A 40,819-nucleotide genomic window follows, 5' to 3' on the forward strand; every position below is an offset into this window, starting at 1 on the left:
GAGTTCCTTTAATGTGTCTAGCGCCTCTGGAGAGGAGGACACTAGTTCTGAAATCTTTTGCTTTACGAATTCGATAGAGGCGAAATTTGCGGGATTGCTAGCGCTGTAAGGTGTGTAGCCTAAAGCTGCAGCAATCATGGCCTCGTTGATGCCTGTTAAAAAGCTTCCAAAATTTCCTAGATCGTTGGCAAACTGGCTGAGTTTTGAAGGCCGATTTCCGATGGACTCCCAAGCGTGATCGTGATCGGTATTTGCCTTCTCCGCGAGCTTGTTAATGATAGTTGTTGCAAAGTTTGGGTCATCACCAAGAGCAGCCGCAAGCTCCTTCAAGGTGTCAAGAGATCCTGGTGCTGATCCTACCAAGTCGGATATGATTTTATTCAAATCATCTACATTTGCTTTTTTGTTCCAGTACTCTATTTGCGAATCACTTACAAAACGAAAAAGTTCATTTTGGTCAATAATTGATGCAGGGTGAGTGTTGGGATGTATGTATGTGGATGGTGCTTGCAGCGACTCCCATGTTTTTTGCAATATGTATTGCTCCGTGTCGGGGTCAAAAATGCAAATACCCCCCTCGTTTGCAATTATGTAGGTGAGTCCTATTGGCAAAAATTTTTTGCGTCCAACGATTGTGCGGACGATAAAATATCTAAATATTTGCTTGAAATATTCTTTGCCGATGGCGTAATAGGCGACAGTCCCTTCGGTTAGCGTGGCTGCTGTTGATAGCGATAGGTCTTTAACTTGTATTGGAAAGTCAGCTTCTTCCCATTTCTTCAGCTCTCCGTTTTCATCTTTCTTTAGTACGTAAGTTACCAGATTTTCAGCAACAGATACACGCATTAATTCGCGTCTACGAAGCATTGAAATTGCATCTCGTTCTGCAATTGTATCTACTTGCATGTGACCTCCTTTTAGTTTGGAGGTGTCGGCATAAGGAAAATCATCTTCAGTATTGAAAGATTTAATTTCGGATGCAATTAGTGTGCCTTTATTTTGCATTTAAGCGTCTCCTATTGGACGGTAGTTGGAATGGCATTGCCATTTTGAAGGTTATTAATTCGGTAAACGTCGTATGCTTCAATGAAGCCAAAAGTGTTAGTGATTTGTATGGTTTCTTTTGTAAAATCGGTGTTGGTAAGACCTCCAATTATAAACGTTGGTGTCCCAAATGTGGTTGGCCAAGCAAAATAGAAATACCTACCACCTGTACAATCAAAGGTTCGGGTTTGTGATCTTGTAGACGATAGCTCAGAGTTAAGCGCTCTGATTTCATTACTGGTTAGGCCTGTTCTTTCCGACACACCCCAATAACGCCGAGAAAAGAATGCATAGGATAGGCTTTTTGTTTGTTCGCTTTGGGCAAATTCGGCGCCATCGTTTGCCGTAATGGTGTAGGTGGTGTTGGTGGTTACTTCAGTGGGATCAGTAGCCGTTGTTGCTCCTGGATTGCTTTCTAATACCGTAGAGCCTCGTTTCACAGAAAGAGTAGTTAGCGCACGATTGGCGTTAAAGTTGAGAGTAACGTTTAACTTTTGACCTTTCTCGTAGTTACCTGCCGATGGAATAGCAGAAAATGAAAGAGTAAAGGCGGTATAAAGCAGCTCATCAAGCTTGGCTTTGTACTTAGTTTCAAAATCGTGACTTGACAGCCCTTTCCCTGGTATGGGGTCTAACTTGCTCGACCATGCTTGCATTTGCTCTGGAGTAATTTTTGTAGCTCCAGCCTCAATTCCATCCAGCTTGGCTTTGTCGCTTTTACTCATCAATCCATCTAATAGGACAGTAGCGAGAGGTATGAAACGGCTACTAATGTCGACCCATTCGGTACCATTGAAACGATAGATAATGTCGTTATCTCTAACGCTGACAGTCCATCCATCTTTTGGATTTTTGTAGATGGCTATTATGTCTTTAAACGTATCTACAGCGGGTTTCCAGTCTAAGCTTGTAACTACTGAGGCAATCATGTTTTGCACCTCCGACTTGGAGTAGGTATTACCGATAGCTTCTGCAAGTAATTTGATATCGGTAAAATCGTGTTGGTGCTTTGCTAGTGCGTAGTCTAGCGCGTTTAGTGCATCGTCTGGCACCGAAGTAAGAGTGTTGTTTTTTAATTTGTAGCGGTACCAAAGTTGTGATTCAACTATATAAAATATAGCCCCATCGTAAGCTTCTTCGTCTGCATCTATTTTGGTTTGAAACCTAAATCGACCATCCAGCGGAGCTTTCTCCGCTGGTTTCATCTGTCCAGGTACTAGTTCTGATATCATTTAGTACGCCTCTTTTTTGTTGTTCTTGATTTCTTTAGCGTGTATATTACGCCTTTAAGTCGTTTGTTTTCGGCCTCTAGCGCAGTTTGCTTGTCCGATATTTCAATGTACTTTTGGTTCAGCTCTACATATTTATCGGTGAGCTCCTGGTATTGTTTTACAAGTTTGTCTTCTAGGTCATTTTTCTTGTCTTTTCTTGCATAGTAAGTTGCCAGTAAAAACGTTATAATGTTGCTTACAGCGACTAGTAAAGCTGTTAATTTACTATCCATTTACTTCCTCTTCGATGTCAAATTTTTGTGTAAAAACGTTGTAAGTTTTATCTGTTGGGGCGTAGCGATTTTTTTCGCAAATGGCTTTGCCTCCTTCATGTACGTGAATAACAGTTCCGCAATCATACTCAACCATGTTGCCACCTCTCGCCACTTTTCCCGTTGTCGACTGAAAAATTGACACTATAATTGTTTGAGGGTTTTCCTTCTGCAAGCGGTCTAAGTCGAACTGGGTTAATCCTTCCATTTTGGTCCAGGAGTCGAGCGCAACAACGTCAAATATCTTACATATTCGGTTAAGTGAATCAAAGGTTTGTTTTTCGCCAGTTATATTTATTCGCTTAAGGTTGGCGGGTTTCACGTATTGATCGATGTATCGTTGAACAATCAGTGATTCTGGAGACATTTCAGCCGATATAATTGCGCAATTGTATAACTTGGATGCAAAGCTGTTCACAAGTTGGTAAAGTAAGCGGCTCTTTCCAGCTCCTTTGTCACCTCGTAGTGCGATGGTGTACTGATTGCGGTCGAACTCTCCTAGGAACTCTCCCAAATGACCGTTTAGCCGATGAGTTTTAATCTTTTTCCTAGGCTTGTTTAAGCTCGTAAATCCGAACAATGCTTTAGTGTCTAAATCCGTGTTTTTTTGTGATTTTTCTTGTTTAATTTCGCTTTTTTGATGTATACTTGCAGAAAGTAAACCGAGTAGATGTTTAGACTTCGGGGAATCGAACCCTGAGTCACTGAGTATCTTCTCGGTTTTTTCTATTTGTACGGCCATTAAAAGGCCATCTTCTACCCATCTTACAAGCTGCATTATGTTCCTCCCGTGAATACTCGCAATTTCGTTTATTAGCATTCGGTTTATTTTCTTGTCTGGATGGACTGAACAGCAGAGTAAGCCTTCGTGATTTTCCCTCTCAATAATAATATTGAATGCCCCTGTAACTGTTGCAGATTTAAAAAGCATTAGTGGGCTATTGATCCAGGTTGGCAGATGTTTCAAGTGATTGAAATCGAGGTTGTGCTTTTTTATTTTCGAAGCAAGGGTTCCGCTTCGAACTGCAATTAATTCATTGGGAAAATCGTTATCGAGCAGGAATTTTTTTGGGAAAGCAATTTCAATTAGATTTCCCTTGAATGATCCTGCAAAGTATTGTTTGATCGCTGTGTAGAAGTTCGTCTTCTCTCCTGTTCCGAATAGTGAGAGCTGGTCTGATTCTTTAGATTTGAGATTGTGTTTTCCTTTGTTCTCTTCTTGTTTTTCTTCCTCGTTTGGCCGTTGTTTGTTTGACAAATCGGAGGCTTCTTTTTTTGCCCTTTCCTGAAGGGATTTTGGCACCAACTTTTCAAAATCAATATCCTTCATCAGGTATTCAGCGGCATCACAAGCATAGGAGTAAGCCTCAATCATTGCGGTGTCTGGGTCGTTACCTGCCTTTTTTAGCCAGCCTTTTAGGTAGGTTAGGGAATTTTGGCGGTTGTATTCCAAGCCTAATTCACTGCAAATAATCATAGCTCCCATTTCAGCAACCAGCTCTTCGTTGGCGTAGTCAAGTTTGATAGTATTGCCGTTTTTTCCACGTCCGCACCGATTTGGATTCATCGTGCTGTGCGTGATTTCATGGAAAAGAGTAGAGTAGTACCCTTCAATGTTTTTGAATTGACGAATTGGGGCGAGGTGAATGCTATCACCAGTCCAACTTAACCGTGAGTGAGAGTAGTAGGCACGATCTGATTGGTCATAGTGTAGCGTCGGAATTCGCTTAAGGTCGGAAAGACTCTTTATAAAGTTTTCTACATATACGTTTAATTCTAAATCCTTAAATTCAACCTGTTTAAATGATGGTTTTTTTATACCTTCTACAAAATCCACATTGATAACACGATGGAATTTTGGCAGCATGTAGTCTGGTTTCTCCTTTGGAAGCCCATCTTTTGTGATTGGAATATAAGACAGGATCGAGGTTGTTTTTTCCTTATTCAGAATCTTTCCATTTTCCTTTTCTACGTATGCTAAAGTTGCAAAGAATGGAGAAACACCTTTGTTTCGTTCTAGCCCCATAACATTGCCACTCTCTTTAAAAACTCTACCGTGAATGTTTCTGAATCCTGCAATTACATTCCCTTCGTTATCGAAAATCAATCCTGGTCTCCAAGGCTTCTCCCAGCGGCCAAAGAGAAATGTTTTGATATCGTTTAGCAAATCGAGCTTGAATTTCTCCTTGTCGTCCTTCCATCCGTCTAGCCCTACTGGGTCTTGGTCTTTTGAGGCACAAAGTGAACGAATGACAGCCCCTGAGCCCAGTCCAAAATCGTTTTTATGAGCGCCTCTATCTTTTGCGTTTCTCACTGATCGAGTCTTTATTTTTGAAGCTCGTTCTCTCTTGTAGAAAAAGGTGTCGATAAAGTTTAGCATGTTTTTATCTCAATTGCTGGTTGTGTTAGTGATTTTTCGCCTTGTTCAAAAAAGGAGTAGTAGCCGTGTCTGTCCGTATAGATTAGATGATCGACCAGGACAATGTTGAACAAGTCGAGTGCTTGCCTTAGCTTCGCTGTTATTTTTCTATCTGCTTCAGATGGCCGAGCCACCTCGGATGGATGGTTATGCGATACGATTACACCTTCTGACAGAGATTTAAGCGCCTGTGCGGTTATAAGCTTAACATCTACGCTTGTAGAATTTGTGGTGCCGATAGAATGCTTTGAATATCCTATGATTTCACCCGATTTGGACAGAAAAAAAACAATAAAGTACTCTTGCGCTAAATCTTGTGGATAAAGCTTTTTAAGCAGGTCGTAAGTTTGATCTCCATCTTTTAGCTTAAGTTCTTTCACTCCCCTTCCTGTCGTTTTCCGTAGCTTAAACTCGGGTAGCCGCTTAATAGGTGTAATACTACCAAGTGTCACCCCTTCAGGCTTGAAATGGTAGCTTTTCTTTCTTTTTTGCCTAGGCTGCTTTTCTTTTTTCTTTGTCTCTTTTTTGAGAAAGAACTTGTCAATTTTACCAATCATTAACCCCTCGCTTTTTCATCTAATGTATTTTTTATCATTTCGTAGTTGACGAAGTGACGAAGTGATAGCCTTTGCCCTGTACCTGTAATTTGATACCAATCTTTCTGGTATCGCACATATCTCAGGTTATTTATAACAACAATCGCCCCTTCATTAATCTCTGTTACCTCAGGGGTGTTAGGTTGAATTTCTAGCCTCCTAGCAATTTCTAAAGTAATGGCTGCATGCTCTTTACTTTGCCAATTCGCCAATTTTTTAGCAAGCCTAATGAGTTCGACTGAACTCATTAGGTTAACAGATATTTTTTTACCCATTTCTTCTGAATCGATAAAATATAGATTGTCTATTTCTTAGAATTAGAAAAGCTACGATAGCGGATAATGCAATTAGCGCTACTTTTCCAAAACCAATAAAAAAACGCTGCCATTTAGTCAGCTCATTTACTTTTACGGGATAAGGTACAGGATAGGGGACTGGTTCTTTAATAAGTTCCTTCTCTTTTTCAATCCTACGTTTTTCAGTGTTCTTCCCTTTTGCTTTTACGGATAGGTTATTGTTATCAATCGCAAAATCCAACCCAATACCCTTTAGCTGCAGGTCTTTGATTTGTTTCAATCTTACTTGCCCTAAGCTGTCGCATTCGAGTAGCGCTATCAGCGCGGATGAATCTGGTACAGTTTTGACCACCGTATCGTAGATGATCTTGGTCTTTTCGATTTCTGTTTTTAAAACAATCGGAGGTTGGATTGGTAGTTGTGGTGTTGTTTTGCATCCAAGTAGAACCACTGCAAACACACAAAGCAGCAGGTACTTGATTTTGTTTTTAAGATGTTTCATTTCTAAATCTCCTAAAGATTAGGTAAAAGATTATTACTAAAATTATAGCACCGCCAGTTGCGATGTAGGCGATGTTTAAATAAGCTCTTAAGGCAATCAGTCGCTTGTTCCATCCGATGCCAAACCGCGCGTACTTGCTACTTTTGCTTAGGTTGTCGAAGTAGGATTTCCTTTTATCTAAAATTAGTTTAGATACGTAATTCTCATCGAGCGTGTTGATGTAGCAAAACAAGTCCGCATTGTTCTTGAATGTTTTGCCAAACCGTCTTTTTATCTCTGATTTTAGCCAGGTTAATGACAACCCCCCGTTTACATGAAAATCAAATAAGGATAATGCTACTTTTTTACTATTGAGAGAGTTGAACGAAGGTGCTAGAAAGTAGTTTGTGTAGTAAAACTCCTTTACGCTCCCTTCGAGCTCCTCAATTACCTGGTTACGTTTAAGCGGTTTGAATCTATCTACAATTTGCCAGCCTGACCAAGTTGGATTTTTAACCCTCGAAATGCCCCTGTAGGTCTCGCCGCCAGAGTCGTAACGATTGTTTGAATATCCGCCCTCCTGGGATAAGGTGAATGGCAGAATGTAGGACAGAAAGAGGCTTTTGCTAATCATTTAAACTCCTAAGCGGTGACGCTCTTTAGCTCGTCAAGACGCCTAATCCACCCTTTCTTGAATTTTGATTTTGAAGGATCTTTTTTCAAGATTGCTGCAATTCTGCTTTTACGCATGTTGAGTATTGCATCTAGCAGCTGTTTTTCGGGTATTTGATTGATTAATTCGATAGTTTCTCTATCGAATGCGCCTGAGCCATTCGTTTTTAAATTGAAGCTCTGAGAGAGCATTGTTTGCACCTTGCCTGCTGATAATCCACCATGTATGCGCCAGTCAAATAGTGACAATGCTACTTTTATTGAGTTTAGGCTATCGAAATCAGGTAAGGCGAAGTTATATTCCCAATAGTGTTTTGCTACACTATCTTCAAGTTGGGGTAACACTTGTCCCTGTCTGAGCTTAAGCCTATCAATTATTGTCCAGCCCTCCCAGTCGGGGTAACTTTTTCGGGTGATGCCTCTGTAGGTTTCCCCGCCAGAATCACCCTTAACGTTTGCATACCCCTTTTCGACTTTAAGTACAAAGGGGAGTACGCTTTTTTTGAACTGTGAAAAACTTATCATTTAAAGAAGCACGAGCCTTGAATAAAGGCTCGTAGATAATTATGAATTTTTGTTAACAAGCTTGACTAGATAGTCGATCCTGGACATCCAACCTTCTCTAAATTCTTCCTGGCTACTATCCTTCTCGATGATGTTTAGCAGACGTTGGCGGCGAACGGCTAATAGCGCTAGCGCTAAGTCTTTTTCAGGTATTGAATTGACAGCCTTACGGGTTGCGTCACCCCAATCTCCATCAACGTCGAGCGTCCCTCCGAATTTACGATTGATGAGTTTTTGCATGGTGATGGTGGCATAACCTCCATGCACTAAAAAGTCAAATGCGACAAGCGATACTAGCACGCTGTTGATTTCAGCAAGCCCGCCCGCCTCGAAGATTTTTTTATAGTAAAACTCATAGACTAGGTCATTAAGACGCTTGTCTCTAACGATATCACCGCGTCGTAATGGATTTGTCGTTTTAATCTTGTCGATTATTGGCCAACCTGCCCAGGTTGGATGGTTTGTTCGCGAAATACCCCTGTAGGTCTCGCCGCCTTTATCAGCTTTGTTGTTGGCATATCCCCCCTCGAATTTGAGGGTAAAGGGTAGTATAGCCGCATTAAATTGTTCCTGTGTAATCATACTTAACTAAGGGAATCTAAGTAAAATAATGTCTGAGTTGTAACTTTACCAGATAGGTTTGCAATCAACGCAGACTTGTAGATGTTGTAGTAGGCCGCCTTTACATCATCAAATCGTATCCCATTTTTTGCTGCGGCGGCAGCAATTTTTTTTACTTTATCATCATTCTGCTTTGTCTTACTCAAGGCAATTGGACGTAAAGCTTTCGCATAATTTGCAGCCGTCAGCTTTGGTGCCTGTTTAGCAGGCGTATTTAATGGGGACAAAAAGGGGTCGGCCTTTAATAAGGCAGGAGGAGTTACCATTGCTTTAGGTGCAGGTGTAGGAGTAGGTGTAGGAGCAGGTGTAGGTTGTGCAGGTAAATCAATCGGTTCAGTATCTTTTCTTAAAAAGAAAAAAGCGGCTATAACTGCAATGACTACCACTCCAATAATGATAATTTTTTTGTTCATCTTTTCTCTCCTATTGTTTTACACTTCCAGGCTTAATGCCAGTATCTTGCCACCATTTTTTTAACTGATTGGCTCCAAGTTCTTTCTGTAGTCGAACTATAAGATTGTCGTTGTAGGTGTTGTAGTACTCCTGAGCAACGTAATCGAAAGGGACTTGATACTTTTTTATCTGCCAAGCGGCATAGTCTATATTTTTATTACTTGTGCCGTCAGCATTAATAAGCCATTCGTAGCCAGACGGGTTGAAAGCCCCTCTGATATTTGTTGCAATGACCTTTGCTAACCCTCGTTTGCTGTTTTTGTTAGTAACAATAGAGTTATCGTTATTAACTTGCTCCTGCTCTTTACGCTTCTTGTATTCTCTATAACCAAGCCAGGCAGCAACAAGCACTAGTATTACGATAATTGCTTTTTTTGCAAAGTCACCTTCGGTCACTTTTTGCGCGGCAGAAGAAATACCTGCGCTTGCTGCTGCTGCTACAAGAGGGTTCATGTGCAATCTCCTCTCCTAAAATGCTTTTGAGAGCGTCTTAAATATCGGAGACTTAACGATTGATTCAATTCGCCCTCGCAAGTTTCTTGCTTCGATTTTGTCTGACATGCTGGCAATGTATGGCTGATATTCTGCCCCCATTTCATCCAACACGTTTTGAATTCCCGCTTTCATTGTTTCTGCTTCCATCTTGTCGGATGCAAACACTGTTACGTTTACTTCAAATCTTTTCATTTTAACTTTCCTCGACTTCTGAGTCTTCTAATCCTGATAATACTTCGATGGCCTTGCTTACATTTTCCCTGCGTTCTGTTGCTTTGGCAAAAAGGTTATAAAAAGCGGCCTTTCCCTCTTCTTCTAGCCTTGAAAAATAGTTGATGATGTTTACAAGCCTTTTGTCTTGCACCTTGGTCATTTGAGGTTGCGCTGGCGCACTAGCTGCAGGGGCTTCCCCCAAAGCACCACCACCTTTGCCGCCCATTAGCAATGGAGCCACACCTGCTAAACCTTGAGCTAGATCACCCATGAGCGATCCTTTACTACCCGCATGCTCAACCTCTAATTTTCGCAGCTCAGAAAGAGTGTCTTCGTATCGCTTTCTGTAGTCGTCTTTTTCCTTACACTCCTTCTCATAAAGTATTTTGTACATCTCATTAGATGTACTACTAAATTGGTTGGGAATGCCAGATAAGCCTTGCATGGGTTGTTGATACATTGGTGGTTCTGGGGTTGCAGGTATCAAAATGGCCTCACTTTCGATCCTGAGTGGTGCTTTACCCATCAACCGTTTAGGAACTACCCTGATATCACCATTTAAGGTCGCATAGCTTTTTAGCAGAGCGTCTGAAATTTCAGATGTTGATACCTGCTTTCGAAGCAAAGTGCCATCTCGCTTTTCGATGTCGCAATAAGGATACGACTGTAGCACATTTATAGCTGCTGAAATATCCATACTACTTACGTTTTTTACGCCTATTTATCCTTGGTACACCAGGTAAGAGTGCGGTTCTTGCATTCCGTTTAACAAAGCTTTTAGCCCTGCTAAAAAAGCCTCGTTTTTTCCTTTTTGGAGTGGTGGCGGTTGTTGATACTACTGAAGGTTGGCGCGTTGAAATTTTGCGCGTTTTTACTGCTCTTCTTTTGGGTGGTGCGACCTGTAGAGGAGTAATGCTAGCTGCTGCTTGAGGGATTGGCGCACGTCGATTTTTCACCCTCTTTCTAGGTGTTGGTGCCACCTGAAGGGGAGTGATGCTAGCCCTCGCTGCTTGAGGGATTGCCGCACGTCGATTTGTTACAGTTCCCCTTTGTGATGTCGGGCGAGGAGGGGTGATACTAGCAGGAGCAATCGCATTTCTAATCCGTTGTCGACTTGATGCCTGCTTTGCACCAGGTCGGCTGGCATTAGATGGCGCTTGTTTTTTACCTGAATCATTAACATAAATGTTTATGTCTCCAATGTTCATATTTACGTCCTTTAAAAAATTTTAATTTCAAGCAAAAATTTATTTCGAAGAAATTCGTTAGAACCCTGATAGACAAATGTTATATACCCATTTCCTCGACTAATTGCGAACGAATTGTTAGCTAGCAATCCGTTTAAGTAAATCGCGATATCTGCGTTTTGACTGCTTAGTTTTACCTGCCCGTCAAGCATTGTAGCGTTTAAAATAAAAGCGGGGTTTGACCTCATCTTTGTAAAACCTTCGAACGGGGACGTACGAAGGTCGATGTAAGTCTCGGCCACCTTGTCTTTGTATGTTACTACTCCAAAATTCATTTTAGTTGCTTCCCACTGCGTCAGCGAAGATTTTTGATGCTTTTGTTAGGCGGTTGTAAACAATCGATACATAATCGGTTAACGAAGGGTCGCTTTTCTTTGCAAAATCAATATGGAGCTGTACTTTAGAGTTGTAGACGGTATTAGCCCCTGCATCAAAGCTGATTGTTTGTCCTGGCTTTAACCGTATTTTACTATCGCCAAAACTCATTGTTGCGTCGTTGGTGCCTTCGTTGTACAACGTAAAGACTGTTACACTTTCCAGCGAAACGATTGTGTACTTATCAATCATTTCTATGACAGGTTGTACGCGATGCATATTTTACTAAAAAGTTGATTTACTACGTTTTGAATATACAGCGGTTGCGCACACTTGATAGTAAACAACCTCTGCGCCTACAGAATTGGGTTCGGGTGAAAAGGTAAAATTGATCTTGATGTCATTGTCAAAACCTTTGACACCCTCAATGGAGATAAATCGACGTTCGAACTCAACCTCTTTTGAATGTTTAAGCAACTCGAAAGGAGTCTGAGGCATTAACACACGCCCACTCGCTTCAACGACGGAAATCATTGCAGTGCCGTTATATGCAGTCTCATTCGGATAGTACTTAGCCTCATTGTTAACTGTAATTTTTGAGGTTTTTCGTATGATGAAATTAAACCCTAGCACAGTTTCGTAGGCTGCATTTGATCTCAGCGTCAAACTTGATGTTTTTTCACTTTCGTTACTGATCGATACCAACCCCACCTCGGTTTTGGTTTCGAAAATCTTACTTGCATCTATCATATTTCACGGTTAGAAAAAAAGACGATACATGGTAGTATCGTCTTTTCTTTTACTACTTTTTAAACGTCTTTTCTTGGCGCGAACTTTATCCCATAAAGTACGACCTGTACAAAATCATCCTTACCTGCGGTAGGGTCTGATGCGTATTCAGGTGTATTCAGAAACAACTGAAGGTCTTGACCTCCATTTATCTTGATGGTTTTTTCGAGTTCTTTCGCCCATTCACTTGGCACCTTTTGGCACTTCTCGCTTGGTACTACATCCTGAATTCTCATGCGGAAGCATTCGCGACCACGAGTTTTAAGTACTAGCTCAGAATTAAGCAACCAGGCTGGAAAATCAGCTCGAATTTCTTTGTAATCAACAAGAGCAGGAGAGGTGTGAGTTGTGCCGTCAATTGCTTCTGGATCACGACCTACGCCAGTCTCTACTTTACAGGTGTAAGAGCCGTAGCGTACAATAACTGCTCGGATCAACCCTGTGGCATCGGAGGGTACAATCGTGCCTTGAAAATCCGAAATACCAACAAGCTGCTTGGTATTAGCGTTGTTTAGCGGAAATTCTCCACCCCCTGTGGTTGGCATTTTAACGCCGTGAACTAGGCTCAGCTCTTGCAAAAAGTGCGAACTTGGGTCGTAAGTACCCTTGAAGTAGATTTTAAGATTGTTGAGTAAATCTTGTGATGTTTTTCTTCTCATTTAAAAGACTCCTTTAATTATGCATAAGCGGCTTCATCGCTAGCGCCAACGCCCGCGAATGCTGCATATTCTTCTGCACCGTTTAGTTCGTAAAATTGTTGATCGTATGGTGCGCCAATGCCAGCCATAACGGGTAAATCGTAAGGGTAAGCTTCGCCGACGCCGTTGACCATGTAAACCATGCCGTTCTCATCCTGGACAATTGCGCCTACACCGCCTGCACCATCAACACCATTCAAGCCGTCGACACCCGCTAGACCTAGCTCTTTGGCAAAACTTAGCGCCCCATTGGTGACAATGCCGACGCCGACGCCTTTCATTGCTGATGATTTGGAGTTGCTTACAAGCATAAGTCCCAACAAGATGATAAGAGCACGACCTACAGTTGTGTCCAGGAAGGTGATTTTTTTGCGAGCAAAACCCGCGATTACCGCGCCGCCGACTGTTGCGGCGGCTTGTGAGGCTGCATTCCCCATGTTTTTACCGAATTCCATTTTTCATAACTCCTAATTGGATTTTGATTTGTTTTTAAAAAATAAAGCCAAGACGATTGCAACTACCGCAGCAATAACAACATATATGATATATTTCTTCTGCTTGTCATTCTGCTGTTTGCTGTCGTCTTGAACTTCGCTTAGTTGGTTTAGTATAGCCTCATTCCCTGCTGCTGTAGCAGCTGTAGCAGTTGCTGTTTTTGAGCTGGTGAGCGCTATTTGAGACGTCATTTCCTCTAACTTCTCGGATTGATCTTGAACTTTAGCAAGCTGAGCATTTAGCTTGCTGGTGATATCATCCATCTTCGCAACAAACTGCTTCGAAACGGCATCTAAACTCGTAACGACTGCTTTGTTACTTGCCTTTATATCTTTTGATATTGCCGTTTTGGTGGTATTGATGCTCGCGATGGATGCAGAGTTTGATGCTTTTATCTTACTCTCAATTCCGCTAGTGTCCACTTTTTGAGTGATAGCAGGAGCAGGAGATACGCCTGTAGAAGCACCAGGATAAGCCGCATTAAAGGCCTGCTGTACAAATGATCCTTGAGGTAGCGCGTTGTTGATTGCTGATGTTACGGGTGTTGTCGACTCTCCGCCACCCCCACCGCCGCCGCCGCTGGTAAGCGCACTAAGTAGTGTACCTGCACCAGGCGCAACCATGTTAAGGGCTGTACTAGCAATTGGTTTTACAATTTTTCCTGCAAACTTTCCGATTTTCTTGAAAAAAGAGCCAAGACCATCTACAGGCTCAACAAAACGCAAAGACTTATTACCTCTGATGTAATATGCCCCATCCAACCCTTTTAATGCCCAGGTGCCGTAAGTGGGAGAGTAAACAGCATCACTCCAAACTAAATCAGACCGAACCGCTCCTAGGCCGTTTAAATTTCGAACCGCAAAACCTGCCAGACCGTTAGTACCCATCTGCTTATCTTTTTTAAATAGATAAGGTTTTTCAGCATCGAACATCTCTAGTACAGGATCAACGGTGAAGTAGTCTCCTTTTTTATCTAGTGAGCTGGTAGCAGCCTTCGGCACGACAACGTACACATGTTGATAGCCACGATTTTTGGAATACGCGGACATGCGAAGGGAATGCTCAACCCCCAGGTTGCAAAGTAGAGTTGAAATAAAAACAGTATAACAGTCGCAGTCAACGCCGCTATGCCTATCTGCCCACGTGCGGCGGGGCGACCTGATTTGCTCTTCGTGCGGGGCGTCGAGTTTGTACTGTATGTAGTTGTAGCAGAACGACCAAATATTTTGAAGCGTTTGCTCCAGCGTGTCACCTTTGAGAACAAGCGCCAGCCTAGCCGTGTCTTTTTGGTACTTTCTGATGACAGAGGGGAGGTGTTTTTCGAGCGTATCGACGTTTTCCGCATTTGTAGATAAGATTGGGTTGGAATACTCTGGAGCGTCAAAATAGGAGTCAAACTCGCGGCCATCTTTGATTGCCCTTGCTCGACTAGCAACTACACCTACTCCGTTTAAATTTCTTACAACCATTAGAATTTGAACTCCTTTGTGATGAATTGCCCTAAAACTGTAGTTTTAACGACAATAACCGTCTTAGATTGAAATTCCTTGGTAATCACATCAACCATGCTACCCTTACTTGTCAGAACCTTAGAGGTTAAAGATCGGACGAACTTCGAAAGCGTTAGTATGCCTATCGAAATATCAGTAGTAATGGTAGTTGTCTGATTTGCTGAGATAGAAAGTTTTGAAACGGGAGAGGAGGCTAGCAGAGAGCGCGAATTATCATCTTTTATGTAGTAAACCTCAATGCGGTAGTCATCAAGCGAAACGGCTAGCTGTGACGGGTTATTTATGTCGATACCAACCCGACAAACAATACTTGTCAAATTCACGCTGCGAACTTGAAAGGATTTTAAGCCGTATGTCAGGTATCCCATAAATTTTTTGGTTGAGTTAAAGTAATACAGCATACCGAGTATTGCTGCAATGACCGCAAAAATCAACCATTTACCTTTTGTCATTTACAAAGTCCTCCTGGTTGCTGTTTTCTTTTTTGCCCTGGTGGATGTTTTTTTTGCTTTTGTAGCTTTTGGCTTAGACGTTTTAGTCTTTGTACTCGCGCTTGCTGGCGCGCTAGTGCTTTTCTTTTTTGCGCTAGCTGGCGCGCTACTTTTTTTTCTTGCGCTAGTTGGTGCGCGACTTACAGTTTCTTTTTTCATGTTTTTCTCCTAAAATTTAGTTGAAAAGGGAGTTTCGCAACGGCCTTTTTATGAATCTTGATTTCTTGATATGAGATACAATTTTAAGGAGTCAACATTTTGTCTTTCAAGATTTCTCTACATCCTTCTTTATTGTTGTTTATTTTTCTTCATTTTTCGTTATTTTTCTTCATTCGGAGCTAGCTTTTTAACACTCAAAACGCTATTTTTCCACAATCTTTTATTTTAAATCTTAGAGTAAATGGAAGGCTTACAGATGTTAACTAAAAAAGAGCTGGCTAACGCGTACGGTATACACCCGCAAACGATGAGCTCACGGCTAAAGGAACTTGGAATAACAGGAAAGCAGCGTATTAAACCAAAGGATTTGGAGAAGATATACGAAGAGCTAGGAAAACCTAAGAGTGAGGGTTTAAAATCATAACTTTAATATACATTAAATCAACATTATATATCTATCTGTAATTGTAAAGCGTTGAAAAGTAATGTATTAATATGTTTGTTTTGTTGTATGTGGTAAATTATCAACGTTTTATAAAATTACAAATATATAGTTTGTTTATATTCAGTATTTTGCAAAATACAGAGGAGGAAGCCTATTGGCTTCCTCCTTGTGAATACTATACAAAAACCTAAAAAGTTGCTTCTCCCGAATAAACTTTTTACTCTACAGTGCCATAGTTTGTTCTAACTCTAACAGATTGCCTGTTGTGCTTTTTCTAAATTTTACCTGTTTCTCTTCTAATCCAATTTTTATAACCACAACCTGTTCTTCATTTTTAGCGTGTTGTAGGATAGATATTAGAAAGTCGCAGCAGTTTAGCTCTAATGATGTAAGAAAGGGTAATAGCCGTCTAACTTCTCTAACGGTCTCCCTCCTTTTTCTGAAATCTGCGTGTGATCTTAGCAGGTTAAACGAAAAATCAACAATGATTTTTTTGCCTTCATTTGTGATGTTTACATCCGCTTTCAATTTAATGGGTCGATGCCATTGAAAAGCACAAGTAACTTCACTTAAAATACCATTAAGGCCCATCCCATACTGATTTTTTTATAAAGCTACGACTTTGAAAATTGCTTGTCAATTATATTTGACATCTAGATGTGTGAAATTTTGCAAAATGGTTTTGTTTTCGAATAATTTAGTTTGAGTATAAATAGCCGCAAGGAATCAACCAATTTATTCAACTTATGTTTTAATGAGAAAACATTAACATGAAATTGAACTACAAGTTTCTTTTCGATGCAATTGAATATTCAACCGCTCATCCTAAGGTATTTGCTGCTGTAAAAGAAGAAAGCGATGGTTCTCCAGTGATTGTTAAATCAATTAAGGCTGAAATATCGGAGTGTAGCCTGCAAATTTATCTTAAAATATTCATAACGTATCACAACTCAGTTGACAAAGAGCTGAAGAGTTTAGAAATTGACATTTCGTATGATAGGGAAGAATTATTTGAGTTGACTAAAATTCAGAAAATGACCATGTCTACATAAATATTATAGGAATGTAGTGCTCTTTGTTGGGGGAGCTTCTTCGGGAGCTCCCTTTAATAAAATAAAAATTGAATCGTGATGATTAAAATGGATGAACCTGAAATATTATTACGTAGTGCAATTGATGAAACGTTGAAGCATCGCGATGTAATTAAGTTTATCAATGCTTGGAGTAATAATCCTATACTGAGGATTAGCAGCGTAGAAGTTATACCTAGCTACATGCCTGAGAATCTTTATGTGGATTTTTACTTTAAGTATCAAAATATTGACAAAACTACCGATGAAATTTTTTTGATCTCTGTGGCCTGGAATGGAGAACGTGGGTGTCGGGTGCTAAAAGGAGAATGCAATATTTGATCTGATGGCTATTAAAAAACATAATACTCCTTCTTAACCACTCAATTGCATTGTTGTTTTAGTTGGTAAACCCTAAGGCTGTTGTTTTTTGTTTGCAACCAAGGTTGTGGAGAATTTGCTCAGCTGTATGGCAACCTTGCTGAAGGTTGCCATACTTTTTGCAGAATAGGACTGTTGGTCACCAAAAATGAAAGAAAAAGCGCATTGTATTAAATACAACGCGCTTTTAGTATGGGCAGTGTTAGAATTACGGCGAGCAAAATTAATTTTTTATCCGATTCAAGAATGCATCAAGTTTGTCTTTTGTGACAGTAAAAGGAGGCCTGACTTCGCGCCAAACAATCTCTGGGTATAATTTTTCAAACTTCTCAATTGCGATATCACAATTTTTACTTTCTACGTCGATGAGTTTAAATGATAGTTTGCCATCGACACCTTTATAATCGAAGTGATAAACGTAAATGATGTCTTGATCTTTATTATTTTCCATTTTGTTCTATTTGTTTTGAAGGTTTTACCTTTAATTTTTTCGTGCGCAAAATACGCTCTTTTCTTTCATTCTGGTACGTTGATTCATGCTAAAAAGCCTCGCCACGTTCAATTTCTTCTCGAAGCATTTTTTGAAGCGGTGGCAATATTTGTTCAGCAAATCTTTCACATGCCTTTTCGCATTTTTTACCATAAAGGATGTAAGCCATTCCAGTATAAAGTTTTGAACCAAAATACTGTGTATTTAAGCTGCAAATAAATTCTCTGAAATCTTTACCGTGACTTCTCCATGCATAGGATAGGTTTCCGTAGTCTGTTACCGATGCAAATAGTCCATCGCTGGTTAGAACTATTTGGCCTAACCATTCTCCGTTATCTCCCCTGAGGGTGTAATTTTTCGATCTTATTTCTGACATATCACTTATTTTTGAAATCTTTTAGTACTACTCCTTTTTTGTCAAAATAGGTTATCTTCCAATTTGGATGACAATTATGCGTTTGTCCTTTCCATTTACCGTCTGTAAATAATACATTCAGATTTGCCGAACTATTATGACCAGTAATCACGCCTTTATTGCCATCAACTTCCACAACCATACCACAGTAAGCAAACTCTATCCCTCTATACTTTGCATTGCGCTTAAAATCTTCTGAAGTATAAACACTTCCAGCACATTTACATCTTATAGACAAATAACAATCTCCATAGCAATCATCGAGATAAATTAGAAACTGACTTTTAGCATGTCCATAAGAGGTTGCGTTAAATGATGTCCAATGTTCTCCATCTATTGAGCAGATATACGATTTTAGTTCACCTTGTTTTTTCATGCTAGGAAGCGTTAGAATTCTGATATTATTAAATGTTGACCATCAAGTTTTAATGTTCTATCGCAAGAAGGACACACTCCTGAAAATGATTTGATGCCCCAGAATACCTTTGCCAATATCACATCTCTTTGACCGCAGCTACAATCACAATAGGCGTAATCGTAAAATAGAGTCACAATGACTTTTTCGCTTGCTGAAACTAATTTTTGCATAACTTTGAAGTGTATTATTCAGAAAACTTTGTTTTTAAGCCCATTCGTGCCGCGGGAACGGCTACGAATGGGTTTCTTTTTACTCTTTTAGTTTATTCTCTTCTTCAATGAAGGCGTTTACCCCCTCCTGAAGCGTCTTTTTACGCGTTAGAACGCGCTCCTGGTACGCGATTACAAAAGGCAGATGCGCGTTATTTACTTCAAATAGCGCCAGAAATCCGCTACGAAGCCGCTCAACACGATCCGACATTGTAGGCTTGAGGCTCATTGACTGTGATTATTACGCTATTTACGGATAAAACGACCTGTGTTTGTGCCGCAAACTCTGCTTCTGTTTCGCTGGCTCCCGCTGCTAAGAGGTCGGCCTTTGCGACATCTTTATCGTTAGACATTCGATCCAGCAGGGTGTTTAAGCTGGACATTGCGGGGTCTGTAAATTTTTTACCACTAAGAAATGCGACTACAAGCATTGCTTTTACTTTTTCGCTATCAAGAGCTTCTGTGTAGCTCATCTTTTTGGGTATTCCCTTTTTCTTTGCCATGTCAAGACCCTTTTACTTTGTGAAACATGAATAAGACTGTTTTTGAAGCTTCAAACTCCTTTGTTTCCGTTGAAAGGTTACACCTGGCATCGCATTGTTGGTATGTTGCTGAAACGTAATCAAGAGGAATGCCTTTTACTGTTTTTCGAAAGAAGCCTGTTATCGTGTAGGCTATTCTGTCGCGCATCCCAAAGCCTGAGATGCAAAAAACATCGTCTACTTGTAATTTGCAAAGAGGGGTTGGAGTAAACCTAGCCCGTGGCTTTGCATTTACTTCTGAAGTTGTTGTATTCATAAAAGAAACTTTGTTTGTTGTGGTTTAAATTGCTTCTGAGTCGAAGTATAGCTTGTAGTAGTTACGTTTACTTTCGACGTCAAACCCGCGCTCGATACGCGAGTGATCTCCGTGTAGGTAGATGTGAAAGTTTTTATCCAGCTTTATGACACTCTTGAACTTTTTAGCCGCATTTTTAGCCGCTTTGCGATCTATCGCAAATGATTTATCAAGATTTATAGCATTGCTCGCCTGGTAGTGATCTTTATATTCCTTGAAGGTGTCTATTATTTCAGGTTGTTCTAAAACTTCAGACATGAAGGCTTCTTCTTCAAAGTTTTCATTTTTTCTGAAAAAATCAGTAGTCTTATTGAGCATGACCGCCTGATCTATTGACTCTACATCGTTATCTCCATTAAAAACGTTAGTCACAAATGAGCGCACGATAGTCATATAGTTCAAGGTTTTGTATCTGCTATCATCAAGATGGGTGATGTTCAAAAAATCGTTGTACCAAAAATCGGCTTCAGAGTTGTTTGCGGCCAAAACCTTGTAGCCATCATCGGCACTAGTCTCTAAGATTAGGCATGCTTTATCCAACTTGTTGATGTTAATGCCTACTTCTGCATCAATATCTAAACCACCGTCACAATCCCTTATTTTTAAGAATGTTTCAGTACTTTCAGACTTAAAAATACCTATCGCATTGCAAATTTCTCCATCGCAAATAATGTCTTTAAACTTGGCAATGTATAACTCCCCGTTTTTTATCTTAGGATGTTGAGACACCTCCTGGAGATATTCTGCAATCCCGATGCTAATTGTTGCAAAGCCTCCTTTCTCAAATATCAATTTTACAGCACCATAAACGAAATTTAGAGACAAATCGCTTTGATGGCTAAACCTGTAGTAGATGGTATTTCTGAACTGGCTAAGCAAGTAGTGCATTAAAATAGAGGCTTTAAAGTCATCTTCAGGTAAGGAGATTGGGCTTTTGCTTAGTTTTACTTCTCCCATTGATGGATTACCAACCTTGTGGATAATCAACTTTTCAATTCTTGCTTCAGTTAATTCAATCATAATTTTGTTTTTAAGTGTTTTGCTTTTTGTTTACTTCGTGGTTTGAAACTATTTAATACATCTGACATGAAACTTGAAATTGGTAAGTGCTACGCCTTCTTCTACGGAGAAAGAAAAAAAATCGAAACTTTTTTCTTTATTGGAGGAGAATCTGCTATCTGCTATGATATCGAACGTGTTACTCTGATTTCTTTTATGGAACTATTCCAAGAGCATGTTCTTGCCTATTGGGAGTTAGAACCTTCTAATGAAAAGAAACAAGAGTTGCTCAGAAGGCTGAAAGCGCATCAACTCGATTAAGATTCTTCCCAAATCTCATTAAAGTCAATAAACACCTGCGCCCATTCCTCGCTTACTTGGTTTAATACTATTGAGTTTGCATGTACTTTGAGTAAGGCTGTGAGCTTAGGCCGTTTTACGTACACTACCTCCAAACTTTCAATGGCTTCTTTGAATGTGCTGGCATCAAAATCTTTGAGTAAATCATCTACCTTAACCAGCAGAGATAGAGGCGTTCTTTTAAGATTTCCGTTCTTGTCATTGAATAATGACAACTTAACTTCATCCTTAAAGTGGTAGGGGGTTAGTGCTACTTTCTTTTCCATTGGAACTTTTTTTTGAGTTTAAATATTTTTCAGTTGTGTCTTATTCTCGCGGAGCACCAGCTCCTCGTCGGTAAGAGGCTTACCGCGCTATCTGCGTACCGCCAGCACTATCTGGGCGCGGGTAGCGCGCTGCTTGGCTGCGCTCCTTTGACTGCTGGATGCGCGCCTCCACCTTTTGCACGTATGGCTCCAACCTGACCTGTAACTTTAGGAAATCTTCTTCACTACCTTCTAGCAACTCATCGGGGGCAATCCCTGCTAGGTAGCATGCTGCGGCCATCACGCCAACCACTCCACGCTGATGGGCAATCATTCCACGGCTAGTAAGTTTCGAGCAGCTGAGCTTTACCGCCCACGCCGAACCTTTAGCAATAGGGTCGTTACCGTTTACCGCGTTAGCAAACATTCGATTGTAGTCTTTTTTTGTGGATTCAAAATTTAAGTTACTACCCTGAGGGAGGTGTTGACGAGCTTCGCGGTTGAGCGCAATAAGAATGTTCTGAAACGTGATCCGCTTGGTTTCGTTTAGTTCCTCATATTCGCCGTTAATAATTCCTTTGAAGCAGCGTCCTATAAAACCAACAGGAATGGTCCTATACTGCGTTTTTTCGCGCAATTCGGCTATAAATTCTAGGCTGTCTGTTGGTGCATCAAAATTCTTTCTTCCACACTTCTGGTAGAGATCAGTAAGTTTTGCAGTAAACCAAGGAATAAGTTCCCTGTTGGAAACATCGCCAAATCTGCGGTTTGGGTCTAAGAAGATTTCTTTCATATTGTTGTAATTTTGGGAGTTAACTCAAGTTTTGACCTAGACGAGTTTCGTCATCTTGCAGCAATTTGCTTAATATGGAGGACTGTCGCCCTGGTGTCGCTTCTATGTTTTGAGCGCGCGGCTCGGGAAATTCTTTTTTTTGCGAAGCAACTTTGCGCGCCCAATTGCTGAAGTGGCTTTTAAAGTCTCTTTCGCTCTTTTTTGATACTCCAATTGTGTGAAGATGGTCTGAGAAGTCCGCAACCAATATTCTAACAGTTTGAACGTCGATGCCCAACCGCCTAGACACTGCTTCAACCCAAGGCTGGTTTTGAATCACAATATCCTTTACCTCATCAACGAAAAACAGCGACGCAGAGCGCTTGCTTGTATTGTCGTTATTCTTATTTACATTATTTACATTATTATCTTTATTATGTTGTAGCCCCTCAGTTAGCCCCTCAGTTAGCCCCTCAGTTAGCCCCTCAGTTAGTCCTTCAGTTAGTCCCTCAGTTAGTCCTTCAGTTAGTCCTTTAGTTAGTCCCTCAGTTAGTCCCTCAGTTAGCCCCTCAGTTAGTCCTTCAGTTAGTCCTTCAGTTAGTCCTTTAGTTAGTCCCTCAGTTAGTCCCTCAGTTAGCCCTATAGTTTGGTATTTGTCATAATTACAGATTGTTAACCTAGTCGTATATTTTATTCCCTCTATGGTTATCATTTTTTCCCGTTTGAGTAGATTTAAAAATATTTTGACTTTTTTTTCAGACCAATTAAAAAGAGACGAGTAGGTTTTTATAGAATTAACTAGTTGCCCTCTTTTGCATTCTATTAGTTGCCCTTTTATGTAAACTTTCTTGTCAGAATAATTTGCCTCAGAGATTAACACAAGCCACGCTTCTAAAGAAGTTAGTGCTCTCCCTCTCTCAAATAACCAATGATTGAAAATTTTTCGATGTATTGATATATATCCGTTGGAGATCATACTTACCTCCTTTCATTTTTGCCCTTGTTTATAATGCTTTCGCTTAAAATGTTATCATTCTTGATGGTTAGAATTAGGACATCAAGTGTTTTTGAGATATTCGGGATATCATCTGAAATTGGGTGATGGATGGATAATTGTTTTGACACATCTTCTAAGAAAGAGTAAGATTGTTCACTTATCCTGCATGAAAATTGCTTTTTCTTCATAAGATAACTATATTTGTTGTATCACATCTGTAATACAGAAGCAATATTACAATAGGTTATATAAATAACCAAATGTTTTATATTGCATTAGTGTTAATATTTGTTTTATTTGAATTAATCTTGATATGAAAGGCTTTGAAACGTTTGGAGAAAGAGCGAAATATTTAATGCGGGTATCTGGGGTTAAGATTGAAGACATTTCGCTCATTATACGCAAATCTCAACCTGCAATTTCATCTTATCTTACAGGAAGGACTTATCCTTCAGAGGATTTTTTTCTTGCAATAGAGCAGTTAATCCCAAATGCAAATTTTAATTGGTTAATAAAAGGGAAGGGTGAACCTTTCCTGGAGGGTAGTGCTGTTCTTACGACGGATAAAGAGGTGAAACTCCGTGATGAAATTGAAGATTTGAAAAATACACAAGCACAATTGTTGAAAGCTGTGAGTGCCCTTTCGTCTATAGTGCCGAGTCAGGTAGCAAAAGAGCAGCCTCGGTCTTTTAAAATGGGCGTTCATGTTTCAGGCCTTCGTATACATGATTTGATTGAAAAATATACGATGGCATGTACGCCCCTCGCTGTAGAAACAGCAAGAGCCTGAGAAGTTGGGCTGTAGGTTAAGCTCCGAATTAATCTATAGTTTTATTGTGAAATTTTGTGTGACCGTTTGAAATTCTTTAATTTGCACCAAAATTTTTGGTGGTATTCTGTACAACTTATTATTATGCAAGAAAATCTCGTTATTGTTGAGTCGCCTGCAAAGGCAAAAACGATTGAAAAATTTCTCGGAGAAAATTTTTTGGTCAAGTCTAGTTATGGCCATATTAGGGATCTTTCGAAGAAAAATCTCGGGATTGACATCGAGCATAACTTTCTACCAGAGTATATTATCTCTGAGGATAAGACAAAGGTTGTTCAGGAGCTCCGGAGTTTGGTAAAAAAGGCTAAAACGGTTTGGCTCGCTTCCGATGAAGACCGTGAGGGGGAAGCCATCGCTTGGCACCTTTCCGAAGTTCTAGGGTTAGATCCCCAAAAAACAAATCGAATTGTTTTTCATGAGATCACCAAGGAAGCCATACAGAAAGCCATCAAAACGCCACGTACAGTAGACCTAAATCTTGTAAATGCCCAGCAAGCCCGTCGAATTTTAGATAGGTTGGTGGGCTTTGAACTTTCTCCCCTTTTGTGGAAGAAGGTTAAGCCTTCGCTTTCGGCAGGTCGTGTACAGTCGGTGGCTGTTCGGTTGATTGTTGAGCGCGAACGGGAGATTATGAACTTTGTTCAGACCTCTGCCTTTAAGGTGACAGGCCTATTTGAACCCAACTCGAAGGAGTACCATCTAAAGGCGGAACTTGATAAGCGTTTTGAGGATAAGGTTCAGGCGAAGAAGTTTCTGGAGGGTTGTATTGGTGCGCAATTTGCTATTTCTAACGTGGAAAAGCGTCCAGGAAAGCGTACTCCTGCAGCTCCTTTTACGACTTCCACCTTGCAGCAGGAAGCTGGGCGTAAACTTGGCTACTCTGTTAGCCAAACAATGACTATTGCGCAGAAGCTGTATGAGGCGGGTTTGATAACCTACATGCGTACCGACTCTGTTAACCTTTCCGCGTCTGCTGTTAATGCTGCTGAAAAGGCCATTATTGCCATGTATGGTGCCGAATATCATTGCAGAAGGCAGCATAAGACAAAGGCAAAAGGGGCGCAAGAAGCGCACGAAGCCATTCGTCCAACGTACATAGAAAATCCAACAATAGACGGCACACCCCAAGAGAAACGGTTGTATGAGCTTATTTGGAAGCGCACGATTGCATCGCAAATGAGTGAAGCGATTACCGAAAAAACCACCATCACGATATCGGCTACCACCGTTAAGGAAAAATTTATCGCTGCAGGCGAAATTGTTAAGTTTGATGGTTTCCTGAAAGTTTACAAGGAATCTGCTGATGATGAAAACGCTGATGATGATGCCGAAGTTCTTCTTCCTCCAATTAAGGTAGGTGAGCATCAAAATGCGGTTGAGATTGTAGCCGTTCAAAGATATGCTCAAAAGCCACCTCGCTATGCGGAGTCTAGCTTGGTGAAAAAAATGGAGGAGTTGGGAATTGGACGTCCTTCTACTTATGCACCAACCATATCTACCATTATAAATAGGGGGTATGTAATAAAAGAGGATCGTGCTGGTTTTGAACGTGCATTTGATACTATTACTTTAAAGAAAGATACCATAACAGAAAAGACTGCTAAGGAAAATTATGGGGCAGAAAAGTCAAAACTTTTTCCTAGCGATATCGGAATACTTGTGACCGATTTCTTAACGGAGCATTTTGGTAGTATTATGAACTACGACTTTACGGCTCGGGTAGAGAAAGATTTCGATATTATAGCAGAAGGTAGCCTAAAGTGGGAGGAGATGATTAGAGAGTTTTACTCACCTTTCCATAAGGATGTGGCGGAGACAATGGAAACTTCGAAACCTTCAAAGGGGGAGAAGGTGCTTGGTACAGATCCTAAAACAGGTAAAACAATAACCGTACGTATTGGGCGTTTCGGCCCTATTGCACAACTGGGGAATAGCGACGAGGAGCCTACCTATGCTGGTTTGCAGAAGGGGCAGCTTATCGAAACTATTACGCTAGAAGAAGCTCTGAAATTATTTGAATATCCTCGTAACCTAGGAGAGTTCGAAGAGAAACCTGTTCAGGTAGGAATTGGACGATTTGGACCATACGTGAAGCACGCAAGTAAGTATGTTTCTATTCCAAAAACAGACAGCCCTGGAGAAATCCATCTAGAACGTGCTATAGAGCTAATAGAAGCAAAACGTAAGCAAGATCTGGAAAAGTTTATTAAAACCTTCGAAGAGGAGCCTACTTTGCAGGTGTTAAATGGTCGTTTTGGACCCTATATTTCGTTTGATGGGGCTAACTACAAGATTCCAAAAACGACCGATCCTAAAAGTTTGACCTTGGAAGATTGCCGTAAGCTGATAGAAGAGCAGGCATCTACAGTAAAAAGGCCAAAGGCAAAGGCTGGTGCAAAAAAATCGGCCACTGCAAAAACTACAACCAAAAAGGCTGCCACGACAAAAACTAAGGCTGCAACAACAAAGAAGGCCGCAACAAAGAAGACAAAATGATTATAGCAGAGCATCTTGTTCCATTCGATAAATCCTACGTTTCTGATCTCGTACTAAAGGGTTCTGTTGCGGATATCGCTCACTTTTGTAAAGCAGAGGAGCGCATTGAGTCTTTGACAGCAGGTACTGTTGCGATTTTGTTTGCTGAACAAGAGTGCTCGTTAGGATATGATGAGCAGCTGCTTTCTGCTCTTGGCCAGCTGTTTCCTACATGGGATACGCTCAAGGTGGCTATTCTTGGACGCTTGATAACCTCCTCTAATGAAGATTACAATTATACTTCGTTTGTGGAGCTGCTGAACGAACTTTTGAGATGCGGGCATTACCCCGTTGTATTTAGCAGCAACAGAAAGTATGGGGAGCTCGCTTGCCAAATCCTCCAGAATGCAGGAAACTTAAATCTTGCTTCAATAACCCCAACTTTGGGGTTTTCTGCAGGTTTTCGGGATGCAGATGTGGTTGGTGCACTAAGTTGCATAAGCTTTCAACCGCACGATTCCATTTCGGCAATAGCCACTCAAAGCTACTTCTCTGATGATACGTTTGTCCGAAAATACGAGAATCTCTACTTTCAGCATATTCGGTTAGGCCACCTTCGGGAGTCTATTCGTTTTGCAGAACCTCCATTGCGTGACGCAAACTTACTTTTGGTAGACGCTTCTTCAGTTCGATTTTCTGATTTTTCGTCATCGGCATATATTTCACCTAATGGTCTTTATGCAGAGGAGATTTGTCAGCTGATGCGTTATGCCGGTTTTTCGGATAACCTGTCGATGGTTTTTTTCGGAGGTTTTGACCCGGTAAAGCTAAAAGACTCTCCTGTTGATATAATGCTTATGGGGCAAGGCGTTTGGCATCTACTAGATGGTCTTGCGCACCGGCGTGTGGAAAAGGTTGGGGTGACGAATTTCCCTTCCAAGCAGTTTTTTGTAGACCTGGGAGAGCAGGAACCGCTAACGTTAAAATTTTTGCGTAGCGATGTTACCGGACGTTGGTGGCTTTTTATTCCATCCCCTTCGGGTGGCGGGCGTTGGATTGCCTGCGACGCTGAGGATTATGATAATGCGAAGCACCACGAAATGCCACTACGGTGGATTTCGGTGTACAAAACGGAACGGTAGCTTATGCCAATAAATGGGGGGTATCCTCAATTTTTTTTAAAATAAAGAATTTGTTTTTCTGTTAATTTGTTTGAAAGCTAGATTTTTCCTTATTTTACCTTCCAACAAAAAAGAGTTTAATGAGAAGTTTAGTGGGAAAGATTGGCTGTGCTGTTTTACTCTCGTTGTGCTGGGTAAATTCTTATGGACAACAGGATTCACAAAGTTCCCAATACATGTTTTTGCCCGTTTTATACAATCCTGGGGCTGTTGGAAGTGATGATCTAGCGCATGTTTTTGGTGACGCTCGGCTGCATCAACAGGGGTTAGAAGGAGAGGGGCGCACAACCTCTGCAGGATTTAACTTTCCTTTTAACATATCTAAATTGAAAAACGGCTTTGGAATATTGGTTTCAGATGATAAATTTGCCTTTAGTAAAAATTTGACTGTAAAGGGCAATTACGCTATACAGTTAAAGCTGGATGATAAGGGAATAAACAAGCTAGGTGTTGGACTTGGCTTTGGAGTAGTAAATGGGGTGTTTGACAAATCTTCGGGTTCTTCTGTAAAAGCACAGTTGAATTATTTAGATCAGGGTAAGTTTACATCAACATCTTTTGATTTAGGGGTTGGTTTATACTTTACGAGTAGCAGGTTGTATTGTGGAGTAGCTGTAAACCACTTAACAAGCCCCAAAGTTCCGGTAGGATCTGATAAAGTGTCGCTAAAACCTACACTTTATGTGAATTCAGGATACGCACTTCCTATTTCAGAATCAAAATTCTCCTTTTCTCCATCATTTTTGGTACAAACAGAATTTGTGGCCACGCATTTGGCGCTATCAGGTGTGTTCGACTACAACCAAGTTATATGGCTTGGGGCAGGATATCGGTTAAGCGATGGAGTTACTGCCCTAGCTGGTTTTAAGTTCTTTAAAAGTTTACAGGTGGGCTATTCTTACGACTACTTGACCTCTAAGTTGGGAAAGTACTCGGATGGATCGCATGAGTTGTTTTTAAAGTACTCCTTTTCTTTAAAAAGGGATAAAACTCCATCACGATACAAAAGCATAAGGTTTTTGTAGTTATTTTGTTATTTTAACGATTGTTTTTATAGCGTTATAAAGTTGTACCTATGAGAAGATGTTTCCAGTTGTGTGCCCTCGTTGCTCTTTTGAGTAGTTGTGGCCCTAATATGGGTGGTGAATTGGTTGGTGTGGATGGAAGAAGGGCCACTCCAGAGACTCCTCCGTTTGGGATGGTGTTTGTTCCTGATGGATCGTATACGCAAGGTGTTGGTGACGAGGATGTTTCTTACGCTATGACGGCAACCTCTAAAACAATTACTGTTGAGGGGTTTTGGATGGATCAAACGGAGATTACAAATAACGAGTACCGTCAGTTTGTGAACTACGTTATCGATTCTATTTCTAAAAAAATGCTGATTGATGGAGGGATGGACGAGTTCGGAATTTCAGAAGACGAATTTGGCAACCCTGTAGAGCCACCAGTAATTAATAAAAAGGCAAGAATTGACCCTCGAAGTGAAGATCAAAAGGAGATTTTGAAGGATCTTTACTACCAAGGCGATGAAACTTTCTACCGTCGTAAGGAGGTGGATACGCGCAAGCTGAACTACGAATTTTACTGGTACGACTTTACTCAAGCTGCTAATAAGAAGAATAGGTACAACTTCGAGAAACAAAAATATGAAGGGAATATCACCAAACTTGATGGCAAGAAGGAGCCTATCCGTAATCGTGGCTCTTTTATCATGCGTGATGTGGTAAATGTTTATCCTGATACGCTTTGTTGGATTGCAGACTTCTCTTACTCTTATAACGAACCATGGACTGCCACCTACTTTTGGCAACCTCAGTACGATGAGTACCCTGTTGTTGGGGTTACCTGGAAGCAAGCTTTTGCATTTTGTAAGTGGAGAACCAATCTTCTTTGGGATTTCTTGACTGAAAATGGTGAATCTCCTGTTCATGAGTACCGCCTTCCAACCTCGGCAGAATGGGAGTATGCCGCTCGTGGAGGATTAAAACTCAATATGTATCCTTGGGGAAATAACTACACCCGTAATAAATCTGGTTGTTTTATTGCCAACTTTAAGCCATTGAGGGGGAATTATTCCGATGACGGTGGTGTAAAAACAATTGCTGTAGGAACGTATGATCCTAATGACTATGGGCTTTACGATATGGCTGGTAACGTTGCCGAGTGGACTAGCGATGCTTTTGATGAAAGTTCGTATTCGCTTACGCATGACTTGAATCCAAGTTACCAGTACAACGCTAAACCAACCGATAAGCCTGCTCGTAAGCGTAAGGTGGTTCGTGGAGGTTCTTGGAAAGATGTTCACTATTTCCTACAGTGCTCTGTTCCTACTTACGAATATCAAGATACTGCAAGATCATATATAGGTTTCCGTTGTGTTAGGTCGTTGATGGGGGGTAAATAAAAAATTCGAGACTATGAAAGGGAAGTTAGATTTTGTACAGACGGAAGGTTGGAAAAATTTTATGGCCAAATTATATGGGTGGGGTGCATCCATGGTAATTATAGGTGCTCTTTTCAAGTTACAGCACTGGCCAGGAGCTGGCCCTATGCTTGTAATAGGAATGGGTATTGAGGCTATAATCTTCTTCTTTTCAGCTTTCGAGCCTGTGCACGAGGAGTATGATTGGAAGTTGGTATTCCCAGAATTAGCGATTAAAGACGAGGAAGCTCTTGAGCGGATTCGTGAAGAACGAAAAAGAGAGAAGGAATTGAAATTTGGAGCCGCAGCCCCTTCTGGAAATGGAGGCAGCGTTAATATTCCAAATCTAAACATAAACATTGATCAAGATTCTATAAATAAAGTCAATCAAGGGTTGGGTAGTTTGGCTGAGGCTGCAAGTAAGATTGCAGATATGACAACGATAACCTTGGCAGTTGATGAGCTTTCTGGAAAACTGCAGCAAGCCTCGGCTGGGGTCGATGGATTTAACGGTCAGGTCGGCGCTTCAGGAAAGTTGCTTAGCGAGTCTGTTGGTACTTTGAGTGGCTCTTTTGTTCAGGGTGTTGATATGGTTAAGCAGGCTGGAGATGCGCTTGTTGGTGGGGTTAAGCAGGCAACAGAATCGTTGTCGCAAAGCCTAAAAGAAAGCGCGTCATCTATGACATCTCATTTTGAGAGAGCCGGATCTACGATTGAAACCTCTATAAAGGAGAGTAGTAAAGAACTTTCTGGTAAAATCTCTCAATCGGCAGATATTTTGTCTGGGTCTTTTGAAAAGATTAGCCGTCAGGTGGTGGCTGATATGGAAGCGCTAAAAGCCGGAAACGGTAATCAGCAAAAGAATTTGGAATTGCTCAATAAGAACTTGGCAACACTAAATTCAATTTACGAGCTCCAGATTCAGGAAACCGATAAGCACTTGAAAAATTCTAACGGGCTGTATCAGGGTGTTGAAGGGATGGTAAAAGATCTTCGCCTTTCGGTAGAGGAAACTCAAAAATTCCGTCAAACAATGCATACGTTAAATGCAAACATCAGCTCATTAAATGATGTATACGGTAATATGCTTTCCGCAATGCATGCAATCCAAAATAACTAATATAAACTAATTTAGAGTAGAGGTTATGGCTGGAGGAAAGCAAACGCCTAGGCAGAAGATGATTGGGATGATGTATTTGGTGTTGACAGCAATGTTAGCGTTGAATGTGTCTGCCGAGGTGCTGGAGGCTTTTGTCCTTGTTGATAAAGGCTTGAACCAAACCCTGAAGAGTTTTAGTTCAAAAAACGAAGATTACTACAATCTTATAAAATCGGCAGAAAACAATAACCCCACAAAGGCAGCAAAATGGCGCCAGAAGGCGGATATCGTTAGGGCTAAATCTGCCGAATTCTGTAAGTATATCGAGGATATAAAGCGTAAAATTGTCGAAACTTGCGACGGTAAAGATGCCGCAGCGCTTACTCCCGAAGGTATCGACGGGCACGAGGTGCAGGGAAAAAGCGACACCAGCGTTCCTGCCAACATCCTTCTTGGCCCTAGCGAGAATGGGGAGGCATACACGCTAAAAAAGAAGCTGGAACAGTATAAAAAGGATCTTCTCGCTCTTATTGGACCAGATGAAAAGTTTGGACCAACATTAACGATAGAAAATATCCTTGATACAAAAGATCCAAAGGTTACCAAGGATGGTACCAACCGTACTTGGGAAACAAGCCGATTTGAAGGCGTACCTTTAATTTCTACGCTTCCGTTGCTATCAAAATTTCAGGTAGACGTGCTAAACTGTGAGGCTATTATGCTTGACTATTTCTTTAAGCAGATAGATGCTGCAGATGTGCGCGTGAACATGTTCGAGCCTGTTCTGATTCCAGAATCTTCGTCGGTTCTTAAAGGAGAAAAGTTTAAAGCAACCCTAATGCTGGCTGCTTACGATAAGACGCAGCAACCTTTAATGACTATCAATGGGCGCTCGTTGCCTGTGGTTGATGGAAAGGCAATTTTTGAGGAGCCTGCAACCATGTTGGGAGAACGAACTCTTAAATGCCAAATTGTGGTTACAGGACCAGATGGAACAAAAACGCCATACCCTCAGGATTTTAAATATCAGGTGGTGCAGCCTATGTTTACGGTATCTCCTACTAAGATGAATGTGCTGTACCGAGGTATTGATAATCCTATGGAGTTGAGCGTATCGGGAGTTCCTTCGGAGAGGGTTGAGGTTAAGATCTCTAACGCATCTTACCGTCGATCGGCCAACGGATATTTGGTAAATCCACAGGATGGCCGGGTTTGCGAAGTGAACGTTTGGGTTAAGAATAACGGTGTTAGTAAGCTCATGGGAAGTAGCAGTTTCCGCGTAAAGCCTCTTCCAGCACCAATTCCAAAGGTTGATGGAGCGTCTGGTAAATTCATAAGCAAATCTGCGCTGATGTCTTCTTTAGGCATTAGAGCCGAAATGCCACAGGATTTTGATTTTGATTTAAGGTACGCTATTCGTTCATTTACCATTGCTAGCCGAAATAGCGAAGGATATGACGTAAACCTCTCATCGGGTAATGCTAGCTTTACAGATGAACAAAAGAGAGCATTTGCTAGTATGAAAGCTGGAAACCGTTTAACGATCACGGATGTAAAAGCGGTTGGGCCAGATGGTAAAGTTGTTGAATTACAAGATTTAGTTTATAAAATACGATAGCCATGAACATGAAGCGTTTGACCTCTGCTTTGGTCCTTGCAGTTGGCTTTTTTTGTGTTGAAGTTGCAGTTGCTCAGGACGAGGAAATTAAAAAACCAAGTCTTGTTCAGACTAGTCCATATACAAAAAGCATAACACAGGAGAGAACTTCGTTACCTTACCATGCGGTTCAGGAAGCTGACATCATGTGGTCTAAGAAGGTTTGGAGAGTAATTGATCTTAGAGAAAAGATCAACTTCCCCCTTTACTATCCTACCCAGAGAATGAGAAATAGGCACAGCCTAATTCAGGTGCTCGTGGATAGCATTAAGCACGGAGCTATTAGAGCTTACACTACCGATAATAGCGATTTTGTAGATACATTATCGTTTAAGGAAATCGCTAAGAGATTTGAGGCTGTTGATACTGTCGAAAAAAGACCTTCTTTGGAGGATGCATCCGTAATGGTTGACGTTCCTGTAAAAGGTGTTTGGAGATGGAGCGAGGTGAAGCAAGTTGAGGTGCTAGAGGAATGGTTTTTTGATAGAAGACGTTCGGTTCTTGATGTTCGAATTATTGGATTGTGTCCTATCCGCGTTTTCCACAAGATGTTAAAAACAGGTGGAGAGGAGCAGGAAGATGAGGCTGATGATAGCGAACTAAACAGAACACAGCTTTTCTGGGTTTACTACCCCGATATCAGAAACGTCCTAACTCGTACGATGGCTTTCAATGCGCGTAATCAAGGGCAGGAGTATTCGTTTGACGATATTTTCTTGAAGCGTAAATTCTCTTCTTACATCGTGAAGGAAGCCAATGTTCAAAACGATAGGCGTATCAACTCGTACACAATTGGAGGTATTCCAAATATGCTGGAATCTCAAAGGGTATACGACGAGATTATGAGCCAAGAGCAGGATATGTGGGAATATTAATCCAGATATAAAAAGAGGGCGGAAGTTTAACTTCCGCCCTCTTTTTTGTATTTAAATGAACTCTTTGCTAAGGTTTGATACGTCGGCAACGATATTCTTTACCTCCTTTTCGTTGCTTTTGGGGATTATCATTGTCGCCTGATCTGTCTGCGCTACAATGTAGTCGTTCAGTCCTTGCACAACAAGCATCTTATCCGATTTATTGCTGATAATACAGTTGCTGGTGTTGTAGGTTATGATGTTGTCTCCGATTTCCGCGTTACCTCTCCCCTTTTTGGGGCTAACTTGGAAGAGAGAAGCCCAAGATCCAACGTCGGACCACCCGAAATCTGCGCATTTTACGTAAACATTTTGGGCTTTCTCCATCACGCCAAAGTCAATCGATATCGAGCGGCAAAGGCTGTAAATATTGGCTATAAAATCCTTTTCTTTGGGCGAGTTGTAAATTCCTACACCATCTCTGAAAAGGGAGTCTATTTCGGGTAAATTTTCGGATAGCGCATTGAGTATGCTCTTTAAGTTCCAAACAAAAATTCCGGAGTTCCAGTAAAACTCTCCGCTATCAACAAATACTTTAGCCAGCTCGATGTTGGGCTTTTCGGTAAAGGTCTTTACCTTGTAGGTGTGTTCGTGCTTATCTACCTGTTCTTCCGCATTAATTTGGATGTAGCCATAGGCTGTTTCGGCTCTATTGGGGTGTATGCCAAGAGTCATTAATGCGTCGTGGTTTTCTGTATACGAGAGAGCCGACTCTACCGTTTTTAGAAACTTGCTTTCGTTTAGGATAAGGTGGTCGGCAGGAGTTACAACAATGTTGGCCTCAGGGTCAATGTTTAGCAGCTTGTAGCATGCATAGGCGATACACGGTGCGGTGTTACGCCTTATTGGCTCAAGTAAAATCTGCTCCTCTTTAAGTTCCGGAAGCTGGTTTACAAGCAGATCTCTGTACTTTTCGTTGGTAACAACGTAGATATTCTCCTTCGGAATAATCTGACAGAAACGCTCGTAGGTGCTTTGGATGAATGTTTTGCCTGTACCAAGTATGTCTAGAAACTGTTTTGGACTGGTGGATTTGCTAAGCGGCCAGAAACGGGTGCTGCTTCCACCTGCCATTATAATGCAGTAGCGGTTGGAGGCCATTGTAACGGATGTTTTGTTTCAAGACAAATGTACTAATAATATCATCGGAAAGTAAAATTGGTTTAGCGGAGAATCTTCGCTACTTTTGTAATATAACTCGAAACGGTATGAATTTCTTTGAGTCAATAGGGAGTTATACTCTTTTTGTCAGAAGGGTTGTCTCTAAACCAGAAAAATGGGGTATTTACTACAGGCGTACCCTTTTTGAGGTTGACAAGTTGGGTATTAACTCCATCGGTATTGTGATCATTATTTCCATGTTTATAGGGGCTGTAATTACCCTTCAAACGGCATATAATACAACCAATCCTTTTCTTCCAAAGTATTTAATAGGCCTAGCAGCCCGCGATTCCATTATTTTGGAGTTTAGCTCTACCATTGTTGCCCTTATTCTGGCTGGAAAGGTGGGTTCTAACATCTCGTCGGAGTTGGGTACTATGCGAATAACCGAGCAGATCGATGCGCTAGAAATTATGGGCGTAAATTCGGCGAGCTTTTTGGTGCTTCCAAAAATTGTTGCTGCCGTGTTCTTTTTTCCGATACTAACCACGCTAAGTATTTTTGTCGGAATCTTTGGTGGCTGGATGGTTGGCGAATTCACCGGTATAATCACCACCCAAGAGTATATCAAAGGGATTCAGTATTCTTTTGTTCCCTTTTATGTGACCTACAGCTTAATTAAGGCTACCGTTTTTGCCTTTCTCATCACCTCCATTTCTGCTTTTTATGGCTATAACGTAAAGGGTGGTTCGCTCGAAGTGGGACGTGCAAGTACTAAGGCGGTTGTTGTTAGCAGTATAATGGTACTCCTATTCAACCTATTATTAACCCAACTATTGCTAAAATGATTCGCTGTATAGATGTTTGTAAGTCGTTTGATGGACGTGATGTTCTGAGCCATATCAACGTCGATTTCGAAAGAGGAAAAACAAACCTAATTATAGGGCAAAGCGGTTCGGGGAAAACGGTGCTGCTAAAAAGTATGGTCGGGTTGCACGAGGTAACCTCGGGCGAAATAATGTTTGGAGATGTTAGCTTCTCCTCGCTAACGAACGACCAAAGGCGCGACGAGCGCAAAAAAATTGGAATGATATTTCAGGGTGGTGCGCTTTTCGATTTTGCTACGGTGGAGGAGAATGTACTATTTCCGTTGGATATGTTTACCAGCATGTCGCCTGCCGAGAAGCGCGAGCGCGCCAACTTTTGCCTGCAGCGTGTCAATCTGGTAAATGTCAATAAGCTTTACCCTTCGCAAATAAGTGGAGGGATGCAGAAGCGCGTTGCCATTGCACGTGCTATTGCGCTTAATCCTCGTTACCTCTTTTGCGACGAGCCCAACTCTGGCCTCGACCCAATTACGGCTGGGGTTATTGACGACCTGATTAAAGAGCTAACCGTAGAGTACGACATAACCACCATCATCAACACCCACGATATGAACTCGGTGATGCAGATTGGCGATAAGGTGGTGTTTATCTACCAAGGTAAAAAATGGTGGGAGGGGTCTCGTGAGGATATTTTAGAAAGCGAAAACCCCGAGCTGAACAACTTTGTATTTGCATCGGAAATGGCGCAAATGGTAAAGAAGTACCACAACAAGCTTAAGAGTAAGTAGGACCTACTTTACCTCTTCAAAGTCTACGTAGTCGCCAACATCCTTTTTAAACTTCTTGTCTTGACCACCCGATTGCGAGATGGTAACATCTCCCTCGTGCGATTGATCTTGGGTGTTGGTACGGCTATATTGTTGGTATTGTGCTCCTGCATTGTTTGCAAATCCTTCAAACTGCTTCTGTACTTTACGTAGGTACATTTTTAGGATTAGCTTTCCAACAAATCCTAGAACGTAAATGCCGAGTATCATAAAAAGTATAAAGGTCAAGAATCCTTCCATTGCTTTAGTATAATTAGGGGCAAATATAGCTTGTTATTGGTACAATTGCCCCTTGGTAATCGATTTGCTAAAGAAGCGTTGGAAGTTCGTTCGAAATTTCCTTGCTACTAAGCGTATTTGCTTTAAACGAAATTGCAAAAAGCGTTCCATCTGGATTGGTTACAACGTAGGTGGCGTCTTTTATGTTGTACGGATAGCCGTTGTATAGCTCTCCTTTACTATCGAAATGGTAGATGTTCTTATCGGCATCTATGACGATTATCCCTTTCGATGCTCCCCGAACTATTTGCACGTAAACAGGTTCGGAGGTGGTTTTTGCCTCGAATTTTTCTGTAAGGTCTTTAGATACGAGCTGCACAAACTTATCTCCAAGAAGTAGCAACCCTTGGCTATTATCGTTTAGGCCGTCCTTTATTTTTTGAATGTTGGTAAAGTGCGCTGTCATCTTGTCAGCCATTGGCATAAATTGGCTGTTTACCATTAGTCCCTGTTCGGGCTTAAATAGGAGCATCTTCTTGTCGATAACAAGAACTTTTCCATTTCTGATATCGAAAGAAACTCGCCTTACAAGCGACCCTTTTGAGTTAAGTATTTCGGTTCTGTTGTTTCTTCCTGTTACAATATAGTTTTGCTTGCGCATGGATGCCAGCGCAAGGTTGCTTGGCCTAAATTTTAATCGGAATAGCTTCTTGGGCTTGTCGTTGCTTCCTAGAGCCAGCATGTAAACGTTGTTGGACTTATCTACCACCAGCAGCTCGTCCGATGCCGATTTGAGCGCCTTTTGCCCAACTATTTCGGGTTTGGAGTCAAAGTTGTAGTCGTTAACTAAGGTTCCTTTGCTGTTGTAGAAAAGAATGTTGTTTTTGGATAGAATGCCAACCACTGGTTCGCCAGATATGCTGTAGGTAAAAATGGAGTCGGTGGTGTTTTTTAGCTTCTTACCCCAACGCTTGTTTAGCTTCCCGTCGTAGGCAACAAGGCTATCCTTATAGCTTAGCATTAAAAAGTTGCTGCCGTTGCTTAGCGTTAGCAGGGTATGCTTTACGGATGATTTTGGCAGTGTACGCGTAAACTGAGGCGTTTCGGTTACAACTCGTCGGCTCATGTAGCCCGATACTAGTAGGTTGCTTCCGCTGGGCGTGAGCATCATTCCCAACCCGTTCCAGCCCGCAAATGCCTTCTCTTTTGCCAGCTTTTTCACGGCATTGCCAAAGAGTAGGCTAACCATCTTTTCTGAGAAGTTGGGATTGATATACAGGGCTGCAACTCCGCTTGGTGTTATCTTGTTGCTCCAAACTTCTATTACCTGCTTGTTTTTGCGCATCGAGGCAATGGTTTGCTCGTACTGAAATAGTTTGAGCATGCGTTCGGATGCTGCCAGCGTGACCCTATCTCTTTCGAAAAGCGCGTAGGTGGGTGTTACTATCCCAAATGCTTTCCCCAGTATGGAGGAGAGGTTGCTGCTGGTAGAATCTAGCTTAAGCTTTACAATGCTATTAGCCTCAATATTTTTTAGGTGAGTTACGCTTCGTAGCTTATGTATGGTGGAGTCCGCATTTTGGGGATACAGCATTAGCACAAACCCGGTTGAGTCGTTGCGTGGATTTTTAATATGCTGTAGGATGGCCCGGTTGGGGTTGATGTCGGTAAGCACCTGCCTAATGGTGAGCTTCTTCTTATCTGTTTCGGATGCTGGGGCTATGCTGCTGGCAAATTGTTCGTATACCCGCTCTACGCAAAAGGCGGTATTCTCGGTAATCAGCGTTGGTGTCAGCAGATCTTTTTCCGACATGGTCGCCATTGATTTTCCGTAGCTGGTGTTGTCGTTGGTGGTAAGCATTCCGCTAAAAGCCAGCTCGTCGTTCCCCTGCTGGTAGTCTAGCACCAGCCAGCTGCACAGGTCGCTGGCGGCTGTTGCCCAGCAGGCCTCTTCCGAAAAGAAGTTTGCCTTTAGCCAAGGTGCTGCCTGCTTCATGCTGATGGCAATGGATGCGCTGCTGCTCGAGCTGGTAAGGTTGTAGGCCTTTTTTAGCTCCTCTTCGGCGGGGTAGCTAGCATCTAACTTTCGGATTGAGGACTCTATCACAATAAGCGATGGGCTAATGGTGGTTATGCCCTTTTCGTGCGAGAGGTAGAGCGGCGATCCGTCGGGGAAGGTGCAGGAGTAGAGTGGCTTTCCGTTGTAGTCTATCTCTCCAATCTTGAGCCTGCTTTTTTGTAGCCATGCCGCTATCGTTCGTTGGCTAAACTCCTCGTTCGAGCGCAGTATGATGAGCGGTTCCAATCTATCCTTGCCAACGGGGTGGAAGCTAATCAGCAGCGTGCTGGTAAGCATCTCCCCAAAATCGTTGTCCCGGCTAAGCCTCTCAAAAAGCTGCTTCACCTGTGGGTTCTCTAGGCGGTAAAATAGGTTCGAAGCTGTATCCGCAGAAAGAAGCTGGGCGGGGTGATTTACCCTTACAAGGGCAACGGCATCGGTGGGGATGGCCGCTAGCGCATCGGTGGTTTGATTCTTTTTGCTGTAAAAATGGATAAAAGCTCCTCCTAAGCCTGCTAGCATTACTAGCCCTAGGATAATTAGTACGACATACTTTTTTGTTGACATGGCTATAATTATTGCTTCAAAGGTAAGGTTAAGGAGTTGTTTAACTCTATGCTTTAAACATTTTATACCATAAAAATGGCATTTATTCGCCGATTTTTATCGTCCAATCCATATTTATTCCTTGTGGCAATGGCATATTTCGATTTTCTTTGTAGTAAAAGCCTTTACTATGGAGAGTACGCAGAAACCCAATATAGACGACAGCTGGTATGAGGTGCTTAAGGACGAGTTCGAGAAGGACTACTTCCGTTCGCTAAAAGAGTTTTTGGTGCAGGAGAAGAAGAGCCATGTGGTTTATCCTCCCGGACCGCAAATTTTTAATGCCTTTAACACCACCCCGTTCAACGAGGTTAAGGTGGTTATTCTTGGGCAGGATCCCTACCACGGGCCTGGTCAGGCGCACGGCCTCTGCTTCTCGGTGTCTCAAGGGGTTCAGCCTCCGCCATCGCTGGTAAATATCTTTAAGGAGATAAGCAGCGACCTGGGACTTCCACGTCCCGCTCATGGCAACCTTACTGCTTGGGCAAAGCAGGGCGTGCTGCTGCTCAACGCAACGCTAACCGTTAGGGCGCACATGGCCGGATCGCACCAGCGCAAGGGCTGGGAAACCTTTACCGACGCTGCCATCAAGGCTGTTTCCGACCATCTCTCGGGCGTGGTATTCCTGCTTTGGGGCAACTACGCCCAGGCTAAGAGCGCGCTTATCGACACCTCCAAGCATCATATCCTAAAGTCGGTGCATCCGTCGCCGCTTTCGGCCTCGCGAGGCTTTTTGGGTTGCCGCCACTTCTCTAAAACCGACGAGCTGCTGCTGGCGCAGGGTAAGCTGCCGATCGACTGGCGCCTGTAGCTCCGCACGGTAAGTCGTAACCATCTAAAACATGTAGCCATGAAGTGTAAGCCAAATCCCGATACCGTTTTTCCTGTTCCAAACTTTAGCACGGTTACCTACATAAGGCCAACCGTTAAGTCTAAAAATATTGTTGTTGGCGATTTTTCGTACTTCAGCGATGTGGACTTCGAAAAGCATGTTACCCATCACTACGACTTTTACGGCGATAAGCTTATTATTGGCAAGTTCTGCCAAATTGCCGCTGGAGTGGAGTTTGTTATGAACGGTGCCAACCACCAGATGAACGCAGCCTCCACCTTCCCGTTCTACATCTTCGAGGGCTGGGAGCAGGAAATCCCGTCTACGGATGTATTTTCGTTTAAGGGCGATACTGTGGTCGGAAACGATGTGTGGATTGGACAAAACGCAACCATACTTCCCGGAGTGCATATAGGAGACGGCGCAATTATTGGAGCCAGCAGCGTGGTGGCTTCCGATGTCGAGCCATACTCGATAGTAGCAGGCAATCCCGCAAAGCAGCTCCGAAAGCGCTTCGATTCGGAGCTAATCGCCATCCTTCTCGAGCTAAAGTGGTGGGAACTGCCCATCGAGCAGATCAATGCGCTTATCCCTACGCTTACCAGCAGCGACTTGGACGCCGTTAAGGAACAGCTGCGCCTGCTTTTAAAGAAGGGTTAGCTTGATGGTTTTCCTACTCCAAGCGGGGGCGCATAAAACAAGTTGAATCGCATTACTCTCCAAGTTTGCAAAACTCATACATCAGCGTAGCCTTCACAGCTGCGCTTTGCTTTTTTGCTACATTTGGATGGCGGGTTGCAGACCGCTACTTGGTAAGGTAGAAGCCGTAACCGAGAACAAAGTGCGAGTTTTGCGACGTTAGTCTTCGCAGAGGCTTGTGAGCTGGGATAGACTACGGCGATTGGCAAAGGAAACATTGGTGTATAAAAGGCTGCTAACCTAAATATTATTTCTTTTTCATCATTTCTTTTCAAGGATGAAAAGAAACGAAGCAAAGAAAAATCCTGTCGAGGCTTAACTCGCAGGCT

At 41.9% G+C, this 40,819-nt stretch carries 53 protein-coding genes; 17 read left to right on the forward strand and 36 right to left on the reverse strand.

Annotation, left to right across the window (positions count from 1 at the left end; translation table 11 throughout):
• From L990_RS20295 to L990_RS18745, 21 genes are all read right to left on the reverse strand, one after another.
• The coding region (locus L990_RS20295) for a hypothetical protein (protein ID WP_410488771.1) at positions 1-1,005 on the reverse strand (1,005 nt) is incomplete at its 3' end.
• Positions 1,006-1,016: 11 nt separating this feature from the next.
• The gene (locus L990_RS18645; protein WP_047452520.1) at positions 1,017-2,276 is read right to left on the reverse strand and encodes a hypothetical protein; all 1,260 of its coding nucleotides are present in this window, start codon (positions 2,274-2,276) and stop codon (positions 1,017-1,019) included.
• Complete coding sequence (locus L990_RS18650; protein ID WP_047452522.1) at positions 2,273-2,548, reverse strand: hypothetical protein; 276 nt, start codon at positions 2,546-2,548, stop codon at positions 2,273-2,275. The genes L990_RS18645 and L990_RS18650 overlap by 4 nt, the downstream gene beginning before the upstream one ends.
• Positions 2,541-4,901, reverse strand: a complete 2,361-nt coding sequence (locus L990_RS18655; protein WP_156121698.1) for a zincin-like metallopeptidase domain-containing protein — start codon at positions 4,899-4,901, stop codon at positions 2,541-2,543. Before L990_RS18655 ends, L990_RS18650 begins: the two co-directional genes overlap by 8 nt.
• Positions 4,902-4,960: 59 nt before the next feature.
• Positions 4,961-5,563 carry a JAB domain-containing protein gene (locus L990_RS19560; RefSeq protein WP_052181166.1) on the reverse strand — a complete coding sequence of 201 codons (603 nt, stop codon included), beginning with the start codon at positions 5,561-5,563 and terminating at the stop codon, positions 4,961-4,963.
• Positions 5,563-5,850, reverse strand: coding sequence for a hypothetical protein (locus L990_RS18665; protein WP_156121700.1), 288 nt, complete (start codon positions 5,848-5,850; stop codon positions 5,563-5,565). The genes L990_RS19560 and L990_RS18665 overlap by 1 nt, the downstream gene beginning before the upstream one ends.
• Positions 5,851-5,869: 19 nt before the next feature.
• Positions 5,870-6,400: a hypothetical protein gene (locus tag L990_RS18670; protein WP_047452528.1), complete on the reverse strand. Its 531-nt coding sequence runs from the start codon at positions 6,398-6,400 to the stop codon at positions 5,870-5,872.
• Positions 6,387-7,013: a glycosyl hydrolase 108 family protein gene (locus tag L990_RS18675; protein WP_047452530.1), complete on the reverse strand. Its 627-nt coding sequence runs from the start codon at positions 7,011-7,013 to the stop codon at positions 6,387-6,389. The genes L990_RS18670 and L990_RS18675 overlap by 14 nt, the downstream gene beginning before the upstream one ends.
• Before the next feature lie 8 nt (positions 7,014-7,021).
• Positions 7,022-7,576 carry a glycosyl hydrolase 108 family protein gene (locus tag L990_RS18680; RefSeq protein ID WP_047452532.1) on the reverse strand — a complete coding sequence of 185 codons (555 nt, stop codon included), beginning with the start codon at positions 7,574-7,576 and terminating at the stop codon, positions 7,022-7,024.
• A 39-nt stretch (positions 7,577-7,615) separates the two neighbouring features.
• Positions 7,616-8,197: a glycosyl hydrolase 108 family protein gene (locus L990_RS18685; RefSeq protein WP_047452534.1), complete on the reverse strand. Its 582-nt coding sequence runs from the start codon at positions 8,195-8,197 to the stop codon at positions 7,616-7,618.
• Positions 8,198-8,199: 2 nt separating this feature from the next.
• A complete protein-coding gene (locus L990_RS18690; protein ID WP_047452536.1) occupies positions 8,200-8,649 on the reverse strand; it encodes a hypothetical protein in 450 nt (149 codons plus the stop codon).
• Between the two features lie 10 nt (positions 8,650-8,659).
• On the reverse strand, positions 8,660-9,142 hold the full coding sequence (locus tag L990_RS18695; protein WP_047452539.1) for a hypothetical protein: 483 nt from the start codon (positions 9,140-9,142) through the stop codon (positions 8,660-8,662).
• Between the two features lie 15 nt (positions 9,143-9,157).
• Positions 9,158-9,376 (reverse strand): hypothetical protein, encoded by a 219-nt coding sequence (locus tag L990_RS18700; protein ID WP_047452540.1) that lies wholly within the window; start codon positions 9,374-9,376, stop codon positions 9,158-9,160.
• Position 9,377: 1 nt separating this feature from the next.
• On the reverse strand, positions 9,378-10,094 hold the full coding sequence (locus tag L990_RS18705; RefSeq protein WP_047452542.1) for a hypothetical protein: 717 nt from the start codon (positions 10,092-10,094) through the stop codon (positions 9,378-9,380).
• 1 nt (position 10,095) lies between these two features.
• On the reverse strand, positions 10,096-10,605 hold the full coding sequence (locus L990_RS18710) for a hypothetical protein (protein WP_047452544.1): 510 nt from the start codon (positions 10,603-10,605) through the stop codon (positions 10,096-10,098).
• A 315-nt stretch (positions 10,606-10,920) separates the two neighbouring features.
• Positions 10,921-11,211, reverse strand: coding sequence for a hypothetical protein (locus L990_RS18720; protein WP_047452548.1), 291 nt, complete (start codon positions 11,209-11,211; stop codon positions 10,921-10,923).
• A gap of 33 nt (positions 11,212-11,244) precedes the next feature.
• Positions 11,245-11,709, reverse strand: a complete 465-nt coding sequence (locus L990_RS18725) for a hypothetical protein (protein WP_047452550.1) — start codon at positions 11,707-11,709, stop codon at positions 11,245-11,247.
• A gap of 59 nt (positions 11,710-11,768) precedes the next feature.
• Complete coding sequence (locus L990_RS18730) at positions 11,769-12,407, reverse strand: hypothetical protein (protein WP_047452552.1); 639 nt, start codon at positions 12,405-12,407, stop codon at positions 11,769-11,771.
• A 17-nt stretch (positions 12,408-12,424) separates the two neighbouring features.
• A complete protein-coding gene (locus tag L990_RS18735) occupies positions 12,425-12,901 on the reverse strand; it encodes a hypothetical protein (RefSeq protein ID WP_047452554.1) in 477 nt (158 codons plus the stop codon).
• Between the two features lie 12 nt (positions 12,902-12,913).
• Positions 12,914-14,410, reverse strand: a complete 1,497-nt coding sequence (locus L990_RS18740; RefSeq protein ID WP_047452556.1) for a hypothetical protein — start codon at positions 14,408-14,410, stop codon at positions 12,914-12,916.
• On the reverse strand, positions 14,410-14,820 hold the full coding sequence (locus tag L990_RS18745) for a hypothetical protein (RefSeq protein ID WP_156121702.1): 411 nt from the start codon (positions 14,818-14,820) through the stop codon (positions 14,410-14,412). The genes L990_RS18740 and L990_RS18745 overlap by 1 nt, the downstream gene beginning before the upstream one ends.
• Before the next feature lie 49 nt (positions 14,821-14,869).
• Here L990_RS18745 and L990_RS18750 point away from each other — a divergent pair, with 49 nt between their 5' ends.
• Positions 14,870-15,115 carry a hypothetical protein gene (locus L990_RS18750; RefSeq protein WP_047452564.1) on the forward strand — a complete coding sequence of 82 codons (246 nt, stop codon included), beginning with the start codon at positions 14,870-14,872 and terminating at the stop codon, positions 15,113-15,115.
• A 228-nt stretch (positions 15,116-15,343) separates the two neighbouring features.
• Entirely contained in the window at positions 15,344-15,526 is a 183-nt protein-coding gene (locus tag L990_RS18755; RefSeq protein WP_047452566.1) for a helix-turn-helix domain-containing protein, read from the forward strand.
• A 243-nt stretch (positions 15,527-15,769) separates the two neighbouring features.
• Here L990_RS18755 and L990_RS18760 read toward each other — a convergent pair whose 3' ends face one another.
• Positions 15,770-16,138: a hypothetical protein gene (locus L990_RS18760; protein WP_047452568.1), complete on the reverse strand. Its 369-nt coding sequence runs from the start codon at positions 16,136-16,138 to the stop codon at positions 15,770-15,772.
• A 179-nt stretch (positions 16,139-16,317) separates the two neighbouring features.
• Between L990_RS18760 and L990_RS18765 the strand changes: the two genes are divergently transcribed.
• Entirely contained in the window at positions 16,318-16,599 is a 282-nt protein-coding gene (locus L990_RS18765) for a hypothetical protein (RefSeq protein WP_047452572.1), read from the forward strand.
• A gap of 78 nt (positions 16,600-16,677) precedes the next feature.
• The gene (locus L990_RS18770; protein ID WP_047452574.1) at positions 16,678-16,959 is read left to right on the forward strand and encodes a hypothetical protein; all 282 of its coding nucleotides are present in this window, start codon (positions 16,678-16,680) and stop codon (positions 16,957-16,959) included.
• 262 nt (positions 16,960-17,221) lie between these two features.
• Here L990_RS18770 and L990_RS18775 read toward each other — a convergent pair whose 3' ends face one another.
• From L990_RS18775 to L990_RS18800, 7 genes are all read right to left on the reverse strand, one after another.
• Positions 17,222-17,449 carry a hypothetical protein gene (locus L990_RS18775; protein ID WP_047452577.1) on the reverse strand — a complete coding sequence of 76 codons (228 nt, stop codon included), beginning with the start codon at positions 17,447-17,449 and terminating at the stop codon, positions 17,222-17,224.
• Positions 17,450-17,537: 88 nt separating this feature from the next.
• Positions 17,538-17,864: a hypothetical protein gene (locus tag L990_RS20300; protein ID WP_197057343.1), complete on the reverse strand. Its 327-nt coding sequence runs from the start codon at positions 17,862-17,864 to the stop codon at positions 17,538-17,540.
• Between the two features lies 1 nt (position 17,865).
• Complete coding sequence (locus L990_RS18785; RefSeq protein WP_047452581.1) at positions 17,866-18,279, reverse strand: hypothetical protein; 414 nt, start codon at positions 18,277-18,279, stop codon at positions 17,866-17,868.
• 291 nt (positions 18,280-18,570) lie between these two features.
• Entirely contained in the window at positions 18,571-18,741 is a 171-nt protein-coding gene (locus L990_RS20150; protein ID WP_197057344.1) for a hypothetical protein, read from the reverse strand.
• Complete coding sequence (locus L990_RS18790) at positions 18,725-19,033, reverse strand: hypothetical protein (protein ID WP_047452582.1); 309 nt, start codon at positions 19,031-19,033, stop codon at positions 18,725-18,727. Before L990_RS18790 ends, L990_RS20150 begins: the two co-directional genes overlap by 17 nt.
• 1 nt (position 19,034) lies before the next feature.
• Positions 19,035-19,328, reverse strand: coding sequence for a hypothetical protein (locus L990_RS18795; protein WP_047452584.1), 294 nt, complete (start codon positions 19,326-19,328; stop codon positions 19,035-19,037).
• Positions 19,329-19,352: 24 nt separating this feature from the next.
• Positions 19,353-20,387 (reverse strand): nucleoid-associated protein, encoded by a 1,035-nt coding sequence (locus tag L990_RS18800; RefSeq protein ID WP_047452586.1) that lies wholly within the window; start codon positions 20,385-20,387, stop codon positions 19,353-19,355.
• 66 nt (positions 20,388-20,453) lie between these two features.
• Between L990_RS18800 and L990_RS18805 the strand changes: the two genes are divergently transcribed.
• Positions 20,454-20,687 carry a hypothetical protein gene (locus tag L990_RS18805; RefSeq protein ID WP_047452588.1) on the forward strand — a complete coding sequence of 78 codons (234 nt, stop codon included), beginning with the start codon at positions 20,454-20,456 and terminating at the stop codon, positions 20,685-20,687.
• Here L990_RS18805 and L990_RS18810 read toward each other — a convergent pair.
• The 4 genes from L990_RS18810 to L990_RS20160 form a co-directional block, all read right to left on the reverse strand.
• Entirely contained in the window at positions 20,684-20,992 is a 309-nt protein-coding gene (locus L990_RS18810; protein WP_047452590.1) for a hypothetical protein, read from the reverse strand. The genes L990_RS18805 and L990_RS18810 overlap by 4 nt on opposite strands.
• Positions 20,993-21,071: 79 nt before the next feature.
• Entirely contained in the window at positions 21,072-21,764 is a 693-nt protein-coding gene (locus L990_RS18815; RefSeq protein WP_047452592.1) for a hypothetical protein, read from the reverse strand.
• 19 nt (positions 21,765-21,783) lie between these two features.
• Positions 21,784-22,455 (reverse strand): hypothetical protein, encoded by a 672-nt coding sequence (locus L990_RS20155; RefSeq protein ID WP_156121706.1) that lies wholly within the window; start codon positions 22,453-22,455, stop codon positions 21,784-21,786.
• Between the two features lie 266 nt (positions 22,456-22,721).
• Entirely contained in the window at positions 22,722-22,928 is a 207-nt protein-coding gene (locus L990_RS20160) for a hypothetical protein (RefSeq protein WP_047452596.1), read from the reverse strand.
• Positions 22,929-23,053: 125 nt separating this feature from the next.
• On the opposite strand from L990_RS20160, the gene L990_RS18830 reads away from it, so the two are divergent.
• From L990_RS18830 to gldN, 8 genes are all read left to right on the forward strand, one after another.
• Positions 23,054-23,530: a transcriptional regulator gene (locus L990_RS18830; RefSeq protein ID WP_047452598.1), complete on the forward strand. Its 477-nt coding sequence runs from the start codon at positions 23,054-23,056 to the stop codon at positions 23,528-23,530.
• Positions 23,531-23,653: 123 nt separating this feature from the next.
• Positions 23,654-26,065 carry a type I DNA topoisomerase gene (gene topA / locus L990_RS18835; protein ID WP_047452600.1) on the forward strand — a complete coding sequence of 804 codons (2,412 nt, stop codon included), beginning with the start codon at positions 23,654-23,656 and terminating at the stop codon, positions 26,063-26,065.
• Entirely contained in the window at positions 26,062-27,186 is a 1,125-nt protein-coding gene (locus L990_RS18840; RefSeq protein WP_047452603.1) for a hypothetical protein, read from the forward strand. Before topA ends, L990_RS18840 begins: the two co-directional genes overlap by 4 nt.
• A gap of 119 nt (positions 27,187-27,305) precedes the next feature.
• Entirely contained in the window at positions 27,306-28,250 is a 945-nt protein-coding gene (locus L990_RS18845) for a PorP/SprF family type IX secretion system membrane protein (RefSeq protein ID WP_081981824.1), read from the forward strand.
• A 50-nt stretch (positions 28,251-28,300) separates the two neighbouring features.
• Entirely contained in the window at positions 28,301-29,632 is a 1,332-nt protein-coding gene (locus L990_RS18850) for an SUMF1/EgtB/PvdO family nonheme iron enzyme (protein WP_047452610.1), read from the forward strand.
• A gap of 13 nt (positions 29,633-29,645) precedes the next feature.
• Positions 29,646-30,770, forward strand: coding sequence for a gliding motility protein GldL (gene gldL / locus L990_RS18855; protein WP_047452612.1), 1,125 nt, complete (start codon positions 29,646-29,648; stop codon positions 30,768-30,770).
• A 25-nt stretch (positions 30,771-30,795) separates the two neighbouring features.
• Positions 30,796-32,367: a gliding motility protein GldM gene (gene gldM, locus L990_RS18860; protein ID WP_047452613.1), complete on the forward strand. Its 1,572-nt coding sequence runs from the start codon at positions 30,796-30,798 to the stop codon at positions 32,365-32,367.
• Between the two features lie 2 nt (positions 32,368-32,369).
• A complete protein-coding gene (gene gldN, locus L990_RS18865) occupies positions 32,370-33,281 on the forward strand; it encodes a gliding motility protein GldN (RefSeq protein ID WP_052181168.1) in 912 nt (303 codons plus the stop codon).
• Between the two features lie 51 nt (positions 33,282-33,332).
• Here the strand turns inward: gldN and L990_RS18870 are convergent, their stop codons facing one another.
• On the reverse strand, positions 33,333-34,421 hold the full coding sequence (locus L990_RS18870) for a mannose-1-phosphate guanylyltransferase (RefSeq protein WP_047452615.1): 1,089 nt from the start codon (positions 34,419-34,421) through the stop codon (positions 33,333-33,335).
• A 107-nt stretch (positions 34,422-34,528) separates the two neighbouring features.
• Here L990_RS18870 and L990_RS18875 point away from each other — a divergent pair, with 107 nt between their 5' ends.
• The gene (locus L990_RS18875; RefSeq protein WP_047452616.1) at positions 34,529-35,269 is read left to right on the forward strand and encodes an MlaE family ABC transporter permease; all 741 of its coding nucleotides are present in this window, start codon (positions 34,529-34,531) and stop codon (positions 35,267-35,269) included.
• Positions 35,266-36,036, forward strand: a complete 771-nt coding sequence (locus tag L990_RS18880) for an ABC transporter ATP-binding protein (RefSeq protein ID WP_047452617.1) — start codon at positions 35,266-35,268, stop codon at positions 36,034-36,036. The genes L990_RS18875 and L990_RS18880 overlap by 4 nt, the downstream gene beginning before the upstream one ends.
• A 3-nt stretch (positions 36,037-36,039) precedes the next feature.
• On the opposite strand, the gene L990_RS18885 is transcribed toward L990_RS18880, so the two are convergent.
• Positions 36,040-36,315: a DUF4834 family protein gene (locus tag L990_RS18885; RefSeq protein WP_047452619.1), complete on the reverse strand. Its 276-nt coding sequence runs from the start codon at positions 36,313-36,315 to the stop codon at positions 36,040-36,042.
• Positions 36,316-36,382: 67 nt separating this feature from the next.
• Positions 36,383-38,920: a hypothetical protein gene (locus tag L990_RS18890; RefSeq protein ID WP_047452621.1), complete on the reverse strand. Its 2,538-nt coding sequence runs from the start codon at positions 38,918-38,920 to the stop codon at positions 36,383-36,385.
• Between the two features lie 169 nt (positions 38,921-39,089).
• Here L990_RS18890 and ung point away from each other — a divergent pair, with 169 nt between their 5' ends.
• Complete coding sequence (gene ung, locus L990_RS18895) at positions 39,090-39,770, forward strand: uracil-DNA glycosylase (protein ID WP_047452623.1); 681 nt, start codon at positions 39,090-39,092, stop codon at positions 39,768-39,770.
• Between the two features lie 39 nt (positions 39,771-39,809).
• Entirely contained in the window at positions 39,810-40,451 is a 642-nt protein-coding gene (locus tag L990_RS18900) for a CatB-related O-acetyltransferase (RefSeq protein WP_047452626.1), read from the forward strand.
• The last annotated feature ends 368 nt before the right edge of the window (positions 40,452-40,819 follow it).

Origin of the sequence: Alistipes sp. ZOR0009 (assembly GCF_000798815.1) — a bacterium.
Classification (GTDB): Bacteria; Bacteroidota; Bacteroidia; order Bacteroidales; family ZOR0009; genus Acetobacteroides.

What these genes read in the sequence shown, in the direction of transcription:
- L990_RS18645 (WP_047452520.1), bottom strand. Translation starts at nt 2,276, where the DNA reads ATGATATCAGAACTAGTACCTGGACAGATGAAACCAGCGGAGAAAGCT.
- L990_RS18650 (WP_047452522.1), bottom strand. Translation starts at nt 2,548, where the DNA reads ATGGATAGTAAATTAACAGCTTTACTAGTCGCTGTAAGCAACATTATA.
- L990_RS19560 (WP_052181166.1), bottom strand. Translation starts at nt 5,563, where the DNA reads ATGATTGGTAAAATTGACAAGTTCTTTCTCAAAAAAGAGACAAAGAAA.
- L990_RS18665 (WP_156121700.1), bottom strand. Translation starts at nt 5,850, where the DNA reads ATGAGTTCAGTCGAACTCATTAGGCTTGCTAAAAAATTGGCGAATTGG.
- L990_RS18670 (WP_047452528.1), bottom strand. Translation starts at nt 6,400, where the DNA reads ATGAAACATCTTAAAAACAAAATCAAGTACCTGCTGCTTTGTGTGTTT.
- L990_RS18675 (WP_047452530.1), bottom strand. Translation starts at nt 7,013, where the DNA reads ATGATTAGCAAAAGCCTCTTTCTGTCCTACATTCTGCCATTCACCTTA.
- L990_RS18680 (WP_047452532.1), bottom strand. Translation starts at nt 7,576, where the DNA reads ATGATAAGTTTTTCACAGTTCAAAAAAAGCGTACTCCCCTTTGTACTT.
- L990_RS18685 (WP_047452534.1), bottom strand. Translation starts at nt 8,197, where the DNA reads ATGATTACACAGGAACAATTTAATGCGGCTATACTACCCTTTACCCTC.
- L990_RS18690 (WP_047452536.1), bottom strand. Translation starts at nt 8,649, where the DNA reads ATGAACAAAAAAATTATCATTATTGGAGTGGTAGTCATTGCAGTTATA.
- L990_RS18695 (WP_047452539.1), bottom strand. Translation starts at nt 9,142, where the DNA reads ATGAACCCTCTTGTAGCAGCAGCAGCAAGCGCAGGTATTTCTTCTGCC.
- L990_RS18700 (WP_047452540.1), bottom strand. Translation starts at nt 9,376, where the DNA reads ATGAAAAGATTTGAAGTAAACGTAACAGTGTTTGCATCCGACAAGATG.
- L990_RS18705 (WP_047452542.1), bottom strand. Translation starts at nt 10,094, where the DNA reads ATGGATATTTCAGCAGCTATAAATGTGCTACAGTCGTATCCTTATTGC.
- L990_RS18710 (WP_047452544.1), bottom strand. Translation starts at nt 10,605, where the DNA reads ATGAACATTGGAGACATAAACATTTATGTTAATGATTCAGGTAAAAAA.
- L990_RS18720 (WP_047452548.1), bottom strand. Translation starts at nt 11,211, where the DNA reads ATGATTGATAAGTACACAATCGTTTCGCTGGAAAGTGTAACAGTCTTT.
- L990_RS18725 (WP_047452550.1), bottom strand. Translation starts at nt 11,709, where the DNA reads ATGATAGATGCAAGTAAGATTTTCGAAACCAAAACCGAGGTGGGGTTG.
- L990_RS18730 (WP_047452552.1), bottom strand. Translation starts at nt 12,407, where the DNA reads ATGAGAAGAAAAACATCACAAGATTTACTCAACAATCTTAAAATCTAC.
- L990_RS18735 (WP_047452554.1), bottom strand. Translation starts at nt 12,901, where the DNA reads ATGGAATTCGGTAAAAACATGGGGAATGCAGCCTCACAAGCCGCCGCA.
- L990_RS18740 (WP_047452556.1), bottom strand. Translation starts at nt 14,410, where the DNA reads ATGGTTGTAAGAAATTTAAACGGAGTAGGTGTAGTTGCTAGTCGAGCA.
- L990_RS18745 (WP_156121702.1), bottom strand. Translation starts at nt 14,820, where the DNA reads ATGGGATACCTGACATACGGCTTAAAATCCTTTCAAGTTCGCAGCGTG.
- L990_RS18750 (WP_047452564.1), top strand. Translation starts at nt 14,870, where the DNA reads ATGACCGCAAAAATCAACCATTTACCTTTTGTCATTTACAAAGTCCTC.
- L990_RS18755 (WP_047452566.1), top strand. Translation starts at nt 15,344, where the DNA reads ATGGAAGGCTTACAGATGTTAACTAAAAAAGAGCTGGCTAACGCGTAC.
- L990_RS18760 (WP_047452568.1), bottom strand. Translation starts at nt 16,138, where the DNA reads ATGGGCCTTAATGGTATTTTAAGTGAAGTTACTTGTGCTTTTCAATGG.
- L990_RS18765 (WP_047452572.1), top strand. Translation starts at nt 16,318, where the DNA reads ATGAAATTGAACTACAAGTTTCTTTTCGATGCAATTGAATATTCAACC.
- L990_RS18770 (WP_047452574.1), top strand. Translation starts at nt 16,678, where the DNA reads ATGATTAAAATGGATGAACCTGAAATATTATTACGTAGTGCAATTGAT.
- L990_RS18775 (WP_047452577.1), bottom strand. Translation starts at nt 17,449, where the DNA reads ATGGAAAATAATAAAGATCAAGACATCATTTACGTTTATCACTTCGAT.
- L990_RS20300 (WP_197057343.1), bottom strand. Translation starts at nt 17,864, where the DNA reads ATGTCAGAAATAAGATCGAAAAATTACACCCTCAGGGGAGATAACGGA.
- L990_RS18785 (WP_047452581.1), bottom strand. Translation starts at nt 18,279, where the DNA reads ATGAAAAAACAAGGTGAACTAAAATCGTATATCTGCTCAATAGATGGA.
- L990_RS20150 (WP_197057344.1), bottom strand. Translation starts at nt 18,741, where the DNA reads ATGTCGGATCGTGTTGAGCGGCTTCGTAGCGGATTTCTGGCGCTATTT.
- L990_RS18790 (WP_047452582.1), bottom strand. Translation starts at nt 19,033, where the DNA reads ATGGCAAAGAAAAAGGGAATACCCAAAAAGATGAGCTACACAGAAGCT.
- L990_RS18795 (WP_047452584.1), bottom strand. Translation starts at nt 19,328, where the DNA reads ATGAATACAACAACTTCAGAAGTAAATGCAAAGCCACGGGCTAGGTTT.
- L990_RS18800 (WP_047452586.1), bottom strand. Translation starts at nt 20,387, where the DNA reads ATGATTGAATTAACTGAAGCAAGAATTGAAAAGTTGATTATCCACAAG.
- L990_RS18805 (WP_047452588.1), top strand. Translation starts at nt 20,454, where the DNA reads ATGAAACTTGAAATTGGTAAGTGCTACGCCTTCTTCTACGGAGAAAGA.
- L990_RS18810 (WP_047452590.1), bottom strand. Translation starts at nt 20,992, where the DNA reads ATGGAAAAGAAAGTAGCACTAACCCCCTACCACTTTAAGGATGAAGTT.
- L990_RS18815 (WP_047452592.1), bottom strand. Translation starts at nt 21,764, where the DNA reads ATGAAAGAAATCTTCTTAGACCCAAACCGCAGATTTGGCGATGTTTCC.
- L990_RS20155 (WP_156121706.1), bottom strand. Translation starts at nt 22,455, where the DNA reads ATGATAACCATAGAGGGAATAAAATATACGACTAGGTTAACAATCTGT.
- L990_RS20160 (WP_047452596.1), bottom strand. Translation starts at nt 22,928, where the DNA reads ATGAAGAAAAAGCAATTTTCATGCAGGATAAGTGAACAATCTTACTCT.
- L990_RS18830 (WP_047452598.1), top strand. Translation starts at nt 23,054, where the DNA reads ATGAAAGGCTTTGAAACGTTTGGAGAAAGAGCGAAATATTTAATGCGG.
- topA (WP_047452600.1), top strand. Translation starts at nt 23,654, where the DNA reads ATGCAAGAAAATCTCGTTATTGTTGAGTCGCCTGCAAAGGCAAAAACG.
- L990_RS18840 (WP_047452603.1), top strand. Translation starts at nt 26,062, where the DNA reads ATGATTATAGCAGAGCATCTTGTTCCATTCGATAAATCCTACGTTTCT.
- L990_RS18845 (WP_081981824.1), top strand. Translation starts at nt 27,306, where the DNA reads ATGAGAAGTTTAGTGGGAAAGATTGGCTGTGCTGTTTTACTCTCGTTG.
- L990_RS18850 (WP_047452610.1), top strand. Translation starts at nt 28,301, where the DNA reads ATGAGAAGATGTTTCCAGTTGTGTGCCCTCGTTGCTCTTTTGAGTAGT.
- gldL (WP_047452612.1), top strand. Translation starts at nt 29,646, where the DNA reads ATGAAAGGGAAGTTAGATTTTGTACAGACGGAAGGTTGGAAAAATTTT.
- gldM (WP_047452613.1), top strand. Translation starts at nt 30,796, where the DNA reads ATGGCTGGAGGAAAGCAAACGCCTAGGCAGAAGATGATTGGGATGATG.
- gldN (WP_052181168.1), top strand. Translation starts at nt 32,370, where the DNA reads ATGAACATGAAGCGTTTGACCTCTGCTTTGGTCCTTGCAGTTGGCTTT.
- L990_RS18870 (WP_047452615.1), bottom strand. Translation starts at nt 34,421, where the DNA reads ATGGCCTCCAACCGCTACTGCATTATAATGGCAGGTGGAAGCAGCACC.
- L990_RS18875 (WP_047452616.1), top strand. Translation starts at nt 34,529, where the DNA reads ATGAATTTCTTTGAGTCAATAGGGAGTTATACTCTTTTTGTCAGAAGG.
- L990_RS18880 (WP_047452617.1), top strand. Translation starts at nt 35,266, where the DNA reads ATGATTCGCTGTATAGATGTTTGTAAGTCGTTTGATGGACGTGATGTT.
- L990_RS18885 (WP_047452619.1), bottom strand. Translation starts at nt 36,315, where the DNA reads ATGGAAGGATTCTTGACCTTTATACTTTTTATGATACTCGGCATTTAC.
- L990_RS18890 (WP_047452621.1), bottom strand. Translation starts at nt 38,920, where the DNA reads ATGTCAACAAAAAAGTATGTCGTACTAATTATCCTAGGGCTAGTAATG.
- ung (WP_047452623.1), top strand. Translation starts at nt 39,090, where the DNA reads ATGGAGAGTACGCAGAAACCCAATATAGACGACAGCTGGTATGAGGTG.
- L990_RS18900 (WP_047452626.1), top strand. Translation starts at nt 39,810, where the DNA reads ATGAAGTGTAAGCCAAATCCCGATACCGTTTTTCCTGTTCCAAACTTT.